The sequence below is a fragment of the Sphingomonas zeicaulis genome (genome assembly GCF_050433225.1).
GTDB classification, from domain to species: domain Bacteria; phylum Pseudomonadota; class Alphaproteobacteria; order Sphingomonadales; family Sphingomonadaceae; genus Sphingomonas_D; species Sphingomonas_D zeicaulis.
In genome coordinates this window covers 1371858-1427937 of record NZ_JBNPXQ010000001.1, presented here as the reverse complement: position 1 = coordinate 1427937, position 56080 = coordinate 1371858, and the positions used below count along the sequence as shown (strand labels likewise).

56 protein-coding genes and 1 tRNA gene (2 of these 57 only partly in view) are annotated in these 56080 nt (G+C 66.2%); 23 read left to right on the top strand and 34 right to left on the bottom strand.

Annotated features, from left to right (window positions below; all coding sequences use genetic code 11):
* Together wecB and FHS96_RS06710 are read right to left on the bottom strand one after the other, a co-directional pair.
* Positions 1-403, bottom strand: partial view of a non-hydrolyzing UDP-N-acetylglucosamine 2-epimerase gene (gene wecB / locus FHS96_RS06715; RefSeq protein ID WP_429588701.1) — the 5' end (the start) only. The gene continues 761 nt to the left of window position 1, outside the view; the window shows 403 of its 1164 coding nt (coding positions 1-403); the start codon lies at positions 401-403; the stop codon falls past the left edge of the window.
* A gap of 16 nt (positions 404-419) precedes the next feature.
* Positions 420-1388 (bottom strand): tetratricopeptide repeat protein, encoded by a 969-nt coding sequence (locus FHS96_RS06710; RefSeq protein WP_429588700.1) that lies wholly within the window; start codon positions 1386-1388, stop codon positions 420-422.
* Positions 1389-1537: 149 nt separating this feature from the next.
* Here FHS96_RS06710 and FHS96_RS06705 point away from each other — a divergent pair, with 149 nt between their 5' ends.
* The 4 genes from FHS96_RS06705 (at position 1538) to FHS96_RS06690 (ending at position 7817) form a co-directional block, all read left to right on the top strand.
* Positions 1538-4039, top strand: coding sequence for a cyclic nucleotide-binding domain-containing protein (locus FHS96_RS06705; RefSeq protein ID WP_429588699.1), 2502 nt, complete (start codon positions 1538-1540; stop codon positions 4037-4039).
* A 100-nt stretch (positions 4040-4139) separates the two neighbouring features.
* Positions 4140-5039: a hypothetical protein gene (locus FHS96_RS06700; protein WP_429588698.1), complete on the top strand. Its 900-nt coding sequence runs from the start codon at positions 4140-4142 to the stop codon at positions 5037-5039.
* A gap of 7 nt (positions 5040-5046) precedes the next feature.
* Positions 5047-6855: a cytochrome c3 family protein gene (locus FHS96_RS06695; RefSeq protein WP_429588697.1), complete on the top strand. Its 1809-nt coding sequence runs from the start codon at positions 5047-5049 to the stop codon at positions 6853-6855.
* Between the two features lie 113 nt (positions 6856-6968).
* The gene (locus tag FHS96_RS06690) at positions 6969-7817 is read left to right on the top strand and encodes a phosphodiesterase (protein ID WP_429589658.1); all 849 of its coding nucleotides are present in this window, start codon (positions 6969-6971) and stop codon (positions 7815-7817) included.
* Positions 7818-7832: 15 nt separating this feature from the next.
* Here FHS96_RS06690 and FHS96_RS06685 read toward each other — a convergent pair whose 3' ends face one another.
* The 8 genes from FHS96_RS06685 to FHS96_RS06650 form a co-directional block, all read right to left on the bottom strand.
* Complete coding sequence (locus FHS96_RS06685; RefSeq protein WP_429588696.1) at positions 7833-8447, bottom strand: DUF6198 family protein; 615 nt, start codon at positions 8445-8447, stop codon at positions 7833-7835.
* 122 nt (positions 8448-8569) lie between these two features.
* A complete protein-coding gene (locus FHS96_RS06680; protein WP_429588695.1) occupies positions 8570-8896 on the bottom strand; it encodes an META domain-containing protein in 327 nt (108 codons plus the stop codon).
* Positions 8897-9042: 146 nt separating this feature from the next.
* The gene (locus tag FHS96_RS06675) at positions 9043-9537 is read right to left on the bottom strand and encodes a pyridoxamine 5'-phosphate oxidase family protein (RefSeq protein ID WP_429588694.1); all 495 of its coding nucleotides are present in this window, start codon (positions 9535-9537) and stop codon (positions 9043-9045) included.
* A 56-nt stretch (positions 9538-9593) separates the two neighbouring features.
* Positions 9594-11879, bottom strand: coding sequence for an ATP-dependent helicase (locus FHS96_RS06670; RefSeq protein WP_429588693.1), 2286 nt, complete (start codon positions 11877-11879; stop codon positions 9594-9596).
* Between the two features lie 73 nt (positions 11880-11952).
* Positions 11953-12882 carry an N-acetyl-gamma-glutamyl-phosphate reductase gene (argC, locus tag FHS96_RS06665; RefSeq protein ID WP_429588692.1) on the bottom strand — a complete coding sequence of 310 codons (930 nt, stop codon included), beginning with the start codon at positions 12880-12882 and terminating at the stop codon, positions 11953-11955.
* Positions 12879-13460 carry a C40 family peptidase gene (locus FHS96_RS06660; protein ID WP_429588691.1) on the bottom strand — a complete coding sequence of 194 codons (582 nt, stop codon included), beginning with the start codon at positions 13458-13460 and terminating at the stop codon, positions 12879-12881. Before FHS96_RS06660 ends, argC begins: the two co-directional genes overlap by 4 nt.
* A 118-nt stretch (positions 13461-13578) precedes the next feature.
* Positions 13579-13902 carry a MarR family transcriptional regulator gene (locus FHS96_RS06655; RefSeq protein ID WP_025292147.1) on the bottom strand — a complete coding sequence of 108 codons (324 nt, stop codon included), beginning with the start codon at positions 13900-13902 and terminating at the stop codon, positions 13579-13581.
* A gap of 115 nt (positions 13903-14017) precedes the next feature.
* Positions 14018-15421, bottom strand: coding sequence for a leucyl aminopeptidase family protein (locus FHS96_RS06650; RefSeq protein WP_429588690.1), 1404 nt, complete (start codon positions 15419-15421; stop codon positions 14018-14020).
* Between the two features lie 65 nt (positions 15422-15486).
* Between FHS96_RS06650 and FHS96_RS06645 the strand changes: the two genes are divergently transcribed.
* A complete protein-coding gene (locus FHS96_RS06645; protein ID WP_429588689.1) occupies positions 15487-16074 on the top strand; it encodes a hypothetical protein in 588 nt (195 codons plus the stop codon).
* 26 nt (positions 16075-16100) lie between these two features.
* Here the strand turns inward: FHS96_RS06645 and rimO are convergent, their stop codons facing one another.
* Complete coding sequence (gene rimO / locus FHS96_RS06640) at positions 16101-17438, bottom strand: 30S ribosomal protein S12 methylthiotransferase RimO (RefSeq protein ID WP_429588688.1); 1338 nt, start codon at positions 17436-17438, stop codon at positions 16101-16103.
* Positions 17439-17652: 214 nt separating this feature from the next.
* Between rimO and FHS96_RS06635 the strand changes: the two genes are divergently transcribed.
* Positions 17653-19554, top strand: coding sequence for a PhoX family protein (locus tag FHS96_RS06635; RefSeq protein ID WP_429588687.1), 1902 nt, complete (start codon positions 17653-17655; stop codon positions 19552-19554).
* A 57-nt stretch (positions 19555-19611) separates the two neighbouring features.
* Here FHS96_RS06635 and mazG read toward each other — a convergent pair whose 3' ends face one another.
* Entirely contained in the window at positions 19612-20421 is an 810-nt protein-coding gene (gene mazG, locus FHS96_RS06630; RefSeq protein WP_429588686.1) for a nucleoside triphosphate pyrophosphohydrolase, read from the bottom strand.
* A gap of 115 nt (positions 20422-20536) precedes the next feature.
* On the opposite strand from mazG, the gene FHS96_RS06625 reads away from it, so the two are divergent.
* Positions 20537-22855, top strand: a complete 2319-nt coding sequence (locus FHS96_RS06625) for an FdhF/YdeP family oxidoreductase (RefSeq protein ID WP_429588685.1) — start codon at positions 20537-20539, stop codon at positions 22853-22855.
* Positions 22856-22870: 15 nt separating this feature from the next.
* Here the strand turns inward: FHS96_RS06625 and hemW are convergent, their stop codons facing one another.
* Positions 22871-24028 carry a radical SAM family heme chaperone HemW gene (hemW, locus tag FHS96_RS06620; protein WP_429588684.1) on the bottom strand — a complete coding sequence of 386 codons (1158 nt, stop codon included), beginning with the start codon at positions 24026-24028 and terminating at the stop codon, positions 22871-22873.
* Position 24029: 1 nt separating this feature from the next.
* On the opposite strand from hemW, the gene FHS96_RS06615 reads away from it, so the two are divergent.
* Complete coding sequence (locus tag FHS96_RS06615) at positions 24030-24644, top strand: CAP domain-containing protein (protein ID WP_429588683.1); 615 nt, start codon at positions 24030-24032, stop codon at positions 24642-24644.
* A gap of 32 nt (positions 24645-24676) precedes the next feature.
* On the opposite strand, the gene rdgB is transcribed toward FHS96_RS06615, so the two are convergent.
* Entirely contained in the window at positions 24677-25303 is a 627-nt protein-coding gene (rdgB, locus tag FHS96_RS06610) for an RdgB/HAM1 family non-canonical purine NTP pyrophosphatase (protein ID WP_429588682.1), read from the bottom strand.
* Positions 25300-26016: a ribonuclease PH gene (gene rph / locus FHS96_RS06605; protein WP_429588681.1), complete on the bottom strand. Its 717-nt coding sequence runs from the start codon at positions 26014-26016 to the stop codon at positions 25300-25302. Before rph ends, rdgB begins: the two co-directional genes overlap by 4 nt.
* A gap of 89 nt (positions 26017-26105) precedes the next feature.
* On the opposite strand from rph, the gene FHS96_RS06600 reads away from it, so the two are divergent.
* The 3 genes from FHS96_RS06600 to grpE are packed head-to-tail and all read left to right on the top strand — an operon-like array spanning position 26106 to position 28247.
* A complete protein-coding gene (locus tag FHS96_RS06600; RefSeq protein ID WP_429588680.1) occupies positions 26106-26618 on the top strand; it encodes a hypothetical protein in 513 nt (170 codons plus the stop codon).
* A gap of 7 nt (positions 26619-26625) precedes the next feature.
* Positions 26626-27669 carry a heat-inducible transcriptional repressor HrcA gene (gene hrcA, locus FHS96_RS06595; protein ID WP_429588679.1) on the top strand — a complete coding sequence of 348 codons (1044 nt, stop codon included), beginning with the start codon at positions 26626-26628 and terminating at the stop codon, positions 27667-27669.
* A gap of 26 nt (positions 27670-27695) precedes the next feature.
* Positions 27696-28247, top strand: a complete 552-nt coding sequence (gene grpE, locus FHS96_RS06590) for a nucleotide exchange factor GrpE (protein WP_429588678.1) — start codon at positions 27696-27698, stop codon at positions 28245-28247.
* Between the two features lie 215 nt (positions 28248-28462).
* Here the strand turns inward: grpE and FHS96_RS06585 are convergent, their stop codons facing one another.
* Both FHS96_RS06585 and FHS96_RS06580 read right to left on the bottom strand, forming a co-directional pair.
* Entirely contained in the window at positions 28463-29500 is a 1038-nt protein-coding gene (locus FHS96_RS06585) for a S66 peptidase family protein (protein WP_429588677.1), read from the bottom strand.
* 22 nt (positions 29501-29522) lie between these two features.
* The gene (locus FHS96_RS06580) at positions 29523-30407 is read right to left on the bottom strand and encodes a bestrophin family protein (protein WP_429588676.1); all 885 of its coding nucleotides are present in this window, start codon (positions 30405-30407) and stop codon (positions 29523-29525) included.
* Between the two features lie 173 nt (positions 30408-30580).
* On the opposite strand from FHS96_RS06580, the gene FHS96_RS06575 reads away from it, so the two are divergent.
* Both FHS96_RS06575 and FHS96_RS06570 read left to right on the top strand, forming a co-directional pair.
* The gene (locus FHS96_RS06575; protein WP_429588675.1) at positions 30581-30886 is read left to right on the top strand and encodes an ArsR/SmtB family transcription factor; all 306 of its coding nucleotides are present in this window, start codon (positions 30581-30583) and stop codon (positions 30884-30886) included.
* Complete coding sequence (locus FHS96_RS06570; protein WP_429588674.1) at positions 30883-31350, top strand: SRPBCC family protein; 468 nt, start codon at positions 30883-30885, stop codon at positions 31348-31350. The genes FHS96_RS06575 and FHS96_RS06570 overlap by 4 nt, the downstream gene beginning before the upstream one ends.
* A gap of 195 nt (positions 31351-31545) precedes the next feature.
* Here the strand turns inward: FHS96_RS06570 and moaB are convergent, their stop codons facing one another.
* The 3 genes from moaB to FHS96_RS06555 are packed head-to-tail and all read right to left on the bottom strand — an operon-like array spanning position 31546 to position 34611.
* Positions 31546-32073, bottom strand: a complete 528-nt coding sequence (moaB, locus tag FHS96_RS06565; protein ID WP_429588673.1) for a molybdenum cofactor biosynthesis protein B — start codon at positions 32071-32073, stop codon at positions 31546-31548.
* Positions 32063-33850, bottom strand: coding sequence for a lytic transglycosylase domain-containing protein (locus FHS96_RS06560; RefSeq protein WP_429588672.1), 1788 nt, complete (start codon positions 33848-33850; stop codon positions 32063-32065). Before FHS96_RS06560 ends, moaB begins: the two co-directional genes overlap by 11 nt.
* Positions 33847-34611 (bottom strand): uracil-DNA glycosylase, encoded by a 765-nt coding sequence (locus FHS96_RS06555; protein ID WP_429588671.1) that lies wholly within the window; start codon positions 34609-34611, stop codon positions 33847-33849. The genes FHS96_RS06560 and FHS96_RS06555 overlap by 4 nt, the downstream gene beginning before the upstream one ends.
* Before the next feature lie 139 nt (positions 34612-34750).
* On the opposite strand from FHS96_RS06555, the gene FHS96_RS06550 reads away from it, so the two are divergent.
* The 3 genes from FHS96_RS06550 (at position 34751) to FHS96_RS06540 (ending at position 38910) form a co-directional block, all read left to right on the top strand.
* Entirely contained in the window at positions 34751-36403 is a 1653-nt protein-coding gene (locus FHS96_RS06550; RefSeq protein ID WP_429588670.1) for an electron transfer flavoprotein-ubiquinone oxidoreductase, read from the top strand.
* A 67-nt stretch (positions 36404-36470) separates the two neighbouring features.
* Positions 36471-38057, top strand: a complete 1587-nt coding sequence (locus FHS96_RS06545) for a tetratricopeptide repeat protein (RefSeq protein WP_429588669.1) — start codon at positions 36471-36473, stop codon at positions 38055-38057.
* Between the two features lie 4 nt (positions 38058-38061).
* The gene (locus tag FHS96_RS06540) at positions 38062-38910 is read left to right on the top strand and encodes a 4-(cytidine 5'-diphospho)-2-C-methyl-D-erythritol kinase (RefSeq protein WP_429588668.1); all 849 of its coding nucleotides are present in this window, start codon (positions 38062-38064) and stop codon (positions 38908-38910) included.
* Between the two features lie 18 nt (positions 38911-38928).
* Here the strand turns inward: FHS96_RS06540 and FHS96_RS06535 are convergent, their stop codons facing one another.
* From FHS96_RS06535 to FHS96_RS06515, 5 genes are all read right to left on the bottom strand, one after another.
* Complete coding sequence (locus tag FHS96_RS06535) at positions 38929-39354, bottom strand: DUF4112 domain-containing protein (RefSeq protein ID WP_429588667.1); 426 nt, start codon at positions 39352-39354, stop codon at positions 38929-38931.
* A gap of 105 nt (positions 39355-39459) precedes the next feature.
* The gene (locus FHS96_RS06530; protein ID WP_429588666.1) at positions 39460-40938 is read right to left on the bottom strand and encodes an ABC transporter substrate-binding protein; all 1479 of its coding nucleotides are present in this window, start codon (positions 40936-40938) and stop codon (positions 39460-39462) included.
* Positions 40939-42384 carry a peptide ABC transporter substrate-binding protein gene (locus FHS96_RS06525; protein WP_429588665.1) on the bottom strand — a complete coding sequence of 482 codons (1446 nt, stop codon included), beginning with the start codon at positions 42382-42384 and terminating at the stop codon, positions 40939-40941. It lies immediately after the preceding gene.
* Between the two features lie 152 nt (positions 42385-42536).
* Entirely contained in the window at positions 42537-42743 is a 207-nt protein-coding gene (locus tag FHS96_RS06520) for a hypothetical protein (protein WP_429588664.1), read from the bottom strand.
* A gap of 62 nt (positions 42744-42805) precedes the next feature.
* Entirely contained in the window at positions 42806-44047 is a 1242-nt protein-coding gene (locus FHS96_RS06515) for an NAD(P)/FAD-dependent oxidoreductase (RefSeq protein ID WP_429588663.1), read from the bottom strand.
* Between the two features lie 139 nt (positions 44048-44186).
* On the opposite strand from FHS96_RS06515, the gene FHS96_RS06510 reads away from it, so the two are divergent.
* Positions 44187-44263: transfer RNA gene (locus tag FHS96_RS06510), tRNA-Met, on the top strand.
* A 194-nt stretch (positions 44264-44457) separates the two neighbouring features.
* On the opposite strand, the gene FHS96_RS06505 is transcribed toward FHS96_RS06510, so the two are convergent.
* From FHS96_RS06505 to FHS96_RS06490, 4 genes are all read right to left on the bottom strand, one after another.
* Complete coding sequence (locus FHS96_RS06505) at positions 44458-44655, bottom strand: hypothetical protein (protein WP_429588662.1); 198 nt, start codon at positions 44653-44655, stop codon at positions 44458-44460.
* A 650-nt stretch (positions 44656-45305) separates the two neighbouring features.
* Positions 45306-45632 carry a hypothetical protein gene (locus FHS96_RS06500; protein ID WP_429588661.1) on the bottom strand — a complete coding sequence of 109 codons (327 nt, stop codon included), beginning with the start codon at positions 45630-45632 and terminating at the stop codon, positions 45306-45308.
* A gap of 58 nt (positions 45633-45690) precedes the next feature.
* Positions 45691-46080: a hypothetical protein gene (locus FHS96_RS06495; RefSeq protein ID WP_429588660.1), complete on the bottom strand. Its 390-nt coding sequence runs from the start codon at positions 46078-46080 to the stop codon at positions 45691-45693.
* A gap of 335 nt (positions 46081-46415) precedes the next feature.
* Complete coding sequence (locus FHS96_RS06490) at positions 46416-46595, bottom strand: hypothetical protein (RefSeq protein WP_429588659.1); 180 nt, start codon at positions 46593-46595, stop codon at positions 46416-46418.
* Between the two features lie 145 nt (positions 46596-46740).
* On the opposite strand from FHS96_RS06490, the gene FHS96_RS06485 reads away from it, so the two are divergent.
* Complete coding sequence (locus tag FHS96_RS06485; protein ID WP_429588658.1) at positions 46741-47280, top strand: hypothetical protein; 540 nt, start codon at positions 46741-46743, stop codon at positions 47278-47280.
* Positions 47280-47798: a hypothetical protein gene (locus FHS96_RS06480; protein WP_429588657.1), complete on the top strand. Its 519-nt coding sequence runs from the start codon at positions 47280-47282 to the stop codon at positions 47796-47798. Before FHS96_RS06485 ends, FHS96_RS06480 begins: the two co-directional genes overlap by 1 nt.
* Here the strand turns inward: FHS96_RS06480 and FHS96_RS06475 are convergent.
* Positions 47795-48532 (bottom strand): Crp/Fnr family transcriptional regulator, encoded by a 738-nt coding sequence (locus tag FHS96_RS06475; RefSeq protein WP_429589655.1) that lies wholly within the window; start codon positions 48530-48532, stop codon positions 47795-47797. The genes FHS96_RS06480 and FHS96_RS06475 overlap by 4 nt on opposite strands.
* Before the next feature lie 403 nt (positions 48533-48935).
* Here FHS96_RS06475 and FHS96_RS06470 point away from each other — a divergent pair, with 403 nt between their 5' ends.
* Entirely contained in the window at positions 48936-49655 is a 720-nt protein-coding gene (locus FHS96_RS06470) for a Crp/Fnr family transcriptional regulator (protein WP_429588656.1), read from the top strand.
* A gap of 6 nt (positions 49656-49661) precedes the next feature.
* On the opposite strand, the gene FHS96_RS06465 is transcribed toward FHS96_RS06470, so the two are convergent.
* The 4 genes from FHS96_RS06465 to FHS96_RS06450 all read right to left on the bottom strand — a co-directional run bounded on the left by FHS96_RS06465 (position 49662) and on the right by FHS96_RS06450 (position 53158).
* Positions 49662-50639, bottom strand: a complete 978-nt coding sequence (locus FHS96_RS06465; RefSeq protein ID WP_429588655.1) for an alpha/beta fold hydrolase — start codon at positions 50637-50639, stop codon at positions 49662-49664.
* 75 nt (positions 50640-50714) lie between these two features.
* On the bottom strand, positions 50715-51668 hold the full coding sequence (locus FHS96_RS06460; protein WP_429588654.1) for a DUF481 domain-containing protein: 954 nt from the start codon (positions 51666-51668) through the stop codon (positions 50715-50717).
* Between the two features lie 18 nt (positions 51669-51686).
* Positions 51687-52163 (bottom strand): RNA pyrophosphohydrolase, encoded by a 477-nt coding sequence (locus FHS96_RS06455; RefSeq protein ID WP_429588653.1) that lies wholly within the window; start codon positions 52161-52163, stop codon positions 51687-51689.
* Positions 52160-53158 (bottom strand): alpha/beta hydrolase, encoded by a 999-nt coding sequence (locus FHS96_RS06450; protein WP_429588652.1) that lies wholly within the window; start codon positions 53156-53158, stop codon positions 52160-52162. Before FHS96_RS06450 ends, FHS96_RS06455 begins: the two co-directional genes overlap by 4 nt.
* Before the next feature lie 57 nt (positions 53159-53215).
* On the opposite strand from FHS96_RS06450, the gene FHS96_RS06445 reads away from it, so the two are divergent.
* The 3 genes from FHS96_RS06445 to FHS96_RS06435 all read left to right on the top strand — a co-directional run.
* A complete protein-coding gene (locus tag FHS96_RS06445) occupies positions 53216-54109 on the top strand; it encodes a histone deacetylase family protein (RefSeq protein ID WP_429588651.1) in 894 nt (297 codons plus the stop codon).
* Positions 54110-54172: 63 nt separating this feature from the next.
* Positions 54173-55585: a DNA recombination protein RmuC gene (locus FHS96_RS06440; RefSeq protein WP_429588650.1), complete on the top strand. Its 1413-nt coding sequence runs from the start codon at positions 54173-54175 to the stop codon at positions 55583-55585.
* A 61-nt stretch (positions 55586-55646) separates the two neighbouring features.
* Positions 55647-56080: the 5' portion of an HAD family hydrolase gene (locus FHS96_RS06435; protein ID WP_429588649.1), read on the top strand. 262 nt of this gene lie beyond the right edge of the window; only the first 434 of its 696 coding nucleotides appear in the window; the start codon lies at positions 55647-55649; the stop codon falls past the right edge of the window.

The window sequence follows — 56080 nt, the reverse complement described above, 5'->3', positions numbered from 1 at the left end:
CCTCGGGCCAGGGGCGGTTGGGATGGCCGCTGCGCAGCCCGGCCTCGACATGGCCGATCGGCAATCCCAGCGAAGCGGCTGCGCGTGCGGCGGCGCAGGCGCTGTCGGTATCTCCCTGGACGAGGACGAGGTCGGACCCGAGCTGGTCGAGATGCGTCGCGATGTCGGCCTCGAGCGCGGCGAGGCGCGCGGCGCGCGACGCATGCGCCGCGGTGAGGTGCAGACGATCGTCCGCGGCGATACCGAAACTCGCAAGGGCATCGTCGAACAGCGCGGCGTGCTGGCCCGTGGCGATGAGGCTGTGACTGAGCCCCGGTCGTCGGCGCGCCTCGATGGCGATCGGCGCGATCTTGATCGCTTCCGGCCGCGTGCCGACCACACTGACGATGCGGCGCGGGCGCATCACGGCGCCCAGAGGATCATGCCCCCGGCACGCCGAGTTGGCGCGCGGATTGGCGCAGCCGGTTCTGCACGGCGCTGTCGCTGCCGAATGCGGCAAGGCCGGATTGCAACGCGGCGCCGGCGCGATCGGGCTGGTTGAGCACCATGCGCGAGCGCATCAGCCGGATCCAGCCGGCCTCGTCACGCGGATTGGCCTTCAGCTTCGCTTCGAGGCCCTCGACCATGCCGTTCACCATCGCATCCTGCTGGCCTGGTGGCAGTTGCGTCGCCGCCGCCATCTGCTCACGCGACGGGCCGGGAATGCCATCGGTCGCGGTGGAGGGGAGGGGCGCCGCCGGGCCGACCGCCGCCAACTGCTTGGAAACGTCGATCTTGGCTTCGGCCGCGACCTCGGTAATGCGTTCGCGCAGCCCGGCTTCCCAATCCGCACCCGCCGGGGTGTCGCCGAGCACCGCGAGCCAGGCGTCGACCGCGCCCTTCTTGTCGCCCTGATAATATTTGTCGACGCCCTGATAGTAGCGCGCGCGCGCATCCTTGGGATCACGCTTCAGCGCCTCACCAAAAGCTGCCAGCGCCTCGGGCGGAACCTTGTCTCCAGCGGCGTAAACCAGTGCCTCGCCCTTCGCCGACCAGTTCTCGACATTGTCCGGCGCCAATTTGGTCGCGCGGTCATAGGCGGTCGCCGCCTCGGCGAAGCGGTTGGTGACCATGAAGGATCGACCGAGCAGGCTCCAGCCCGCGACATCCTCGGGATTCTGCTTCAGCCGCGCTTCGAGCTGCCCGATCATGGAATCGACATCGCCGACCGGGGAACCCGGGGCTGCGGCAGCACCCGGCGTCGCTGTCGCCATCGGCGAATCACCGCCGCGATTGCGCGCGATCACGATTCCCACCGCCACCAACGCGACCAGTGCCGCCAGGATGAGCGCGATTCTGCCGAACTTTGCGGTGCTGCCGCTTGCCCCGGCCGTCGCTTCCGATGCCATCCTCATACCCCGCCTGTGAATTTTCGACGTTCCAAGTCTAGCGGTCGCGGCCAAAGATGGTAGAGTGATCTCGGGTTCGCGCTCGATCCGGCCAGTCCGAAAACGGATGCCGCAAGAAAAACCGGCCAACGTACCAGGGGTGTAAGCGCGTGACCGACCTCTACCGGATCGCCATTGTTGGCTCCGGGCCTGCGGGGCTCAGCGCTGCTGCGCGTGCGGCGCAGCTCGGCATCAGCCACGTGCTGCTCGAAAAGACCGACCATCTTTCGGATACGATCTACAAATATCAGCTCGGCAAGCATGTGATGGCGACGCCGGCTCAGCTCGTGCTGCGCTCGGATATGGATTTCGAGGCCGGCAAGCGCGAGACGGTGCTGGGAACCTGGGAACGCCAGGCGGCCGAGAACCGCATCCATGTGAAATATGATGCCGAGGTGACCGCGATCACCGGCGCAAACGGCGATTTCGCGCTCAAGCTGAAGAATGGCGAGACCGTTCGCGCCGAACAGGTCATTCTGGGCATCGGCACGCAGGGCAATCCCAATCTGATGCGCGTGCCCGGCGGCGATCTGCCGCATGTGCAATATACGCTCGACAACCCCAAGGCCTATGTGGACGAACATATCAGCGTGATCGGCGCCGGCGATGCCGGGATCGAGAATGCGCTTGGCCTGGCCGACGACCCGGCGCAGCAGAATGTCGTGACGATCGTCAACCGGTCGATGGAATTCAGCACCGCCAAGGATGCGAACGTAAAGGCGCTGCTCGCCGCGGAGTCGGCGGGGCGCGTCACCGTGCTGCGTGGCACGACGCCGCAGAAGGTTGAGCAGGGCTGGATCACCTACGACACGCGCGACGGCGAACGCCGTATGCGCTGCGACCGGGTGATCGCGCGCATGGGATCGGCGCCGCCGCGGCGGTTCGTAGAACTGTGCGGTGCCGAGTTCGAGGATCGCGACGGCAAGAAGGAACGCGTTGCCGGCACCGGCATCCGCTTCACAAGCGAGGAGCGGGTTTCCTATCCCGAACTGTCGCGCACCTTCGAATCGACGGTGCCCGGCATCTATGTGATCGGCGCGCTGGCCGGCTATCCCCTGATCAAGCACTGCATGAACCAGGGCTATGACGTCGTCGAGTTCATCAACGGCAATACCGCGCTGAAGCCCGCGGACGAGCCGATTCTGGTCGAGAAGTTCAAGGAGATGCCCGGCGCCCGCTCGGTAAATGAGTGGCTGGAATATCTCCGCACGCGCATCAAAATCTTCAACGGCATGTCGCAGCTCCAGATGCGCGAATTCATGCTCGACAGCGAGGCACGGACCTATCGTGCCGGCGAACTGATTTTCGAGCGCAACGCGCCCGGCTCGTCGCTGTTCGGCATCGCCGATGGTGCGGTCGACATCGAGGTCAATCCGACCAACCCCGACATCAAGGTCACCGTCGGCAAGGGATCGATCTTCGGTGAGGTTGGGCTGATTTCGGGGCGTCGCCGCGGCGCCACCGTGCGCGCCAAGATGGGCACGATCGCGGTCGAGGTGTCGCGCTCGGCGGCGCTGAAGCTGCAATCGACCGTCCCCTCGGCCAAGCAAGCGATCGCGCGCATCTCCACCGAGCGCCAGTTGCTGCAACTGTTCGGATTGGGTGTGACCGCCGATGATCTCGACGATGTGATCGCGACGTCGGAGATCATCACGATCCCGGCGGGCAAGGCGGTGATCAACGAGGGGGAGGACGGCAAGGACGTCTTCGTCATTCGTTCCGGATCGATGATCGTCGAGAAGATGATCGGCGGCAAGCCGGTGTTTCTCTCCTACCTGCCGGCCGGTTCCTATGTCGGCGAGATGTCACTGATCGCAGGCGGCCGGCGCACCGCCACCGTGAAGGCGGCGGTGAAGGCGGAGGTCATCAAGCTCCAGGGCGACATGTTCGAGGCGCTGCTGCGCCGCAAGCCAGACCTGCTCGCCAAGGCCAAGCGCGATATGGCGGCGCGGCAGGACGTCAACGCTTATATCGAGGCCTCGAAGGACAGTTTTTCGGGCGCGGTCGATCTCTATTCGTCCGTTTCCAACTTTCTGATCGGCGAAGGCATCGGTGAGGCGACCGACGTGCTGCTGATCGACGAGAATCTGTGCGTCGGCTGCGACAATTGTGAAAAGGCCTGCGCGGACAGCCACGACGGGCTGAGCCGCCTCGATCGCGAAGCGGGCAAGACCTATGCGCACCTGCATGTACCGACGAGTTGCCGGCATTGCGAGCATCCGCACTGCATGGCCGATTGCCCGCCCAACGCATTGCATCGCGGCCAGGACGGCGAAGTTTACATCGATGACAGCTGCATCGGTTGCGGCAACTGCCAGCGCAATTGCCCTTACGGCGTGATCCGGATGGACAGCACGCCGCCGCCCAAACCCTCGCTCCTGAGCTGGCTGTTCCTCGGCAAGGGGCCGGGGCCGGGCGAGCCCAGCAAGGCCTGGTCGTACAAGCATTCCGACCCGGCGGTGGAAAAGCCCAAAAAGGCGATCAAGTGCGACATGTGCGCCGGCATCACCGGCGGGCCGGCCTGTGTGCGCGCCTGCCCAACGGGCGCCGCGATACGCGTTGCGCCGGATGATTTTCTCTCCATCGCACGGCTGCAACGGGAAAGCAGCTGATGCGAAACGGGGGGCGGGCAATGACGGAACGACGGAAGCATGAGCTGCTGCGGCCATCGCCGGCCCAGCACCGTTTCTTGCCGCCGCAGGGGGTGAACTGATGGCATCCAAGCCTGACCGCATGCCGCGTGCGATGCGCGCTGCGCCAAAGCGGGCGCGTTCCCAGTCGCTCCACGACGGCTTCATCCGGCATCAGAATTATCTCTGGGCGAAGATCGCGACCGCGCTGTGCGTGCTGGTCATCACGGTCTATTTCCTGATCGACGTCACGCCGCGCCCCAATGGCGGCAGCTGGTATGGCTATACGCTCGGCACCGTCGGCGTTCTGATCATCCTGTGGCTGACGATGCTCGGCGTCCGCAAACGCGCGATGACGGCGGGGCGCTGGTCGCTAAAGGCGTGGACGTCCGCGCATATCTATCTCGGGCTTAGCCTGATCGTCATCGGTACGCTCCACACCGGCTTCCAGCTCGGCTGGAACGTCCACACCTTGGCGTGGGTGATGATGATGGTCGTCATCCTTTCCGGCATGTTCGGCATCGGCGCCTATGCGGTGCTGCCGGAACGGCTCAGCACCAACCGCGACGAGATGACCGAGCCGCAGATGCTGGACGCGCTCAAGTCCATCGATCGCCAGCTCTACGAAGCCGCGCAGCCGCTCGACCAGCGCCACGCCGCGCTGGTGCAGATGTCGCTCGACGATGATCCGCTGAAGGGCGGCATCCTGACCCGCCTCGGCGGCCGCTATCCACGCTGCGCCACCCGGAGCGCGCATATCGAGCTACGCCGGGATTCGGCATATCGCGCGAGGGTCGCCGACGATCCTCTGGAGAAGATCGATGCGTTGTTCGAACGCAAGCAGGCGATGCTTGCGCGGATGCGCAGGCACGCCAAGCTCAAGGCGTTGCTGGAGGTCTGGCTCTACATCCACGTGCCGATGACCTTCGCACTGCTCGCCGCGCTTTCCGCGCACATCGTCAGCGTCTTCTTCTACTGGTGAGGCCCGCTTGACCTTCGTCGTCCGCCAGATTTCACGTACCGCCGACGGGCGGGAGATCGTCCGCGACGCGGTGGTCGAAGGCGATACGCTCGTCATCGGCCGCGGCGCAGAAAACGGCATTCCGCTGCCAGACCTCGCGGTCGACCGCCAGCACGCCCGCGTTACCGCGCTCGGTGGCAACCGGCTGCTGATCGAAACGATCGGCGGTCTGGGCTTCGAGATCGAGGGCCGGCCGACGATGCGCGAGGAGGTCGATGCCGGGCGCGGCGCCGAACTGCGCTTTGGCAGCCACCGGCTGACCCTGTCGATCGTCGAGGGAACGCCGCTGTTCGCCGTCGAGCGGATCGAGGCGGTATCCGATTCGGCAGAGGATCGTGATCGATCGAAGGTGTTCACGCTGCAGTCGCTGCTGCCCGGCAAGCGGCTCAGCGCCTATGGCTATATCCTGTTGGTGCTGGCGGTATTCCTGGCCTGGCCGATCTACAGCTACGTCACCTACAAGGGCGTGGCCGAGCGCCCGAAGACCTTCCACGGTGATAAATTGTGGGAGTCGGGCAAGCTCTCGCTCGCGCACAAGACGTTGGAGAAGGATTGCCAGGCCTGCCACGTCAACGCGTTCGAATCGGTGCGCGACGATGCCTGCGTCGCCTGTCACAAGGATACGCACGGCCATGCGCCCGCCGAGCGACTGGCGATGGCGAAGGCGCCCCCGGGACTTGGCGGGCAGATTCAGCATCAGTTCAAGGTGGCGTTCAACGTTCCCGAGGGAAGCTGTGTCGAATGTCACACCGAACATGAGGGCGCCGGGCCTATGCAGCCGACAGCGCAGAAATTCTGCGCCGACTGCCATGGCAGCCTCGACACGCGCCTGAAGGACACGAAGATCTTGAACGCAGCGGATTTCGGCACCGCGCATCCCGAATTCCACCCCGCGGTGGTGGTGCAGCCGGGCGACAAGCCGGTGCTGCGCCGGGTCTCGCTGGCCGATGCACCGCGCGAGAATAACGGGCTGAAGTTCCCGCACGCGCTGCACATGTCGAAGACCGGCGGCGTCGCCCGGATGGGGCAAACGATGTCCGGCGAGTTCGGCTTCGGCGAATCCCTGCAGTGCAAGGACTGTCACAAGCCGACGCCGGATGGCGTGCGCTTCCGCCCCGTCGAAATGGAGCAGAGCTGCGGCATGTGCCACAGTCTGGCGTTCGATTCGATCGGTGGCACCGTACGCACCTTGCGCCATGGCGAACCGCAGCAGGTCGCGGCCGATCTGCGTGCGCTCTATCGTTCGACCGGTCCGGTGCGTCCGATCAATCTGGGCGGACAGGCGCGACGCCTGCCCGGCGATTATCAGGCGAACCGCACGCAGAGCATCTTCGCTTCAGCCGTCCTTCAGCGCCCCGCGCGCGCCGAACAGGCGATCCGCGCCGTTTTCTCGCCCGGTGGCGCCTGCTACGATTGCCACGTGGTGACGCCGGCCCCAGGCCCCAGCGTCGTCGGGTTCAATGTGGGCGATGTCGTGCAGCCGATGCGCTACATGCAGAAGGGCTGGTTCGACCATGACGCGCACAAGGCCGAGACATGCGAGAGCTGCCACACCAAGGCGACGGGTTCGGCCAGCGCCAATGATCTGCTGCTACCCGACATCAAGTCGTGCCGCACCTGCCATGGGGGCGAGAAGGCGCGCGTCGAAGTGCCGTCAAGCTGCGCGATGTGCCACGATTATCACGCCGATGATGGTGCGCCATGGGTGAGCACATTGACCCGCGACAGCCGCAAGGGGCGAAGGCAGCCGCGCGCAACCCCGGTCGCGCGCCGCTGACTGGATCGATGAAGGAATCGGTGTTCAACCCCGATCCCTTGACGGCGAGCCAGATCCACGAATCGCATTGGGCGGTGGATCCGGGGACGCGTGCACGCAAGAAGGCGGGGGCCGTGCTGATCGCGCAGATCACCGACATCCATCTGGGCTTCGACCCCGACAATCCCGGGGAGTTCAACCGGCAAAGGCTGGATCGCACCTTCGCCGCGCTTCTGGCACTGTCGCCCTTGCCCGACCTCGTTCTGGCGACCGGCGACCTCGTCGATCGCGGCGATCTCGACAGCTATCTGCGACTGCGCGAGGCATTCGACGCCTTTCCGATCCCGATCCTGTCCTGCCTCGGCAATCATGACGTCCGCGAGAATTTCGGGGCCGTGTTCGGCGAGATCGCGCCGGTCGACGGCTTCTACCAGTACGAGCATGACGCCGGATCGCTGCGGCTGATCGTGATCGACACGCTGGAGGAGGGGCGCCACGGTGGAGCTTTCTGCGAGACGCGCGCGGCATGGCTCGCGTCGCGGCTCGCGGAGCGGCCGGCAGATCCGGTGGCGATCATCATGCACCATCCGCCGGTCGATGTCGGCATCGCGTGGATGGCGACACATGAGGAAGAGCCGTGGGTGCAACGTTTCGCTGCGGCCATCGCGGGGCGGCGGCAGGTGCGCGCGGTGATCTGTGGACATCTGCACCGGCCCGTGACCGTCGGCTGGCGGGGCACGACGATTTCGGTCTGCCCCTCGACCGCGCCGCAGGTCGCGCTCGACCTCGCGCCGATCGATCCGGATCGGCCCGACGAGCGCCCGATGATCATCGCTGATCCGCCCGCCTATGCGTTGCATCTTTGGAACGGCGAGACGCTGGTCACTCACTATGACACGGTGGAATCGCACCCCGTTCTCGCCGAGTTCGACACGCGAATGCAGCCGCTCGTCCGCAGCCTGCTGGCCGAACGCCCCGCCTGAGCGGGAGTGCCGGCTTCAATAGCCGGTGTAGCGACCCGGTCGGTGCCAGGCCATCAGGATGCCGCTGATCGCGGCGGCGCTGAGCATCGACCAGACGAAGGCCTCGGGCGACAGCACGGTCAGCGACGCGCCGAGGCTGAAGGCGTCGAACATGATCTGCGTGCGGCCGGCGTTCCAGCCACGGCGTTGCTGCAACCACAGCCCGATCACGCCGATACCACCGACGCCGGCGCCATGGCGCGCGACCGACAATGTTCCCATGCCGATTACGGTGCCGCCCGCAAAAGCCGCGACCGGTTGCGCGATCGTGGAAAGCTGAAAGACCTCGGGCGCCAACCCCGCGGCGATGACGATGCCCAGGTTGAGAAGCACCGTCTTGATCATGAAGCGCCGCCCCATCACCCGGCCGGCAAGGAGGAAGAAGGGCAGGTTGATCAGCGCAAACAGCAGGCCGACCGGCAGCGGCAGGACGTAGGAGAAGAGAAGCGACAGGCCTGCTATCCCGCCGGTCGTCAATCCCGCCGCGCGCAGCAGCACCAGCCCCAACACGATCAGCACACAGCCGACAACCAACGCGTAAACATCTTCGAACAGGCTGTGTGGCCTGGCACCCTCGAGCGGCTTCTGCATGCGACCCCGACTGTTTAGACACCGATCAGCCATGCTCTCCGGGTCGCGCCGTCGCCGCGCGTGGTGCCATCCTTATACCATCCGAAACGCGCATCAACCGAGGCGGACGCTGGACGATCGGGTTATTGCCGCGCGAGCACCACCGTCTCGCCGCCGCTGCCAGTCAGTGTCACGGTTCCCCTGGCAGTGCTCGACACGGTGAGCGGCGCGGAGAGGCGAGCGAGCAACATCGTCTCGCGTTGCATCAGCGGTGGCGGACAGGCCATGCGCGTCGTTCCCAGTGCGCCGAGCGTCAGCATGTTCCCCGCCAACTGGAAGCTGCCGCTGAAGCGGTTGCAGCCGGTGGTGCCCGAAACGCGGTCGTCGGCGAAGGCGATGGTGGCCGGCGCGCCTTCGAGCGGCTGGTTGTCGACTGCTTTGATCGCCCATGTGCCAGTGAGCGTGCTCACATCGGCGCCGGCCGGTGGGGATGAAGAGGGCGGGGGGGACATCGAGTCAGACGCCGGGGTGCCGGCACATCCAGCCAAGCCGATCAGCACCACCATCGCAATCGCCCGCATCGAACGTCCCTCCCATTCCGTGCCGCGTAAGCGGCTTAACCCAGCGTCACGTCGGCGACCTTGTCGCGATAATCCCCTTTGGGATCGCCCAGCCCAAGCAGCATCTTGGCGCCAGCGAACAGGCTCTTTTCGTCGAGCCAGATCTGCGCGCGCTCGGCATCCAGACGAATGAGCTGCAGTTGCGGGTCATCCTTGCCGCCCTCATACCATGCGGCGACATAGGGGTTCCACAGCCGATCCACCATCGCGCGATCCGGTTCGATCCGCAAATCGCCGTGCAGGGTTGCGAAGAGATCATGCCCCTTGGCAGTGAAATGGGCGATCGCACGATGGCTTTGCTGCATGGCACGAACCAGGCCGTTGTCGCGTGTGGTGAAGAACCAGATCGGTCCGTGCGTGCCATCGCCCTCGGTCAGTCCGGTCATCGGCTGGGCATGGCCGTCGTCGACGCCATCCAGCCCGAGCATCATCGTCCGATCCGATTTGAGCGCCTTCCAGAATTTGGCTTCTAGTTCCTGCGGCGTCGGCATCCCGTGTCTCCTTCATCAACGCAGAAGGAACGGGCGGGAGTGCGGCACAGTTCCGCTCAGCCCGGAATGGTGACGAAGCTGTCCATCACGCGCTTGCGGCCCGCGGTCTCAAACTCGATCTCCAGCTTGTTGCCCTCGATCTCGATGATCGCGCCATAGCCGAACTTCTGGTGAAACACGCGCATGCCGCAGGAGAGGTCGTTGCGGCCCTTGTTGCCCAGGCTGACCGCGCTCGCCCGCGCCTCGACGACGCGCGCAGGCTCCCGGCTGAACGAGCCCGTCGTTGCCGCGCGCTGCCAGCCGGGGCCGCGGCCTGTGCTGCGTCCTACATTGCTGAACGGGTCGGCATGTTCAGACCAGTTGGCGCGCCACAGGCTTTCGCCGCCCGACATGCTGCTTTCGGTCTCGACATGCGCCTCGGGCAGTTCGCCGACGAAGCGCGACGGGATCGAACTCGTCCACTGGCCATAAATGCGCCGGTTGGCGGCATGCAGGATCACCGCGCGGCGCCGCGCGCGCGTGATCGCGACATAGGCGAGGCGCCGTTCCTCCTCGAGGCTGGCGAGCCCTCCCTCGTCGAGCGCACGCTGCGAGGGGAACACGCCTTCTTCCCACCCGGCGAGAAAGACAGTGTCGAACTCCAGCCCCTTGGCGGCATGGATCGTCATCACCGTGACCTTGGCGTCCTCGACCGCCGCATCATTGTCCATGACGAGACTGACATGCTCGAGGAAGGCGCCAAGCGTCTCATACTCCTCCATCGCGCGGATGAGCTCGTTGAGATTTTCGAGTCGGCCCGATGCCTCGACGCTCTTTTCTGCCTGGAGCACGCCGGTATAGCCCGACTCATCGAGGATCAGCCGGGCGAGTTCGGCATGCGGCAGATCGTTGGCGCGATCCCGCCAGCGCGCCACGTCGCCCACGAAATTGCCCAGCGCGCGCCGCGCCGCCGGGGTCAGTTCATCGGTGTCGAGCAGCCGCGCGGCTGCGTGGAGCAGGGGCGCGTCCGATGCGCGGGCGAACATGTGGATCTTCGCCACCGCCTTGTCGCCCAGGCCACGCTTGGGCACGTTGACGATGCGCTCGAACGCGAGATCGTCCGAGGGCTGGTGGACGAGACGGAGATAGGCGAGCGCATCGCGGATCTCCGCCCGCTCATAGAAGCGGAAGCCGCCGATGATGCGATAGGGCAAGCCGATCTGGATGAAGCGGTCTTCCAGTTCGCGCGTCTGGAACTGCGCGCGCACGAGGATGGCGACATCGTCATAGGATCCGCCCCGCAACCGGTGCGTCTCGATCTCGTCGCCGATGCGACGGGCTTCTTCCGGCCCGTCCCACACGCCAACCACCTGCAGCTTCTCGCCGGCATCGCGCTCCGTCCACAGCGACTTGCCGAGGCGGCCGCCATTATTCGCGATCACGGCCGAGGCGGCGGCGAGGATGTGCGGCGTCGACCGGTAATTCTGTTCGAGCCGGATGATAGCCGCGCCCGGGAAGTCTTTCTCGAACTTCAGAATATTTTCTACCTGGGCGCCGCGCCACGAATAGATCGACTGGTCGTCGTCACCCACGCAGCAGATGTTCTTGCGCGCCTGCGCGATCAACCGCAGCCACAGATACTGGCTTGAATTGGTATCCTGATATTCGTCGACCAGCACATATTTGAAGCGCTGCTGATACAATTCCAGCACATCGCGATGGCGCTTGAGGATGGTCAGCATGTGCAGCAGCAGATCGCCGAAATCGCAGGCGTTCAGCGCGCGCAGCCGATCCTGGTAGGCACGATACAGTTCCTGGCCGCGACCATTCGCGAACAGCTCGCTTTCGCCGGCATCGAGGTCGGCCGGAACCAGCCCCTTATTCTTCCAGCGATCGATCAGCCCAGCAAGCTGGCGCGCCGGCCAGCGCTTCTCGTCAAGCTCGGCGGCGGCGATCAACTGCTTGAGCAAGCGCAACTGGTCGTCGGTGTCGAGGATCGTGAAATTGGCCTGGAGCCCGACCAACTCGGCATGACGGCGCAGTATCTTCGCGGCGATCGCGTGAAAGGTGCCCAGCCATGGCATGCCTTCGACAGCATCGCCCACCAGCCGGCCGACACGCTCGCGCATCTCGCGTGCCGCCTTGTTGGTGAAGGTGACCGCAAGGATCTCCGACGGCCACGCACGCCGGGTCGCGATCAGATGCGCAAGGCGCGCAGTCAGCGCCGCCGTCTTGCCCGTGCCGGCGCCGGCGAGCACCAGCACCGGGCCTTCGGTGGTGAGCACCGCCTGGCGTTGCGGTTCATTCAGCCCGCGCAGATAGGGCGGGTCGTTCGGCGAAGGGGTGGGGACAGCGAGACTCACGCGCGAACAGGTAGGGAACGAGGCGTCCCGAGGCAAGCCGGGCGCCTGCCTCCGCCGTGCCTGCGGCGATACCCTACAGTGTCAGGCCCAGCGTCTCGTCCTGCCCGGTCAGGATATTGAGCGTCTGCACCGCAGCACCGGCAGCTCCCTTGCCGAGATTGTCGAGCGCGGCAATCAGCCGCACTTGGCCGCCATCGGGGCTGGCAAACAGAAACAGGTCGAGCCGGTCTGTGCCGGCGGCATGTTCGATGGTCAGCCCGGCCAGCGCCTCGGCCGGCATAACCCGCACGATCGGCGAAGCGGCATAATGCGCCTCCAGCACCTCACGCAGCGCGGCTGGCGTCGGCCGCCCGGGCATCGACGCAAGCTGCAGCGGCACCTCGACGATCATGCCGCGAAGCGTGTGCACCACCGCGGGCGCGAACAGCGGCGGCACCGTGAGGCCGGCGTGGCTCATCATCTCGGGCACATGCTTGTGCGCGAGGTTCAGCCCATAGCCGCGCCATGCGGTATCGGTGTCGCCATTCTCGAACTCGGCGATCATCGCCTTGCCGCCACCCGAATAGCCAGAGACGGCGTTGACGCTGATCGGCCAGTCCGCGGGGATCAGGCCGGCGGCGACCAGCGGCCGCACCAGCCCGAGGAAGCCGGTGGGGTAGCAGCCGGGGTTGGAGACGCGCATCGCCGCCGCCAGCCGCTCACGGCCGCCCGGTTCGATCTCGTGGAAGCCATAGGCCCAGCCGGCCGCCACGCGATGCGCGGTCGATGCGTCGATCACCCGCGTGTGCGGATTGTCGATCAACGCCACCGCTTCACGCGCCGCATCGTCGGGCAGGCACAGGATCGCGACATCGGCGGCGTTCAGCGCCTCGCGGCGGGCGCCGGCATCCTTGCGCCTGTCGTCGGGCAGTTCAATCCGGCTGATATCTGCGCGACCGGCAAGCCGTGCCTCGATCTCGAGCCCGGTGGTGCCGGCACCGCCATCGATGAACAAGTTGGTCATGCGCCCAGCCTCCGAACGAGCAGATCTTCGCTCCCCAGGCGGGCGAGCACGTCGGCCAGCGGCTCGGCGACCACAGCCCCCGCGCTGCCGCTCGCGTGGATCAGCGTGTCCGAATCGGCCATGATGCCGGCATGGCCGGCAACGAAGACAAGGTCGTTACGCACGGCAGTGCCGTCGTCGATCACCGTGCCCAGTGCGCTACGCTGAAGATCGACATCACGGGGCGCGGCAGCGCCGAAAGGCGCGAGCGCGATCTGGATGAGCCCGCCAGCATCGACGCCAGCACCGCTCCGCCCGCCAGTGAGGAAGGGTGTGCCAATCAGCGACTGCGCGAGCGCGGCGGGATCAGCATGATTGCCGGCAGTCGACATGCGTACCGCCTTGTCGTCGCCAGCCCCGAGCCCGTCGAGCGCGACATAGCCGACGTAATGGTCGTGCGCGCAATAGCCCCAGGCCCAGCCGCCGCCTATGTCGATCGCGGCGAAATGCTCGCCCAGCAGCAATTCGGATGTCTGGCGGCCGGCAGGACCCGGCCGATCATAGAGCGGCAGATGAGCAACTGTTGCAACCATCATCATCGGACGCGCGTAATGCGGCGCAAACAGGCGACCGGCGAGGGCGATGTCGGCGATGTCGCGCCGCGCGGCGTGAACGCGCGGATCGTAGCTCCAGGACGTTCCTGTGAGCGCGAAACGTTCAGGCCGTGACGCGTTCGCGCTGGGGGACCTTGCCGTGATCGTCGATGAGATTGCCGAAGCCTTCAAGAAAATCCGTTCCTTCCCGCGTGCGCGCGACGAAGATATTGCGGCGGTCCGCTTCGTCACGCTGGCGGCGCAGATAGCCGAGCGCGCCCAGCCTGTTCAAGGCGCGCGTGACAACCGGCTTCGAAACATTCAACCCGCGCGCGAGGCCGCGCACGGTGTGCGGTCCCGGCGTGAGATAAACGAGCAGCATCAGCGCCATCTGGCGGTTGGTAAGGTCTGGTTCACCCGAGCGGACATAGTCGACGAGAGTCTCCATCCATCCCCTCAGTCCTCGCTCCGGCACGTCCCGTTACTCCGACTGTTATGCGGCGTTGCAGAGAACGCGCAAACCTCGGGCTGGTTTCGTGTCCGATCCGTTTACTGTGAGGCGGTTAGCTGGAAGCCTGCGCGGGGAAGCGCTGGGAGAGCGACCGCCACGCCGCGCGCAGCCCCAACGCTTCGCCGCCGCGCGGGCGGCCAGGCTTGGCCGCGGGTCGCCATGCGAAGGTGTCGAGATGCGCCCATTGCACGGTTTCGGGCACGAACCTGCGCAGGAACAGCGCCGCCGTCACCGCTCCGGCGAAGCCGCCTTCAGGCGCATTGTTGAGATCGGCGATGTCGGACTTGAGCATCTCGTCATAGCCTGACCACAGCGGCAGCTGCCACAGCGGGTCGTCGACCGCGCTGCCGGCTGCCAGCAACCCGGCCGCGAGCGCATCGTCGTTGCTGAACAGGGCGGGCAGGTCGGGACCAAGTGCGACGCGGGCGGCGCCGGTAAGCGTGGCGAAGTCGATGACGAGTGCGGGGCTTTCCTCGACCGCGCGGGTCAGCGCGTCGGCCAGGATCAGTCGGCCTTCTGCATCGGTGTTGCCGATCTCGACGCTCAGCCCCTTGCGGCTGCGCAGGATGTCGCCGGGCCGGAACGCGTCGCCGGCGATCGCGTTCTCGACGGCGGGCACCAGCAGATGCAGCCGCACCGGCAGTCGCGCGGCCATCACCAGCCGCGCCAGCGCGATAGCATGCGCCGCGCCGCCCATATCCTTCTTCATCAGCCGCATGCCGGAGGATGGCTTGATATCGAGCCCGCCGCTGTCGAAGCACACGCCCTTGCCGACGATCGCCACGCGAGGATGTTCGGGCCGGCCCCAGACCAGCTCAAGCATTCGCGGCGCGCGCGCGGGATCGGCCGCGCGGCCTACCGCATGCACCATCGGGAACTGCTCCGCGAGCGCCTTGCCGCCGGTGACGACCGCCTTGGTGCCGAAGTCGCGTGCCAGCGCCTCCACTTCCGCCTGAAGCTGCGCGGGGCCCATGTCGGCGGCCGGCACGTTCACCATGTCGCGGACCTGGCCGACCGCGCCAGCGATCCGCACCGTCTCGTCGATACGCGCGGCGTCGCGTGACAGCAATGTGCGCGGTGCCGCGGCGGCCTCGGCGCTGCGATAGCGATCGAAGCTGTAATGCGCGAGCAGCCAGCCCAGCGTCGCGGCGCCGGGATCTCCGCTCTCCAGCCGGTAGACACCTTCTGGCAACTGCCCCGCGGCCTTGGCGAGGCACCATGTGCCCAGCGACTGGACATCGGTAACGCCGGCGACGACACTCCATTCCTCGGGCTTTTCACCCGGCAGGATCGCCATCGCCTGGGCTTCGCCCTTGAACTTCTGCGCGGCGACCGCGGCGCGGGTGCGCGGCGGTTGCAGCCTCAGCCAGCCTTCGAAGCCGGCTTTGTCGACGAGGGCGATCGAAACCGCGGATTGCCCGCGATCGGGCTGGAGCGAAGCGGAAAAGTCGGTCATGCTCCCTGTTACGGCCTGTTCGCGCCGGGTGGAAGCATTGCTATGCGACGCTGCGGGAAGGGAAAATGATGGGGCAATGGGGCAGATGGCTGCTGATCGCATCGATCGCGCTGGCGCTTGGTGGATGTTCCCTGCGCAAGATGGTCGATCGCCTCGTTTCGGATGAGGATCGCGCGCTGGCGATGGGGGTGATCGAGGATATCCGCACCCGCGACGCGACTGGATTCGATGCGATACTGGCACCCGGGATCAAGGCGGACAGCCTGCCGCAGCTTGCCACCGCCGCAGGCCACTTCCCCGCCAGCCCCGGCAAGACCGAGTTCATCGCCTATTCGACCAACAGCAATTACGAAAATGGGAAGAGCAGCAGCAGCAAGTCCTTCACGCTCGTCACCACCGACGAGAAGACGTGGACGACGACGAAGCTGCAGTTCGCATCCGAAGGCGGCCCATTGCTGCTGACGGGCTGGAACGTCGAACGATCCCAGACCAAGCCAGCCGATCTCGAGGCGCTGGAGACGGTGGACAAGGTGTTGCCGATCGTCGGCATGATCATGCTGATCTTTGCGATCGGGTTGATCGCGCTGATCGTCATCCTCGTGCGCCGCTCGCAGCGGCGTGACCGCGAACTCGGCATCCGTCCGCCGCGCTGACTGCGACGAGCGGCTACCCAGCCGCTTCAGGCCGCCTGCAGCGGAACGCCGAACAGGTCGTGGTCGTCGGCGTCCTCGATCAGCACTGGCACGATGTCGCCGGGCTTCAGGCCCGTCGTGTCGCGGAGTTGGACCTCGCCGTCGATCTCGGGCGCATCCGCCTTGGATCGACCGGTGGCACCGCCATCCTCGTCGACCAAGTCGATGATCACGTCGAGCGTGCGGCCGATCTTCGCCTGGAGCTTTTCCGCCGAAATCGCCGCGGTCTTCTCCATGATCCGGGCGTAGCGCTCTTCCTTGACTTCTTCGGGCACGGCGCCGGGCAGCGCGTTGGCCGCAGCGCCCTCGACGGGTTCGAAGCGGAATGCGCCGACGCGGTCGAGTTGCGCCTCGTCGAGCCAGTCGAGCAGATACTGGAAGTCCGCCTCGGTCTCGCCGGGGAAGCCGACGACGAAGCTCGAACGAACGGCGATGTCGGGGCAGATCTCACGCCAGCCGCGCAGCCGCTCAAGCACCTTGGCCTCGTTCGCCGGGCGCTTCATCGCCTTCAGCACATTGGGCGCCGCATGCTGAAACGGGATGTCGAGATAGGGGAGCAGCAGCCCCTCCGCCATCAGGGGGATGACCTGGTCGACATGGGGATAGGGATAGACATAGTGCAGGCGCACCCAGGCGCCGAGCTTGCCGAGTTCGCGCGCCAGATCGGTCATGTGCGCGCGCACCTCGCCGCCCTTCCAGGGCCACGCCTTGTGACGCAGGTCCACGCCATAGGCCGAAGTATCCTGGCTGATCACCAGCAGTTCGCGCGTGCCTGCGCCGACGAGCTTTTCGGCTTCGCGCAGCACCGCATCCGGCCGGCGCGACGCCAGGTCGCCGCGGATCGAAGGGATGATGCAGAACGAACAGCGGTGGTTGCAGCCTTCCGAGATCTTCAGATAGCTGTAGTGCCGCGGCGTCAGCTTCAGACCGCCTTCGGGAACGAGGTCGACGAAGGGGGAGGGGACGGGCGGCGCCGCCTCATGTACGGCACCCACCACCGCCTCATATTGATGAGGGCCCGTCACAGCGAGCACGTTGGGGAAGCGGGCGCGGATCACGTCCGCCTCGTTGCCCATGCAGCCGGTGACGATCACGCGACCATTCTCAGCGATGGCTTCGCCGATCGCTTCGAGGCTTTCTTCCTTCGCGCTGTCGAGGAAGCCGCAGGTGTTGACGAGGACGACGTCCGCGCCGGCATAGTCGGGCGACAGCCCGTAGCCGTCCGAACGCAGCTTGGTGAGAATCCGTTCGCTATCGACCAATGCCTTGGGACAGCCAAGCGAGACCATGCCGACTTTCGGCGGGGTGGGAAGTTTCGTTGCCATGGGAGGCCGCCCACATAGGCGTTCCTCACCCAATTGTCATCCCGTCGCGAAGCGCAGCCATCTCACCCTGTCGCACAACCGTCTCGAAACCGTCACGACTGTCGCAAACCTGTCTCGCACAATTCATTTCCGGGTCATGGAGCGCATCTAGCGCGCCATGGTTGGCGGTGGGGATTGTCCTGATTGCCGCTCAACGACAACAGGGAGTCCAGCCATGTCCCATCTGACCGACGAGGCGCGTGCCGCCTCGCGTGCCGACCAGGTCGTCACCATGCCCGAGGGGTCGACCCTCGAGGAAATCGTCGCCGCCAATCCTGCGCGTCGCTCCGTTCTGAAGCAGAGCGCCGGCCTGGCGCTCGTCTTCGGCCTCGGCGGCTTCACCGCCGCCTGCGACGACGACGATGATTCGCCCGCGCCGACCCCAACGCCGACGCCGACCCCCACTCCGACACCGACTCCCACTCCCACGCCGACCCCCACCCCGACGCCGACGGTGAGCTATGCGGTGACGTTCCAGCCGGTGGCCGAAAACCAGAACGACCAGGTTACCGTTCCGGCCGGCTATGTCGCCGAGGTGCTGTTCAAGGCGGGCGATCCGGTGCTGCCGGGTTCGACCGGCTATTCGGGCGCGTTCCAGCCTTCCAGCGAGACGCTTGCGCTCGCAGGCGGCAACCATGACGGCATGGAATTCTTCGAGATCCAGGGCGTCGACCCGAACAAGGGCGGCCTGCTCGCGATCAACCACGAATATCCCGATCTCAACATCCTGTTCGCGGATTCCGCCTACGACCCCGCGACCGCGACCGAAGAGCAGAAGCGTCTGGTCGCCTCGCATGTCGGCGTCTCGGTCATCGAGGTCGTTCGTGCGGACAACGGCAAGTGGTCGGTGAAGAGCGATTCGCCGCGCAATCGCCGTTGGCATGGTCGCGTCAGCTACAACATGAGCGGCCCGGGCACCGCGATCACCGGCACCAAGGCGGTGGGCACGCTGAACAACTGCGCCAGCGGCCGGACGCCGTGGGGCACCTACCTGACCTGCGAAGAGAGCACGGACAATTATCTCGAGCCCGCGCGTCCCGCCCATCATTATGGCTGGGTGCTCGAAATCGATCCGTACAACGAGTTCGGCGTGCCGACCAAGCGCACCGCGCTCGGCCGTTTCGACCATGAGAACACCGCCTATCTGACCGACAGCGCCAACCGCGTCGCGATCTACATGGGCCATGACGGTACGCCGGGTTGCATCTACAAGTTCGTGCCCGCGAGCCCCTATTCGACGACCACCCGGTCGATGAACAAGGATCTGCTCGACAACGGCACGCTCTATGTCGCGCGTTTCAATGGCGACGGCACCGGCGAGTGGCGCGAACTGACCCAGGGCAAGAACGGGCTGGTCGTCGGCGCGACCGATCCGGGCAACACGTCGCAGGGTCCGCAGACGCCGCAGACCGTCGACTTCGCCACGCAGGCGGATGTGGTCGTCAACACGATCGCGGCGGCGCGAGTCGCCGGCGGCACCGTGATGGACCGTCCGGAATGGATCACGGTCGCCCCGGACAAGTCGATCCTGTGCACGCTGACCAACAACAGCAGCCGTCGCGTGACCGATCCGGCCAACCCGCGCGTCACCAATCGCCATGGCCACATCATCAAGTGGCGCGAAGCGGGTGACTCGCCGCTGGCGACCACCTTCACCTGGGAGATCTTCCTGCTCGCCGGCGATCCGGTGCTGCGTTCGGGTGGCACCAACCTGGTCGGCGACATCAACGGCGACACCTTCTCCAGCCCGGACGGCTTGCGCGTCGACCCGCAGGGCCGCCTGTGGGTGCAGACCGATCACTCGCTCCCCGGGACTTCCGGCGTGAGCGGCGTGACGATCGTCGACGCGTTCGGCAACAACTCGATGTACCACATCGATACGGAAACGAAGCGGTCGACGCGCTTCCTCGTCGGCCCGGTGGGCTGCGAGATCACCGGTATCGCCTACACGCCGGATCTGGCGACCTTCTTCATCAACATCCAGCATCCGACCGAGAATTGGCCGGTGAACGGTGAAGAGCCGCGCTCCTCGACGATCGTGGTGCGTCGTACCGACGGCAAGCCCGTCGGCGCCTGATCGTCCGTCGACTGGACGAGAAGGAGGGCGGCAGCTTCGGCTGCCGCCCTTTTTCGTTCAGGCCTTCGTCGGCTCTCCGCCCTGCTTGGCGCGAGCCCACAGCGCCTCCTTCGCATCGAGATCGAGCAAGGCGAAACCGTCACCCGCCATCGCCTCCATTGCGCGGAAGCGGCGCTCGAACTTCGCGTTGGCGGTGCGCAGCGCGACCTCGGGGTCGACATCTTTGTGGCGTGCCCAGTTGACGACCGCGAACAGCAGGTCGCCGATCTCCTCTTCGATATGCGCGGCGTCGGTCGCCTCGACAACCTCGAGCATTTCCTCCTCGACCTTCTGCCGCGGTCCTTCCTCGTCCGGCCAGTCGAAGCCGACGCGGGCGGCGCGGTTCTGGATCTTTACGGCGCGGAGCAAGGCGGGCAGCGACAGCGCGACCCCGGCGAGCGCGCTCGGATCGGGTTCCTTTGCCTTGCGCTCCTCCGCCTTGATCCGCTCCCACGATCCAGGCCCGCCGCCGCCATCGCCGAACACATGCGGGTGGCGCCGGATCATCTTCGCGCAGATCGCGGCGACGACGTCGCCCAGCGCGAAGGCGCCGGCTTCCTCGGCCATCCGGCTGTGGAACACCACCTGCAGCAACAGATCGCCAAGCTCGTCCTTCAGCGCCGCCATATCGTCGCGCTCGCAGGCGTCGGCGACCTCATAGGCTTCCTCGATCGTGTAGGGCGCGACCGTCTTGAAGGTCTGCGCGACGTCCCACGGGCAGCCGTTCACGGGGTCACGCAGCTGCGCCATGATCGCAACCAGCGGCTCCACAGACGCGTTATCGGCCGTGGTGCGCGAAAGGGCAGGGGGCCGGACGGTCTCGGTCATTACATACTCCCGTACAACTGACATGTGCCTATGGCCTGCTGTAGGCCGGTGAAGGTCCCCTTGCCCGATCTTTTCTGGCAGAGGGATGGAAAGGTCAAAACAGGAAGGAACGGCCATGGCCGATCGCGATCCCACCCTCCCGCATGCCGATGACCATCATATCGACGGCGTTGCGCCCTATGACGGGCCGGCGGGCGGATGGGGGGCGTTGCGCGCGGTGGCGGTGGCGATCAAGGAGCAGATGGGTGCTTCCACAGACACCCGCGCGCTGCTGCAGATGAACCAGCCGACCGGATTCGACTGCCCCGGTTGTGCCTGGCCGGACCCCAAGAAAACCTCCTCCTTCGAGTTCTGCGAGAATGGCGCCAAGGCCGTCACCTGGGAGGCGACGGCCAAGCGCGTCGACGCCGATTTCTTCGCGCGCCACAGCGCCACCGAATTGTTCGGCTGGAGCGATCATGCGCTGGAGGATGCCGGCCGCCTGACCCATCCGCTACGCTACGACGCCGCCACCGACCATTTCACGATCATTCCGTGGGACGAGGCGTTCGCGCGGATCGGCGCCGGGCTACAGGCGCTGGAAGATCCCAACCAGGCCGAATTCTATTGCTCGGGGCGTGCCTCGAACGAGGCGGCCTTCCTCTACCAGCTTTTCGCGCGCGCCTTCGGCACCAACAATTTCCCCGACTGTTCCAACATGTGCCACGAGGCGACCAGCGTCGGGCTGCCCAAGTCGATCGGCGTGGGCAAGGGCACAGTGACCTTGGAGGATTTCGACGAGGCTGACGCGATCTTCTGCATCGGGCACAATCCCGGCACCAATCACCCGCGCATGCTCTCCACCTTGTCTGCGGCGGCGCGGCGCGGCGTGCCGATCGTCGTCGCCAACCCGATGCGCGAGCGTGGGCTGGAGCGGTTCAAGTCGCCGCAGCATCCCAGCGAAATGCTGACGCCGAGCTCGACGCAACTCGCCTCCGCCTATCATCTGCTGCGCGTCGGCGGTGACAGCGCGATGCTCAAGGGCATGATGAAGGCGCTGCTGGAGATGGATGCGGCTGATCTGGCGGCGGGCGGGCCAGGGTTGCTCGACCGACCGTTCATCGCCGAACACACCACCGGCTTCGAAGCGCTCGCTGCGGATCTTGCCGCCACCGAATGGGGCGATGTCGTTCGCCGTTCCGGCCTGACCCGGGACGCGATCGAGAGCATGACGAAGACCTATGCCGCGGCCGAGCGGGTGATCCTCTGCTACGGCATGGGCATCACCCAGCACGGTCATGGTACCGCCAATGTCCAGTTGCTTGCCGACCTGCTGCTGCTGCGCGGCAATATGGGAAAGCCGGGAGCGGGCATCTGCCCATTGCGCGGCCACAGCAATGTGCAGGGTGACCGCACCGTCGGCATCACCGAGATCCCCGGCGAGGCGATGCTGGCGCGGCTCGACGCGCGTTTCGGCATCACCAGCCCGCGCGCGCACGGCCACGCCGCGGTGGAATCACTGCAGGCGATGCGCGAGGGGCGCTCGAAGGCGCTGATCGCGCTGGGCGGCAACCTCGCGGTCGCGATGCCCGATCCGGAAGCCAGCTTCGCCGCGTTCCGCAAGCTCGACCTGTCGGTGAACATCCTCACCAAGTTCAACCGCACCTGCCTGCTTCTGGCGCGCGAGACGATCGTGCTGCCCTGCCTCGGCCGCACCGAGCATGACGAGCAGGAGAGCGGATCGCAGTACATCACGGTCGAGGATTCGATGTCGATGGTCCACGCGTCGCGCGGCCGGCTGAAGCCCGCGACGCCCGATCTCAAATCCGAGCCGGCGATCGTCGCCGGCATGGCGAAGGCGACGCTGCCAAACGTCGCGATCGACTGGGACTGGCTGGTCGCGGACTATGACCGGATCCGCGACGCGATCGAGGCAGTGTTTCCCGACTTCCGCGAATTCAATGCGCGCGTGCGGCAGAAGGGTGGCTTCCGCCTGACGGTCGGCGCTTCCGACCGGGTGTGGAACACGCCGGACGGCAAGGCGCATTTCATCGTTCACCCCATCACCGGCGCCAAAGGCGATGATGGCGAACTGATGCTGACGACGGTGCGCAGCCACGACCAGTACAACACCACGATCTACGGACTGAACGATCGCTATCGCGGCGTCACCGGCCGGCGCGACATCGTGTTCGCCAATGCCGAGGATCTGGCGGCAATGGGGCTGAAGCATGGCGATGTGGTCGACATCGCGGCGGGGCCAGGCAGGGCGCTGCGGGGATATACGGTGGTCGCGCACGCGATCGCGCGGGGATCGCTCGCGGCCTATTATCCGGAGGCGAACTGCCTGGTGCCGCTGGAGGACCATGATCGCGAGAGCGGGACGCCGTCGTACAAGTCGGTGCGGGTGACGATGACGGCCGCACGGGCGGAGGCTCCGGCCGAAACCGCCTGACCGCCTATCCGGCGCTCAGACGGCGACGATCTCGCCAAGGATATGGTCGAGCAGCAGCATGCCGGCGGGGAGCACGCGCAACCGATCGCCGTCGCGCTCGATCACATCCTGCGCCGCCAGCCGTTCCAGCCGCGCCGCATCGATCAGCCGCTCGACGGGGACGCCGGATCGCGCCGCGACGCGGCTCAGTGACAGGCCCTCGTCCAGTCGCAGCCCCATCAGCAGTGCCTCGGCGGCGCGTTCTTCCGGGGTCAGCATATCCTCACGCTCGATGCCGTGTGCATTGCGGTCGATCGCGGCCAGCCAGTTCTCCGGTTTGCGCCGGCGCTGCGTGGCGACGCCGCCGCGCCGGCCATGCGCGCCGGGGCCGACGCCGAGATAATCGTCGTACCGCCAGTAGGCCAAGTTGTGCCGGCTCTCCTCGCCTGGCCGGGCGTGGTTGGAGACTTCGTAAGCGGGGATGCCCGCCGCCGCGCTCGTCTCGCGCGTCGCCTCGAACAGGTCGGCGGCGGCATCGGGGTCGAGCGGGTGCATGCGCCCGGCGGCGACCTCGGTCGCGAAGCGCGTGCCGGGCTCGATGGTAAGCTGGTAGAGTGAGAGATGGCCGGTACCGAAACCGATCGCGCGGTTCAGCTCGCGCGCCCATTGGTCGGGTGACTGGTTGGGCCGCGCATAGATCAGGTCGAAGCTGACCCGGCAAAAATGGCGCTGGGCGACATCTAGCGCGCCTAGCCCTTCGTTCACATCATGCGCGCGGCCGAGGAAGGCGAGCGTCGCGTCGTCGAGCGCCTGCAGCCCCAGCGAAACCCGATTGATGCCGGTCGCCGCGAGATCGGCGAAGCGCGCTGCCTCCACTGAGGAGGGATTGGCCTCCAGCGTGACCTCGATGTCGGGAGCGAAGCCCCAGAGCTGCCGCGCCTCGTCGATGATCGCGGCGACGGTCGCGGGGGGCATCAATGAAGGTGTGCCGCCGCCGAAGAAGATCGAGGTCAGCGGCCGGCGCTCGAAGTTTTCCGCCTCATGCCGCAGGTCGGTCAGCAGCGCGCGGCGCCAATGATCCTGATCGACCGCTGCGCGGACATGGCTGTTGAAATCACAATAGGGGCATTTGGAAACGCAGAACGGCCAGTGCACATAGAGCGCCAACGGATCGGTTGTATCGAGGGATGTCATGATGATCGCCGCGCGCCATAGCCTTCGGCGGGTGCTTTGGCCAATGCTGATCGCGGCCGGCGCCGCGTCGTCCACACCGGCGGGGGCAGAGGAAGAGGAATTTCCCGTCCAGCGCAGGGCATGGGTCGACCAGCGCCCGCAACCGCGCGGCACGGCGCTGCTGCGATCGGAGATGGTGCGCATCCACAATCGCACGCGCGCCGATGCCGGCATGGCCGCACTGGCGTGGAGCGATGTGTTGGCGCGCGACGCCGCCGGCTATGCGGCAATCATGGCGCGCAGCGGCCGCTTCGCTCACAGCGCGCTGCCGCGCGGCAATCCGGTGCAGGGCGAGAATATCTGGATGGGCACGCGTACCGCCTACGCCTATCGCGAGATGGCGGACAGCTGGGTGCGCGAAAAGCCGCTGTTCAAGCGCGGTCGCTTTCCAGACGTCAGCCGGAACGGCAATGTCCGTGACGTTGGACATTATACCCAGATCATCTGGCGCACGACGACGGCGTTCGGCTGCGGTTTCGCAGCAAGCCGGACGCATGAGTATCTGGTGTGCCGCTACACGCCGTCGGGCAATGTGATCGGGTTCGATCCGATGGTGGGAACGCCGACGCGGAAATAACCCCTCCCGCGCAACGGGAGGGGAGGAAGAAGTCAGAAAACCGCGGCGACCAGCTTCGCGAACGCGTCCGCGCGATGGCTCATCGCATGTTTGCGCTCGGGATCCATCTCGCCGAAGGTCTCGGTGTCGCCATTGGCGAGGAATATCGGGTCATAGCCGAAGCCATGTTCGCCCTTGGGCGGCCACACCAATGTCCCGTCCACCCGGCCTTCGAAACATTCGATATGACCGTCCGGCCAGGCCAGTGCCAGCGCGCAGACGAAATGCGCGTCGCGCCCCGCTTCCGGACCGGCCTCGACCAGCTTGTTGTGGACAAGCTGCATCGCCAGCCCGAAATCGCGCGCCGGCCCCGCCCAACGCGCCGAGAAGATCCCCGGATCGCCGTTCAGCGCCTCGACGCACAGGCCGCTGTCATCCGCCAACGCGGGCAGGCCGGAAAGATCGGCGGCCTGCATCGCCTTCAGCTCGGCATTGGCGACAAAGGTGGTGCCGGTCTCCTCGGGCTCTGGCAGGTCCAACGCCTTGGCTGAGACCGGCTCGACGCCGAACGGCGCGAGCAGCGCGCGGATCTCGCGCACCTTGCCCTCGTTGTGGCTGGCGATCACCAGCCGGCCGGGCTGGAGCTTGCGGATCGCCTGGGGGACCGGCTCCTCGCTCACCGGCCGGCGGCCCGGCGCTGCGCGGCGAAGATTTCGTTGCAGCCGATCCGCGCAAGGCGGAGCAGGCGCAGCAGCGCTTCCTCGTCATAGGTCGCGCCTTCGGCGGTGGCCTGCGCCTCGGCGATGTTGCCATTGTCGAGCAGCACGAAGTTCGCATCGGCATGCGCGTTCGAATCCTCGATATAATCGAGGTCGAGCACCGGCGTGCCTTCGTAGATGCCGCAGGAGACGGCCGCGACCTGCGCGGTGATCGGATCGGTTTCGAGCAGCTTCTTTTCGAGCAGCCCGTCGATCGCCAGCCGCAGCGCGACCCATGCGCCCGAGATGGAGGCGGTGCGGGTGCCGCCATCGGCCTGGATGACGTCGCAGTCGATCGTGATCTGGCGCTCGCCGAGGGCCTTGAGGTCGACCACGGCGCGCAGCGAGCGGCCGATCAGCCGCTGGATTTCCTGCGTGCGGCCCGATTGCTTGCCTTTGGCGGCCTCACGGTTGCTGCGGGTGTGCGTGGCGCGGGGCAGCATGCCATATTCGGCCGTGACCCAGCCTTCGCCCTTGCCGCGAAGAAAGGGCGGTACGCGCTCCTCGACGGAGGCGGTGACGAGGACGCGCGTTTCGCCGAAGCTGACGAGGACGCTGCCCTCGGCATGTTTAGTGAAACCGGGTTCGATGCTGATGGCCCGCATCTGGTCGGGCGTGCGGCCTGAAGGGCGCATGTTGCTCCAATCGCTTGAGGTCGGCCGCCCTTATCCGTTAAGCGGTGAGGATTGCAACGGCTGGCCGGACGAGGCGGAATCCGAACCCGATGAAGATGCTGCTTCCCCTATTCGCCGGCCTCGCGGCGCTGGCGGCCTGCGCCCCATCCGGCGGCACGGAACCGGCACCGGCTCCTGCGGGCGCTGCGCCGACGATCGCCTTTGACATTTCGAGCTGGGGCAAGCCGCTGGTGCAATGGGAGCTCGCGTCCGATGGCACCGGCTTCCATGTCGAATCCAAGCAGGGCAAGGGCGGGTTCAGCCATTATGTGCTGACGAGACGGCGGCTCGACGTGGGCGCGGCGGGCTATGCCGAAATCCGCGCGCTGCTGGCGGGGGCGGAGCGCTATGCCGGCCGCGAGCTGCCCTGCAAGCTGCAGATCACCGACCAGGCCTATGGCAAGCTCTCCTGGAACGACGCTTCCACCAGCTTCAACTATGGCTGCCGCTCGCCGCAGGCCGATGATGTGCTCGCCGCCATTGAAAAGGCCAATGAGCGCCTCAAGATAGGGGCGGGGAAGGGCGAGATCCTGGGCACGGACGAAGTCGGGGCGCCCCGATAAGGTGCAGATGGCGAGCACGACGATCACCGAACTGAACGACCGGGCACGCGATATCTTTCGCGTGGTCGTGGAGAATTATCTCGAATCGGGCTCGCCGGTCGGGTCGCGGACAATCTCCAAGCTGGCCGGCTTCAGCCTGTCACCCGCCTCGATCCGCAACGTCATGCAGGATCTGGAAGAACTCGGCCTGCTCGCATCGCCGCACACCTCTGCGGGCCGCATGCCCACCGAACTCGGCCTGCGCCTGTTCGTCGACGGGATGATGCAGACGGCGGAGCCATCCGCGGCCGAGCGCGCGGCGATCGCGGCGCGGGTCGATACCGGCGGGCCGATCGAGGACGCGCTCGCCGCGGCTACCTCCGTCCTGTCTGGCCTTTCATCCTGTGCGGGCATGGTGCTGGTGCCGCAGCGCGAGGTGGTCCTGCGCCAGTTCGGCTTCGTGCCGCTCTCTCGCCATCAGGCGATGGCGGTGCTGGTGGGGCAGGATGGCAGCGTCGAGAACCGCGTCGTCGCCATTCCCGATGCCGTCACGCCGTCGATGCTGATCGAGGCCGGCAATTATATCAGCGCGCGGCTTTCCGGGCTTACCCTGGGCGATGCGCGCGGGCGGCTGGCGAAGGAGATCGGGGCGGGGCGGGCGATGCTCGACCGGATGTCGGCCGAACTGGTCAGCCAGGGCCTCGCCGTCTGGTCCGAAGATGGCGAGCGGCGGCCGGTGCTGATCGTGCGAGGACAGGCGAACCTGATCGACCAGGGTGCGGCGGCCGATCTCGAACGCGTCCGCCAATTGCTGGAAGAGCTTGAGGACAAGGAAGAGATTGTGCGCCTGCTGGACAGCGCGCGCGAGGGCGCGGCGACCAAGATCTTCATCGGATCGGAGAACAAGCTCTTCTCGCTGTCCGGCTCCTCGGTTATCGCCGCGCCCTATCGCGGGGCCGACGGGCGCGTGGTCGGCGTGGTGGGCGTGATCGGTCCCACCCGGTTGAACTATGCCCGGGTCGTTCCCATGGTGGATTTCACGGCGCAAACATTGTCGCGCCTGATGGGTTGAAGACGAGACGCTGGAAGAGAGCATAGATGCAGGACAACGAGACGACCGAGCAGGGTGAAGCCGAGGCGCTGCGCGAGGAAACCGCGGAAGTCGCCCCCGAAGTGGCCGAGCATGATCGGCTGCGCGAGCTTGAAGACCAGCTCGCCGCCGCGCGCCAGGATGTGCTCTACGCGCAGGCGGAAACGCAGAATGTGCGTCGCCGGCTGGAGAAGGACGCACAGGATGCGCGCGCCTATGCCGCGACTGGCTTCGCGCGTGACATTCTGTCGGTAGCCGACAATCTCGGCCGCGCGCTCGACGCGATCCCCGCGGATCTGCGCGAGGACGATAAGTTCAAGGGGCTTGTGACCGGCCTCGAGGCCACCGGCCGCGAACTGGCCAGCGTGTTCGAGCGCAACGGCATCAAGAAGGTCTCGGCGCTGGGCGAACAGCTCGATCCCAACCGCCATCAGGCGATGATCGAACTGCCTTCCGCCGATGCCGAACCTGGCACGATCGTGCAGGAGATGCAGGCCGGCTACATGATCAAGGATCGTCTGCTGCGTCCGGCGCTGGTCGCGGTGGCCAAGGCGGGCTAAGTTTTTTCCTCCCTGAGCCTTGCTCGGGGAGGAGGACCGCGCGTGCCCGCGCGTGGGGGAAGGGGGCGGCTCGGAGCCTGTCGTTCAAGCATGGTTTGATCGGCTGCCTCGGCGCCGGCTCCTCCACCACCAATCCCCTGTCGGACGCCGCGCGCCGGAGAGGAAAGGTGAGTGCCGCAGCGCTCAGTTCCCCTCCGACGCGCTGGCCTTTTTCGTCACTCAACAGCTGCTTCGAGCATCCGGATCGTCCCGGCCTCGGCATCGATCTCCGCCATCGCGCCTACCGGCAGGCTGAACTGGTTAGCGATATGGCCGAACATGCCGCCCTGGAACACCGGCACGCCGAGTGGCTTGAGATGATGCTCCAGCACCTCGTTGAGCGTGAAGCCCCCATAGGAGGGGCCCGTGGCGCGGCAACTCGTGCATTGCCCGAACACAACGCCGGCCACACGGCGCAGGATGCCCGCGAGCGCGAGTTGGGTCAGCATGCGATCGATGCGATATTCGGCTTCGTCGACATCCTCGAGAAACAGGATCGCACCGTCGAAATCGGGCAGATAGGGCGTGCCGACCAGCGCCGAGAGCACGGTGAGGTTGCCGCCCAGAAGCCGCCCGGCCGCCTTGCCCGCGCGGATGGCCTTGGTGCGCCACAGCCGCTGCACGAGCCTGTCCTCGCTCCCCGCCGGGTTGCGATAGGTCGGCGTCGCGCCTTCGAACACGAGACTGCGGAAGGCCTGCCATGACAGGTCACCCCACGAGCTTGCTGCATTGGGCCCGTGGATCGTGGTGAAGCCGGCGCGCGCCGCAAAGGCGAGGTGAAGCGCGGTGATGTCGCTGAAGCCGATCAGCAGCTTCGGATTGCGGCGGATCAGGCCGAAATCGAGGTGCGGCAGGATCCGCGCACAGCCCCAGCCGCCGCGCACCGCGAACACCGCGTGCACGGCGTCGTCTGCGTACATGGCGTTGATGTCGGCGGCGCGATCTTCATCGGTGCCCGCCAGATAGCCCGATCGCGTGGCGACATGCGGCGCAATCCGGGGCACGAGCCCCATCGCGACGATCGTTTCCTGCGCAAGGCCCAGTTCGACATCGTCAGCGGAGAAGCCTGCCGGCTCGACCAGCGCCACCGTATCGCCGGCTCGCAGCCGCGGTGGTTTGCGCAGCACCCGCGGCGTCGCCGACAGCAAGGGGGCGGCGGCACCGGCCGACAGCGCGGCGAGAGCGCCCTGGAGCGCGGATCTTCTGCTCAGCATGGCGTTGGCATAGCCTGTGCCATCACCATTGCACACCTTTCACCGGCTTCAGCGGCTCGGGCGCGGGTTCGTCGATTGCCTGCAGCAAGTCGATCTCGATCGTGCGGCACATCGTGCTCAGCGGCACGTCATGCACCGTGTTGGCGAACGGATCGACCAGATCGTCGCCGACGCGCAGCACGGCAAGGAACATCAGCCCCGCCAACGTCGATCCCAGGGGTGTGGCGAAACCCAGCGTCTCGACCAGCCCGATCGGCATCAGCACACAGAAGATGTGGGTGAAGAACATCGGGAAGAAGCGGAACTGGCTGGGAAGGGGGGTGTTGCGCAACCGCTCCATGCCACCTTGCGCGTTGGAGATATCAACCAGCAGCCGTTCGATCTGCGTCTGCTGGATCGTGTCGATCCACCCCGCGCCCAATGCGTCGGCTACGCGACGGCCGGCACCGTCCGCCAGCCCGTTCGCCGCATTGACACGGGCGATCGCCGGATCGTCCTGCCCCTTGGCGAGAAATCGGAACACATCCTCGTCCAGCGTCTGCCGTCGCAACTGGCAGCGCAGCGCGTTCACATAGGCGATCTGGCGGAAGACGATCGATCGCTTGAGTTGGGTCGCGGCCGGATCGGTCATGAAGTTGCGCACCGCGCGCGCGAGGCTGCGCGAGGCGTTGATCATCTGCCCCCACAATATGCGGCCTTCCCACCAACGCTGGTAAGCGGAGTTGCTGCGGAAGCCGAGGAACAGCGCCAGCGCGGTGCCGAAGATCGTCAGCGGCAGTGCCGGCGCGCGAAATGGCAGGATGTAATAAGCGATGGTGACAACGCAGTCCCACACGAACAGTACGGTCAGCGGCTTCCAGACTTCGGTGGCGATCTGGCGCGTGTTGGGTATCGCGTCGAGGATCATCGGCTTGGGGCTCCCTGGAGGGGCGGATCTGGCGTCCGCAGGATTTGCGTCCCGTCATAACGCATAGCAGCCGCAGGGTTCCGCGACGACGGCCGACAGAGCGGCGAAACTTAGCCATTGCGCTAAGCTTTAGCCTCGATATACTTAGCCATATGGAACAGTATTCGCTACGTTTGGACGGTATTTTTCAAGGCCTCGCCGATCCTACGCGCCGCGCGGTGCTGCGGCGGCTGAGCCGCGGGCCGGCCAGCGTCAGCGAACTGGCGGCGCCCTTCGCGATCAGCCTGCCATCTTTCATGAAGCATATCCGTTCGCTGGAGAGCAGCGGCTGGATCGTCACGCGCAAGCAGGGCCGCGTCCGCACGTGCGAGATGCAGCGCAGTGCGCTGGCGGATGCGGATAGCTGGCTTTCCGAACAACGCGCGCTCTGGGAGGCGCGCTTCGACCGTCTCGACGCATGGCTGGAGAGTGAGGAATGACCGACGGTAAGCTTGATCTGGAAATCGTTCGGCAGGTGGCGGCGCCGCCCGCGAAAGTGTGGCGCGCGTGGAGCGATCCCGACATTCTGAAGCTCTGGTGGTGCCCGAGACCGTGGACCACCGAGGTTCGCGCGCATGATTTCCGCACCGGCGGCGCCTTCCACACCTTCATGAGCGGCCCCGATGGCGGCACCAGCGACAATCCGGGCCTGTTCCTGGATGTCGTGCCGATGCAGCGGATCGTTTGGACCTCGATGCTGGTCGAGGGCTGGCGGCCGGCGGAGCCATGGCTGCCGATGACGGGCATCTTCCTGATCGAGCCCGAGGACGGCGGCACCCGCTACACGGCGCGCTGCCTCCACCGCAACGATGCCGAACGGGCCAAGCATGAGGAAATGGGCTTCTTCGATGGCTGGGGAACGATGATCCAGCAGATGGAGGATGTCGCGAAAGGGTTGGACTGAGGAGCAGATTCGAACATCAGTTCGAAATCCAAACTTCAGTCTCTCCCAAACTTTCGTTCGACCTGAGCGCAGTCGAGCGAGCCGAGAGCCGAAACCCGCCTGGAGCGCGGCCCAACGCTGGCTCGGCCGCGCTCGACGGTCCCCTCGAGGTTGCTCGGGACGACCGGCGGTAGGAGGCGTCTTCGGTAATCCGGTCTACCGCTCCAGCAACCGGGGCATCAGTTCCACGAAGTTGCACGGGCGGTGCCGGATATCGAGCTGGCTGGCGAGGATGCCGTCCCACCCATCCTTCACCGCGCCGGTCGAGCCGGGAAGGGCGAAGATATAGGTGCCTGTAGCGACGCAGGCGGTGGCACGCGACTGGATTGTCGAGGTGCCGATTTTCTGGAAGCTGAGCCAGCGGAAAAGTTCGCCGAAGCCGGGGATCTCCTTGTCGGCAACGCGCATCAGCGCCTCGGGCGTTACGTCGCGGCCCGTGACGCCGGTCCCGCCGGTGGTAATCACGCAGTCGACCTGGGGGTCGGCGATCCAGCCGCGCAATTGCTCGACAATCAGGTCGGCATCATCCCTTAGGATCGCCCGCGCGGCGAGGATGTGGCCGGCATCGGTCAGTCGCTGGACGAGCGTATCGCCCGAACGATCCTCGGCAAGGCCGCGCGTGTCGGAAACGGTGAGAACGGCGATGCGGACGGGAACGAACGCCCGCTCCGCGTCATTCGGCACTGGCGACGCCGGACACGGAATCGAGCCGCACCGCAGTCGCGCCGGGAAGCCCCGGGAAGCGCGGCCACATGCCCTGCGACATCGCCTTCAGGCTCGCCGACTGCTGGCCGGCCTGCGACTGGTACATCCAGTAGTTGCGCAGGATGATCGCGACATAGCCGCGGGTTTCCCAATAGGGGATGCTCTCGATGTAAAGCAGCGGATCGCCCATGTCGCGGGCGCGCGCGTTCCAGTCACGCACCGGTGCCGGCCCGGCATTATAGGCGGCGATCACCTTGGGCAGCAGGCCCTGCGTGCCCGAGAAATCGCGCAGCGCCTCGATATGCGACTGGCCATATTCGATGTTGGTCGACGGATCGGTCAGCTTCTCTCGCGACCAGCTTTCGCCGCGGCGCTTAGAGATGTCGATCGCGGCGGCGGGCATGATCTGCATGAGGCCATAGGCACCGGCGGGACTGACCACATCGGTGCGGAAGCGCGATTCCTGCAGCGCGTGCGCGAACACCAGCGACTTGTCGACGCGCCAGCCACCCACCGGCGTCCAGTCCGGCGCAGGATAGCGCGCGCTGGCGCCGGGATGCGCGCCGGCAGGGCCGTTCTGGGCCAGCCAAAGCTGCGTGGTCGGCAGGTTGAGGCGCTTGGCGAGGTGCAGCAGCGCGGCATGATCGGTGCTGTCGCAGATGCGGGCATGGTAGCGCAGCGTCTCGTCGGCAGCGCTCAGTTCGCCGATCTCGGCGAGCGCGGCCGCGACGCGAATGTTCGAATTGCCGCTCAGTCGATCCCAGTCGGTCGCGGTCAGGTCACCGCTGCGATCGACGGTCGGCTTCAGCCCCATCGCCTGAAGTGCGAGCAGGCCGTAGAAGGTTTCTTCCGCGCGGGCGGCGGCGCGCAGCTTGGGCTGCACCTTCTCCGGCGTCTTGCACACCATGTCGGCGCGCGCCGACCAGTAATAGCCCGCCGCACGCAACTCGGCATCGCTCGCCCTGCGGCCCACGGAATCAAACGCGATGCCGGCGGCGCGGCAATCCTGCTGGCGCCAGGCCGCGAGACCGGCGACCCAATCCGCTTGCACCGCCCAATCACCGGTGCCGGTCTGCGCCAGCGCGGCGAGGCGACGCGCGGAAGCATCCTCACCGGTGAGGAAATAGGACCAGGAGACGCGCTGCCGCCACTCGGTGAGTGCGTCGGGCGTCAACTGGCCGGCCTTGTCCTCCACCAGCGCTTCAGCCTCGGAGGGGCGGTCTTCCTTGATCAACGGCAGGATGCGCGCTTCGAGCTGCGCGGCGACGATATCGCTGCGGCTCATCGATGCGGCGCGACGGCGGATCGGCGCGGAGCCGAGCCAGGACAATTTCTGCGGTTCGGGCACCGCCGCGACCTCGACGCCGCCACGGCTGCGCGCCATCCGCACGAGCTGCGGCGCCTGCGGCAGTCCCGGCGACGACGCGAGCAGCGCCTCGATCTGCGTCAGTTCCGCCTTTGGCGAGCCCTTGGCGGTCAAGATTTCGGCACGCGCATAGTCGCTGAGCGGGCCGCGCGGCATGACATCGAGCTGCGCAGCGGCGTCGGACCAACGGCCGCCACGGATTGCCGAGAAGATCGCACGATATTGATCACGCTGCTGCGGCGTGAGCTGGGCAGGCAGGCGTGCGGGGCGCGCAGCCGCTGCGTTGGCCGAAGCGACCGCCAGCGTCGTTGCAGGCACGGTGTCGGCTTCGGCCGTCGTTGCCAGCGAAATGGTCGCGGCGAGCGCCAGAAACGAGACAGTGAGCTTCACTGGCCGGGTCCCCCGTTGAGCAGCAGCAGATCGCGCCACGCTTCGCCCTTCAGCGCCGGCTGCTTCAGCAACTGGCGCGGGTGAAAACTGGCAACGGCCTCAACCTTGATGCCGCCATGGTTAATGGTACGTAAACTGCCGCGCGCTGCAAGGAAGCCCATGCCGAGAAGTGCACGGTTCGGCGCATCGCCCAGCAACAGCAGGCGTTTCGGGCGCGCCATCTGGACGTGGTGGCCCAGTATATGCCCCAGCTTCTCCAGATTGGCGCCGTCGATCCGACCGCCCACAGGGCGCGCGCTGGCCAGCGAGGCAAGATAGATCGATGCGCGATCATGCCCGATCGCGGCCAGCATGCGATCGAAGAGGCGGCCGGCGGCGCCGCCAAGCAGGCGGCCCTCGGCAGCATCATCGTCATCAGGCAAGTCGGTTACGATCATCAGGCCGCTCGCGGGATCGCCGGCGGGGGCGATGCGGGGCGTACCCCATCGCGCCTCGGGTGCAGCGGGATCATTGGCGACCCACGTCTGAAGCGCATCGAGCGTGTCGGGGAGTTTGAGACGCGGCGCTTCCGCCGGCACGGCATCCGGGCGTGGAGCCTCGCGCGCGACCGGCGATGCCGCGCCTTCCGTAACGGAAGGCGACCGCGCCGCTGCGGCGCGAGGCGGTTGCAGCCAGTTGCGCGGCGCGTCATCGACCAAAAAATCGACGCCGGCCTCGTGCCACCAGCCCATCATGCTCGCAAAAGCGTCTATGTCGTTCAACCCGGTCCCACCCCGCATGGACGATACTAGGCTAGGCAGTTGACGGATTGGTCAATCATCATGCACCGCCGATGGTGACCAAACGTTTTGTGGACAGGACAAGCCGCGTTGACGGAGCGGCGAGGCGGGATTGGAGAGTATGAGCGAACGCGAATCGATGCCTTATGACGTGGTGATCGTCGGCGGTGGCCCCGCCGGCCTCGCCGCTGCGATCCGCCTGAAGCAGCTTGCGGCCGACAGCTCGACCGAAATTTCGGTGTGCGTCCTGGAAAAGGGCTCCGAGATCGGTGCCCACATCCTCTCGGGTGCGGTGATCGATCCGCGCGCGCTGGACGAACTGCTGCCCGAATGGCGCACGATGGGCTGTCCGATGGCGGATGTGCCGGTGACCGAGAATCATCATTGGGTGCTCACCACCAGCGGCAAGCATGAAATGCCGCACGCGATGATGCCGCCCTTCATGAACAACAAGGGCACCTACACCGGATCGCTGGGCAATCTCTGCCGCTGGCTGGCGGAGCAGGCCGAGGGGCTCGGCGTCGAGATCTTCCCCGGCTTCGCCGCCGCCGAGGTGCTGTTCAACGAGGATGGCTCGGTAAAGGGCGTCGCCACCGGTGATATGGGCATCGCGCGCGACGGCACCCGCAAGCCCGACTATCAGCCCGGGCTCGAACTTCACGCCAAATACACCTTCTTCGCAGAAGGCGTGCGCGGCCACCTGACCAAGGAATTGAAGCGCCTCTTCGACCTCGAGGCGAATTGCCAGCCGCAAGTCTATGGCATCGGCCTGAAGGAATTGTGGGACATCGACCCGGCCAAGCATGTGCCGGGCCGCGTCATCCACACCCAGGGCTGGCCGCTGGACGATGCTTGGGGCGGCGGATTCCTCTACCATCAGGCCAATGGGCAGGTGGCGCTCGGCTTCGTCGTGGCGCTCAGCTACAAGAACCCGCATCTCTCGCCCTTCCACGAATTCCAACGCTGGAAGACGCATCCGGCGATCCGCGCAATCCTGGAGGGCGGCAAGCGCATCTCCTACGGCGCGCGGGCAATCAACGAGGGCGGCTGGCAGTCGGTGCCCAAGCTGGTCTTCCCCGGCGGCGCGCTGATCGGCTGCTCCGCCGGCTTCGTCAATGTGCCGCGCATCAAGGGCAGCCACACCGCGATGAAGTCCGGCATGCTCGCCGCCGAAGCCGCGTTCGAAGCGATCGCGGCGGAGCGCGCGGCGGATGAACTGACCGCTTATCCGGACACGCTCAATGCGAGCTGGATCGCGGCCGAGCTCAAGATGGTCCGCAATGTCGAGCCGTCGGTTTCGAAATTCGGCGGCACAGTCGGCACCCTGGTCGCCGGCGCGGACATGTGGATGCGCTATCTGAAGATCGGGCTGCCCTTCACGTTCAAGCACAAGCCGGACCATGAGAAGCTCTGGCAGGCCAACCAGTGCCCGAAGATCGATTATCCCAAGCCGGACGGCGTTTTCAGCTTCGATCGCCTTTCCTCCGTGTTCCTATCGAACACCAATCATGAGGAGGATCAGCCGGTCCATCTGACGCTGAAGGACCCCGACGTGCCGATCCAGCACAATCTGCCGCTTTATGATGAGCCGGCACAGCGCTACTGTCCCGCCGGCGTCTATGAGGTGGTCGGTCTGGATGAAGGGAACCCGCGCTTCCAGATCAACGCGCAGAACTGCGTCCATTGCAAGACGTGCGACATCAAGGATCCGACCCAGAACATCAACTGGGTCGTGCCCGAGGGCGGCGGAGGACCGAACTATCCAAACATGTAAGCCTGGCTTCGCGACTGCGCTGGCGCTGCTTCTCACCCTGGGGAGCGCACCGGCGTTCGCCAGCCAGGTGAGCCTGTCGCCGCTCGGCAGCTATGTGCGCGCTCGAGCCGCTGACGTCGGCGGCAATGCGGCGGAAGCGGCATCGGGCTACGCCGCCGCGCTCGATGCGGCACCCGACGATGCGGTACTGGCGCTGCGCGCGCTGCGCCAGGCGATGGCCGCTGGAGACGAAGCGCTGGCGCTGCGCGCAGCCGGGGTGCTCGATCGGGCCGGCGTGCTGCCCAGCGACGCCCGGATGGTGCTGCTGACTCGCGCGGTACGCGCGAAAGACTGGGCGGATGCGAGCCGGCAGATCGATCGCATCGAGAAGGAAGGTGCGTTCGACTTCCTGGTGCCGGTGATCCGTGCCTGGATCGCCTTCGGCGCGGGTTCCGGCGACCCGATCGCGATCCTTGAAAAGGGCAAGGGCGGGGCACTTGCGGGCGCCTATGCCGCCGAGCACCGCGCGCTGCTTCTCGCGGCGCGCGGCGATGTCGATGACAGCGTCGCCGCGGTGCGTGCCACCGCGTTGCTCGGTGGCGGTGGCAACCGGAACATTTCGCTCCGCATCGCGGTCGCGGCGCGGCTGGTAGCGCTCGGCAAAGCGGACAAGGCGTTGTCGTTGCTCGACGGCGAAGACGCGATCTTCGTCGCGGCCCGGGCGCGGGTCGCCGCAGGCCGGTCGCTGGACGGCATGATCGACGATCCCGCTGAAGGGATCTCCGCGCTACTGACTAAGCTGTCGTCGGACATCTCGCGCGAACGCCTGCCGATGCTGGCGATCTCGCTCGCGCGCAACGCGCTCGCTCTCGCGCCCGACAGCAGCGCGGCCAAGCTTGCGATGAGCGATGCGCTCGCCAGCGGCGACCATGTCGATGAAGCGCTCGCCGTGCTCGACCGCGTGCCAGACGACGATATCCTTGCCTCGTTGGCTTTGAACCAGCGCGTAGCTTTGTTGCTGCGTAGTGGGGATCGCGCCGCCGCGTTGACGGCGGCAGAGGCTGCCGCGAAGGCGCCGGCCGCCACGGTCAACGACTGGAGCCGGCTGGGGGATGTTCGCGGGCAAGCCGGAGCGTTTGACGGTGCGGCAGAGGCCTATGCCCGCGCCATCGCCATGGTCGAGGCGGGTGGCGGCGCGGCACCGTGGACATTGCTGCTGCTGCGCGGATCGGCACTGGAACGGGCGGGGCGTTGGAACGAAGCCCGTCCCGAACTGGAGAAGGCCGCCGCGCTGGCGCCAGAAAATGCCATGGTTCTCAACCATCTCGGCTATGCCCAGCTCGAACGCGGCGAGAATGTCGACGCCGCGATGAAGCTCGTGGCGCGGGCGAGCGCGCTGCGCCCGGAGGACGCTGCGATCACCGATTCGCTCGGCTGGGCCTATTATCTGCGCGGCGACATGCCCCTCGCGATCGAGACGCTCGAACGTGCCGTAAAAGGCGAACCGTCCGAATCCGCCATCAACGAGCATCTCGGCGATGCCTATTGGGCAGTCGGCCGGCGCTATGAGGCGCGTTACGCATGGCGTTCGGCGCTGGTGTTCGCCGAGGGCGATGCGGTCGATCGGCTGCGTGGCAAGATTGACCGTGGCGTGCCGGCGAAGCGCGCGCGCTGATCCGATGACGACGCAAGTGCTGCACGAAGTCGCGCGTGCGAAGATCAATCTCGCGCTTCACGTGCGGGCGAGGATGCCCGACGGCTATCACGCGCTGGAAACGCTCTTCGCTTTTGCCCAGGATGGCGACAGGCTAACCTTGGACCCGCAAGCGCCGCTGTCATTGATGATCGGCGGACGCTTCGGCGCAGGGCTGTCGGGCGAAAACGACAATCTCATCATCCGCGCGGCGCGCGGTTTCCTAGCCAGTTTCGGTTTGGCTGAACGGGGCGCCTTCACCCTCGACAAACGATTGCCGATCGCGGCCGGGATCGGCGGTGGATCGGCGGATGCAGCGGCGGCGCTGCGGCTGATGGTGCGCGCGCACAATGTTGCACCCAACGATCCACGACTGATGATGCTCGCCGCCACATTGGGCGCGGACGTGCCGGCCTGCCTCGACGGCCGCATGACCCGCGGCGAGGGCAGGGGGGATGCGCTTGTGCCGGTGGCGCCCGGTGCGCTGCAGGCGATGCCCTTGCTGCTCGTCAATCCTGGCGTCCCGTGTCCTACCGGACCGGTATTCAAGGCGTGGGATGGTGTCGACCATGGCCCGTTGGGCGACGGCGATCCGCTCGCTGCGGCGGTGGCGGGGCGCAACGATCTCGAGCCCCCGGCGCGACGGCTCGTGCCGGCCGTCGCCAGCGCTATCGATGCGCTCGCGGCGCAGCCGGGGGTGCTGCTGGCGCGAATGTCCGGATCGGGCGCGACCGCCTTCGCGCTTTTTGACGGATTGGCGGCGCGCGATGCCGCAGCGGCGGCAATCGGCACTGCCCAGCCGGGCTGGTGGCAAATGGCCTCGCGAATCGCCTGATCCCCGAGGCCGATCGGCTCAACGCGGCATGTTGATCGTCGCGGTCGCCGGATGATGCTTGTCGAGATGCTTCCTGATGATGCGCAGGTTCTTGCTGTTCGATCGATAGACAAAGTCGAACAGGTCGCCCACCAGCGGCACCGCGCCGACAACGGCATCGATGCCGACATTGGCAGCCATGCGGGTCAACTGGAACTTGGACATGCCGAGGTTGCGCGCTTCCCAGACGATCCAGGCCCCCATCGCGGTGGTCAGGATATCGCCCAACACCGGGATGAGGCCGGCAATCGCATCCAGCCCGACCGGACGGTTGATGCCGGGGATTACCACAAGCCGTTCGAGCAACGCTTCCATCGCCTCGATCCGCCGGCGCACGGCGGCCGGATCGCGGCCAAGGGGCAGCGAGTCGGCGAAACGATCGAACTGACGCGGCGAAACTGCCATTCCATCCTCCTGGCGGCACACCCGGGTGTAACGAAGGAGCGGCGGCCTCGATCCTGATCTTGGATGCGGCAGGCGATTTTCAAGATCGCGTGGTCGCAAGCCGTATCAGCGGTGCGCCGGGCGCAAGGCCGTCAGGGGATGTGCGGCGCGTGCATTCTCGCGATATTCCGAGAGGCGCGGGCTGACCAGCGACCAGCGCAGCGGGCGCGCGAGGGGGATGAACCACGCGGCCTCGCTTGCCGCGACCTCCGCTTCCGCGAGCAGCCGTGCGCGATCGTCCAGCGAGTGTGCGCCGCGGCCGAGCAGCCGCTTGGCCTCCGCGTCGGGATCGCAGGCATAGCCGCGCGCGCAGGATATCCGGTCCAGATACCAGCTTACGCTGTCCATCGGCGCCACCGAATCGATCACCGCCAGGTCCGCCGCCTCGCCCTCGGCAACCGCGACGAGGTCAACGCCGACGCCATGCCAGGACGCGCGCAGCCAGGCGAACAGCAACCGCGCGCCGGGGCCGGCGGGAAGCGCAAGGCGAAGCTGGGGCCGCGGCTTGTCTGCACGCCATGCCGCGATGCGCGTCGCGGCGATGCGCCGGCGTTCGCCAAGGTCGAGCGCGCTCCAGGTCGGTTGCATCGGCGGCGTGGCGGAATCGAGTTGTTCGGGGGTGATGCTGAGCATGGGGCCCCAACCCCGAACGGCGTATCGCCCCAACAGGTCGCCGCGGTCGAGCGCCATCGTCAATCCCATGCGCGCATCATGCTCTCCGAGCAGCCCGTCCCGGTTGAGCGCGATGATCCCGAACAGGCCCGGCACCGGATCGACGCGAAGCTGGCGCGCGGGCACATCGGCAACCTGCGCGTACATCAGCGTCGCGAAGGTGCCGCCAAGCACGAGATCGGCATCGCCGCGTCGAAAGCGCGCGATGGCGCGCGCCGCCGGCTCACCGCGCAGCCGCACCTTTTCCCAGGCGGTCGGGGGCGGCGTATCGGGATCGGCATCGGCGATCGGTGCAAGCAGCAGGGTGCCGGCGGTGTCGCGTTCGATCCGCATCGGCCCGGTGCCGTCGCGCCCGGAAAGCAGAGCCATTTCCGGCTGGGCGAGCAACTGCAGCAGGTTCGGGCGTGGCGTCTTCAGCCGAATCTCTATGACACGGTCGGTCATAACCGCGATCTCGTCGACGACTTCGAACAGGCCGCGATCGGGATTGCTGCTGGTGTGTGCAATCGCCGTACGCAGCCGACGGGCAACGGCCTCGCTCGTTACCGCGGTGCCGTCAGTCCAATGCAGGTCCGCCAGCCGGAAGATATAGCTCGTGCCATCCTCGGACACGATCCAGCGCTCGGCGAGCGCGGGCTCGATCTGGCCATTGGCGTCGAAACGCACCAGCCCCTGCGCGATCGTGCCGAGCAACACCGCCGCCGGTGCCGACGGAGGCGTCCGCGCCGGATCCGCAAGCAGGGCGGCCGGGCCGATCACGCTGACATCAGCCGGGCCGCCGTCGTCACGATCGCATCCCCCGGCTGCGAGCATTGCCAGCAACGCCAGCGCAACACGCATCGCCGGGCGTGAACGGGGGCTGCGGGGGCTCATTCAGCGGCTCATGATCGTCAAGGTGCGGGACGGGTGTATGTTGGCGGGATTGTCGCGCCAACCCCCAACGCGCGGCGCGACCAGCGAGCGGCTGACATAGAAATAGATCGGCAGGATCGGCGCATCATCAGCGAGCAGCACCTCGGCACGGCGCATCGCCTTAGCCCGGGCGCGGGGTTCGGCGATGCCCCTCGCGGCATCGAGCGCGGCGTCGAAAGCCGGATTTGCATAGCCCGAATAGTTGATCGGGCCGGCATCCGAGCGGTGGACGGCGAGAAAGTTCTCAGGTGCGGAGACGTCGCCGATCCAGCCCGAACGCGCGAGCGCGAAGTCGCCGCGTCTGAGGCTGGCGAAGTGCAGCGTTCCCTCGCTGTTGAACAGCCGTGCCTCGACGCCCAACGGTCGCCACATCGCGGCCAGCGCGATGGCGATGCGGCGATGATCGGCATCGGTGTTGAAGCGGATGTCGAACACCAGCCGATGGTCCGGCCCATAGCCCGCTGCGGACAGCAACGCTCGCGCTGCGGCCCGGCGACGGTCGAGCGGCCAGTCGGCCCAGCCCGGCCGCCAGCGCGACAGGCCGAGTCCGGGCGGGACCACCCCGAATGCGGGTTCGGTGCCGGACGCGAGCAGCGGGCCGGATATCCAGGCCCGATCGACAGTCATCGACAGTGCTCGGCGGACGCGAGCGTCGTCGAACGGCGGCCGGCGGGTGTTGAAGGCAAGGTAGTAGGTGCCGCGATAGGGGGCGACATGCACCGCATGCGGATCCCGCTCGCGCAGCCAGGCCAGGCGTGCGGTCGGGATCTCGCCCACCGTATCGGCGCCCCCCGTCTCGAACAGACGCAGGGACGCCAGGCGATCCTCAACGGGGCGCCACACGACGCGCGTCACCGGCGGCCGGCCACCATGCCACTTTGGGTTTGCCTCCAGCGTCAGTCGCTCGTTCAGCGTCCAGTTGCGCAAGCGGTAGGCGCCGGAAGCGACGAGCGGGCGCTCCGACGTCCAGCGTTCGCCGCTGGCTGCGATCCGGTGCAAGGGCAGGGCGGCCAGGGCGGGGTGCGCCAGCAGTTCGGGGAGCGCCGGCTGCGGGTGATAGAGGTGGATGATGATCGTGTCCCCCTGCACGTCGATCGACCGGATCGCGGCGAACAGCGAAGCGGTCGGTGCAGCAGTCGCAGCCTCGCGCAGGCGGGCCAGAATTGCGGGAAAAAGCGCCGGCGCGATGGGCGTGCCATCCGAGAAGGTCAGACCCGCGCGGAGGATGAAGCGCCAGTCGAGCCCGTCTGTCGATACCTGCCATGCGGAAGCGAGCCCCGGTTCGGCGGTTCCCGCCGCCGTCATCCGCGTCAGCCCCTCGAACTGGTCGGCGGCGACGCGCAATGAGGCGAGGTCGGAGACTTTCTGGGGATCGAGCCCCTTCACCTCATCCTCGGTTACACGCACCAGCGTGTCCCGCGGCAGCGCCTGCCGTTGCGGTGATCCGCAGCCCGCGAGGGCAGCGCAAAGTGCTACGAGGGGAAGAAGGCGCGTCACCTCATCTTGTTAGCGCCGGCAAAGCGCCTCATCCATCGTCCTGACCATGACGCCGCCACGCCTCAGGATTTGCGTCGCTCCGTGCGGGCCTGGTCATGCGCCTCCTTGCCGAGATCGTGCGGCCCGCCGAGCGGCATGCCTGACACCGGGCGGCCGACCGACGGGTCGGCGGTCTGCGCCGCAGCGCCGACCGCGTTGACCGCTTCGTCACCCTCGTCGCCCTCTTTATCCGCACCCGCGGCGTTATCCGGCTTTGTCTCGCCCATCATCCTAGCTCCTTGCTGTTTCCAGCCAAGCGCGCGGGGCAGGGCGGCAGTTCCCTCGACGTCAATCAGGCCGTAGGCACCAGCGACTTCAGCGGCACGGCCGTGTCCGCCAACGCAGCGCGATCGGGCTCATGGCCACCCAGCACCAGCGCGCGCCCCTGAACATAATCCTTGGTGGCATTGACGCAGTCGAGCGCGATGACCTTGCCGGCCTTCAGATAGACGACTGAGAAGGAGCGGGTGGCGGGATCTCCGCGTAGCACCGCGTCGTCATGCCCCACCGACAGCCCCACCGTCTGCAGGCGCAGATCATATTGGTTCGACCAGAACCAGGGCACGGCGTTGTAGGGCTGCGCTTCGCCCACAATGTCGCGCGCCGCGGTCGTCGCTTGGTCATTGGCGTTTTGCACCGATTCAACCCGCATCTGAGCTCCGCCGGCGAAGCCATTGAAATGGGCTGCACAATCGCCGATCGCATAGATGTCCGGCAGGCTCGTGCGGCAATATTCGTCGACGTCGACACCATTGCCGCCGGCCGCTCCGGCCTCCAGCAACGGGCTGACCGCGGGCACGATCCCGATACCGACGATCACGAGTTGCGCCGGCACCACGCTGCCATCGGCAAGCACCGCGCCCGAAACGCGTCCGTCACTGCAGGCGAGCGACTCCACGGTGACGCCGGTGCGCAGGTCAACGCCATGCGCCCGATGTTCTTCTTCATAGAAGCGCGAAAGCTGCTCGCCGGCGACGCGCGCCAGCACGCGATCGAGCGCCTCGAGCAACGTCACCTTCTTGCCGAACTTGCTCAGCACCGCGGCGGCTTCGAGCCCTATATAGCCGCCGCCGATGACCACGGCCTCGGTCACTGCCGGAAGCTCGTCCATGATCTTGTCGACATCTTCACGGTTGCGCACCGAATGGACACCGACGGCGTCGCCGCCTGAGCAGGTCAGCCGGCGTGGCGTGCCGCCTGTCGCCCAGACGAGCTTGCCATAGCCGATCACCGTCCCGTCGGTCAGCGTCACGCAGTGGGCCTTGGCATCGACCGCGGCGACGCGGCGCCCGAGCAACAGGTCAACGCCGCGCTCGCCCCAGAAGGCGGCGGGACGAATCAGGATGCGTTCGAACGTCTTTTCGCCGGAGAGATAATCCTTGGAGAGCGGCGGGCGCTCATAGGGAGGCTCGTTCTCGTCACCCAGCAGCGCGACCGTGCCTTCGAACTTGAGCTGGCGAAGCACAACGGCCGCCTGTGCGCCGCCATGCCCGGCGCCTACGATCAGCACGTCATATTTGTCTTGAACGCTCAAATCGCTCTCCCACCCTTCAGCCCCATGGCCTGTCCTCTGCGCGCATAATCGCACTTCGCGTGCAACGCCAGTTGACCGCCACATCGGCTGTGCCTATAGGCGCGCTTCTTCCGGCGCTGGCCGCCGGATGGCCTCATGGGGCGGAGTAGCTCAGCTGGTTAGAGCAGCGGAATCATAATCCGCGTGTCGGGGGTTCAAGTCCCTCCTCCGCTACCATCATTGCAGTCGCACCTAGTTTCTGAGGCAAGGCCTTGCCCGTTGCGATTGCGGTGGCAGTCGTAAGGTTTCCTAGGATCTCCACCCGGCGCTGTCAGGTCGGCGAGCATCGTCGTCGATCGCGACGACGTCGACCATGCCGCGAATCGTCGCCAGACACTCACGCGCCTGCTTCTTGCCGAGAAAAGGTGGCATCAGCGCGACATTGTTGCCGTTGATGTGCGTCGTCCAGCCGGAGGCACAGTATGCGCCGCCGCCCGCGCTGCATTGTCCAGCGCTTCATCGTCGGAGGCGGGATGCTTCACCAGCACATAGAGACCGCAGACATAGTCCTCGGCCAGCACCCGCACGTCGAGGCGGCGGCGGCGGCGGCGGTGGCGCGTTCCCTGCACAGCCTTGCCTGGGCCTCGGCTGACTTGGCGTTGGACTTCTCGTTGCTGTAGCGGGCGTAGATCACAGGCCGCGTCCGATCGGTCATGTTCTTGCCCCTTGGTCGAATGGAGACGCGCAGCTTCGTCTGTCAGCACGTCTTGCGCAATGGCGCGCCAATTCCGACAGATCGAGCACTAAGCTGCCTTCAGCGACCGAGCGGCGCGGGGGCCTTCGGCCGCGGCGCGATCCAGCAGGTGGGCGCGAACCGAGCGCCGGCGCGAGCGCGCAGCGGCTCATGCTGGCGATCCCAGGGACGGCGATCGGCGCCGGAGGGGCCGCGGGACAGTATGGCGGTCATGTCACGACGAGCGGGGCGACCGTGGCACGATGGGCATGTCCTTAGCGCAGGCGTAGGCAAGGGCCATTTCTGTGGCCAGGTTGCGGCGCTGAGCGCTGCTCGGCGCCGCAACGGTGACTGTCGCAGCCTTCATCGCGACCCCGTCGCTGCCGCGGAAGGCTACCTCATGCAGCGCGATGTGTGTGCCTGGCCGACCAGTGAGTAAGCGCAATTGAGATCTGCCATTACCAGAACCTCGCAGTGACCTGGATGGCCGTGCGCCCAGGCAGCGCCCCACCAGCTCTTCACACGTCCAATGCCGGTACGGCGAAATCATTGAGCCTCTCCCGGCCTCTTGCTGATCCCCTGCAGGTTGGTGATCAGGGTGCGGAGACCTTCGCGGGTGAGCGCGCAGAGGCCGCCATCCGGCTCGAAGCTGGGTTCGTCATCGAGGCCGGCGCGAAAATGGAAGACAGCGCCGCCAAGCTCCGGGGTCGACCAGCTTGCAAGGCGAAGGCCGGTGTAGAGGTACCAGTCCTCAACCTCCTTGCCGTTTGGCCCAACCAGCCAGCCGAATTTCTCCTGGTCTACGAGTAGCGCGGCCGCACCGGGGATGAAGGTGCGATAGCCGCTGAGATGCGGGGGCGGGACGCTAGCCATTAGCCGAGGCCCAGCGCGCTGCGGTAGGCGCCCAGCGCTTCGACGATCGGGTAGACGTTCATGGAAGCGGCGGCCGCCTCGAATACGATCGAGCAGGCGGCATTGCGCTGGGCGCCGTCGCCGAGGGCGAAGTCGGTGGTGACGTCGACCGAGCCGGATAGCCGCGCGCGCGGCCGTTGGTAATCGCCAGCGCGACGTTGTCGCCGGCGCCGACAGCCGGCGTATGGTTGAACAGGTGGATGCGGAACTGCGCGTTGAGGACGACGGCCGTCGAGTTCAGCAGCGCGACGCGGGCGATGCGGCCGCGGCCGTCCTGAACGCTGGCGGCGGCGATCGCGGCCGCGGCGACGCTGCCCGCGACGAAGTTGTTGGCAACCAGGTCACCGACGGCATAGGCGGTGGCGTTCGCCGGGCGCGTGAAGCTGCCAATCGCGAGCTTCAGTTTCATCGTCGCTCCTCGTCGTGAGCCCGCTGCGGGCATGGAAGCCGGCATCGTGGCGAGGACCGGCGCGGAAGGCGCGAGGGTGATGTTGTTTCGTGAGCCGACACAACAGCGAGCGCGCGCGTCGGAGCGTCAATGGCCGCCGTCGAATCACTCCATTTTGGTAGCTAAATGATTATTTGATGCCTTCCCAACCAGTTGACCGGCCTTGCATGCGCGCTATTCTACGGGAGTGGGGATGCAAGATGACTGTTTCTAAGTTGGGGGCCAGCAACTTGCTGGCGCGCGCTGCGGCTTGGGTTGAGAGCTGCGCAATTGATGCGCTAGACGCCGCAAGCTTTTCATTCCTGCGCGAGCACGCCGGCGGTGGAACGTGCTGGGTGTGCGATCAGCCGTGCGCGGCACATGCGGAAGCGCATGATCCTCCTTGCGCCGAACTCGAACGGCTGCAGCAGGAAGCCTGGTAATTCGTCCCCTCCGAAGCAGGGGCAGTCGAACGGTAACGGGTGCTTCGTCAACATCGGCCATGCCAAGGTTCGCAAGCACCACGGTCAGTGCATCAGCCCGCCGATATCGGGGTTGCTTTGTATCGATCGCATCAGCTTATATCGCGCGGATCGTATGACACGCACGACCACTGCTTCCGCTGGTTCGTAGGCGGCGACCATGTGCCGCTTCATTACCTTGATCGTTCCCAGTGCTGAAGCCGACGCAGTGCGTGGCATGATGGAGCAACACGGGCGCACGGCTGCCCCTCTCGACAACCCCTCTGTGCGGAGGGTGCTGCGGGAGGGCGAGCGCCAGTACCTTACCACGCGCCGCCATTGCGATTGCGGGACGGTCCTCGCGCAGCGCTATGATTCGGCACAAGCGGCCGAAGAGAAGATCGCTAGGGACATCCACCGATGGAAACGCAAAGGCTGGTCAGACGCGAAAATCGCGCGAGCAATTGAGGATCAGCGGCGGGCTGACGCTCGCCCCAGTGGCGGTGATGTCGATAGCATCGAGCTTTGGAACGCGATCCTGGCAGACCTCGGCAAGGCGCTTCATCTACCCTATGCTGGCTTGTTCCTCCGGTTCTACTCGAGCGCGATCAGCACAGAGGTCTTCGACGCTACTCGGCGTGAAATCCGCAAGGATATGTCCCGGCTGGAAGCGCTCGGCTCGATGCGGCACGACGAGGTGACAATCTTTCCGCTTGCTTGATGTCTCAGGCAGAAATCGAAACCGCCGGTTGGTGGAAGGCTTCGCGCCGTGTCAGGGGCATCAATCGAGTTCCTGCTCTGCTGCCATCTCGCAGTCGAAAAGCGGCACTCGCCGCAACGCAATCGGGACTTTGCGTCGACGATGATGTTGCGGCGCTGATCGGCGCCCGAAAACATCAACCAATGTTGATCCTGCCAAACTTGCTTCGTTTAGGAGGAACCAGCGCGAAGCCGATTCGTCGATGCCCCAACAAATCGGAGGCCCCGATGAACATTGACGATTCCGCGCTCGCGGCCAGTCCCGATCCTAACACGGTCGCGCATGACGCTGACGAGGTGCAATCCTATCGCCACTACGTCTGCCGCGCACAGGAGAGTATCGACGCGGCGAAGGCCGAAACCCTGCCGCACCGCATGCGCATCCATCTTGAAGCAGCGCGGCGATGGACCGCGCTGGCTGAAAAGGCCGCCTTTGTCGAACGCCGGCGATCGGCACGCGAGAAGGGCGATAGCCGCTAGGCCGCGGTCATGCGGCGGCTCGTACCGAATATGGCATAAATGTCGCGCAGCAGATCGTCCGGTAAGCTCAGATAAAGCGGGTCGAAACCTGCCAATGTCCGCAGGGCATGCCAGTCACCCACTTCGATGGTCCGTGAGGTCCAGGTCAGCATGCGCTGCTCGCGAAGCTGGGCGATCATTCGGTTGACGTGCACCGAGGTCATTCCCGTGGTTTCGCCCAATTGGCTCTGCGTCATCAGAAACGGAATGCGCCTGCCCTCGGCGAGACCGATCGCCGCATAGCGCACTGCCATCTCGCAGATCAGATGCGCGACGCGCGCTGAGGCAGGTCGGTGGCCGACATTGATCACCCAGGTCGCCACGATTGCGGCGTCCACGATGCAATCACGCCAGAACGCGCGGTGCAGCGAGGGAAATTCAGTCGCGGCGCGCGTCAGCGCCGCATGCGGCACACGGATGACAGTTGCCCGCCCGATCGCCTGCAATGCAGATGTCGCGGCAGGCGCAACAACCGAATGAAGATCGACCATATCGCCTGGGATATGAAGCGCAGTGATCTGGCGTGCGCCGTCTGCCGTCTGCGCGAAACGGCCGACAAGGCCATCGGCGACAAGGCAAGCGTGCGTGGTACGATCGCCGAGCCGAACGAAATCGCGGTTCGCGCTCACCTCGACCAAATCGCAAGGCAATGCCAGCACGGCATCTCGTTCTCGGCCATCGAGGTTGGATCGCATCGCAAGGCGATCCAACCAGCGCTGCAGAGCTTTTTGGGACTTCATTTCGAACGGCCTCTCCCGTCTGTGTCTCCTTCGAACACGACCCGTGCGGGCGCATGAGGCGCGGGGTCGGTCACGCTTGTGTAACGAAATCGTCCACCAGCGGGTTCCCGGTACAAGACTGAGAAGGGGAGGGAGGAGTTGATCCAGCGGATGCAAAAGGAAAATGTCTTACCGGCAGCTTTGTAAACACAATCGCCACAGATCGGAGCGCCGATAACATTTGTTGAAGCCAGAATCGGCGGCTGGGTGCTTTCGAACTTCCGGACGCGGGGCGCGTGTTGGCCTCGACGTTCCTGGAGACGGCATGCAGGTTCCGAAGCATTTACCCGCGTTACGATTATGGCTGGAACGCCTGCAGATGCGGTCGAAGTTGAGCGAGGAGGAGCAGGAAGCGATCCTGCAGCTTCCGTGTGAGTCCCTGGACGTCGCGGCGAACCATGATTTCATTCGGTTCGGCGAGGAGCGGCGTCAGGTCTGCCTTGTCGCCGAAGGGTTGGTGGGCAGGTTCGCCCAGACCGCGGCAGGCGCGCGGCAGATTTTCGCGCTGCACATTCCCGGCGACATGGCGGATCTCCATTCGCTGGTCGCACCGGAAGCGAGCACGGGCCTCCAGGCGTTGTCACGATCGACCCTGCTCACGATTCCGCATGCGGCGCTGTTGCCACTGCTCGAACTTCACCCCCGGATCAGCCGTGCATTCTGGCGCGATTGCGTTGTCGATGCATCGATCCTATCGACTTGGGTCCTCAATCTCGGGTGCCGGTCCGGCGGCGCGCGGCTTGCCCATCTGCTGTGCGAGATGGCGGTGCGCTACGCGCTGATCGGCCGTGGCCGCGAATTGCGCTTCGACCTGCCGGCGACCCAACTCCATCTCGCCGAATGCACCGGGATGACCTCCGTCCACCTCAATCGGATGATGATGGAGTTGCGCAGCCGCGGCCTGTTTCGCACGAGACCGCCGACAATCGAAGTCTTGGACTGGAAGGGCCTGACCGATCTTGCCGGCTTCGACGCCAATTATCTCTACCTGTCGGAGACTGCGGCCGAGCAGGTCCGGCTGGCGTTGCGCGTTCGCTGAGCCCGATCAGCGCGCCAATGCCAGCAGCAGATCGCGGTGGAAGCGATCGGGCGCCTGGATCTGCGGCGCATGGCCGAGATCGGGATAGGTGATCAGCGCCGCGCCGGGGATCCGCTTTGCTGCGTCTCGGGCAAGCACCGGATAATCGCCCAATGTGGCGGCCAGCGCCTTGTCCGCGCGGTCTTTGCCGATCGCGGTATTATCCTTTTCGCCGATGATCAGCGCGGTGGGCGCCTCGATCCGCTCCAGTTCGTGGACGACCGGCTGGTTGAACACCATGTCCGACGTCAGCGCCTGATGCCAGGCGATGGTGGTGCCGTCCGCACCGGCATACATCGAGGCGAGCATCTCAACCCAGCGATCATAGTCCGGCCGCCAGCTGCCGGCATAATATGTGCGTTGCTGATAGGCGCGGATCGTCGCGGCATTGGTCTTGCGCTCGCCAGCGAAAAGTTGGTCCACGGTGGCGTTGGGCACGCCCTTGGCGCGCCAGTCCTCAAGGCCGATCGGGTTGACCAGCACCAGCTTTGAAACGCCGGCCGGATATTGCAGCGCATATCGGATCGCCAGCATGCCGCCCATCGAATGGCCGATGACGATCGGCTTCTCCACGCCCAACGCGTCGAGCAACGCCTTGCTGTTCGCCGCTAGCGTGTGAAAGCCATATTGATAGCGTTCAGGCTTGGTCGACTTGCAGAAGCCGATCTGGTCGGGGGCAATCACGCGATAGCCGGCCGCGGTCAGCGCCCGGATCGTGCCCTGCCAGGCGCCTGCGCAGAAATTCTTGCCGTGAAGCAGCACCGCGGTTCGGCCGTTGGGATGCGCGGCAGGAACATCGAGATAGGCCATCTCCATCGCGGCGCCCTGACTAATGAAGCTGTGGCGTTTGACCGGCCAACCATAGTCGAACCCGCCGAGCATCGCGTCGGCCCGCACCGCATCCGGCGTGGCGCCAGCGGCGAGGCCGAAGATGGCTATCGACATGAGAAGGCGGCGCAGCGGCGGCATTATCACACTCCGATGATATCAAGATCGGGTCTTAGATTACTGCCCTAAGCCTCAGAAATCATAAACCAATGATGCCCGGCTGGTGGTGTCGAGCTGCTTGCGCTCATTGATCGGCTGGCTTTCGAATTGCACATTGTAGCTGAACCGCGCGGAAAGCGGGCCGAACAGTTTCGCCTTCAGCGCGGTCTGGCCGATCACCGAACTGTTGATATGGTCGGCATAGAGCGACAGCTCATGATCGAGGCTGACGGTGCGGCTGAGCTTCCATGCAAAATCGACCGACCCGCGCGCGGCGATTGCCGTTTCGGTCGGCGCCTCGACATAATTGGTGTAGCGGAGCGCCGGGCCGGCTTCGAGGTCTAGCGTGATGTTGCCGTCGAGGGCGCGATAGCCAAGGCCGAGCGATGCGGAATAACGGCCGGCATAGCCGAGGAAGCGATCATTTTCATATTGGACGATGCCCACGGCATAGCCCTTGCGTGAAAATTTATAATTCGCTTCCAGCGAGCCCGTATAGCGTTCGCGCGAGGTGACGCCAGCGCTTTCCTGGTAATCTGCAGTGGCGGCGGCGTTGTTGCGCCAGCGCAGTCCGTCACGGTGCAGTCGCACCGCGCCGCTGACGCCGGCATTGTCGGTGTTACCTGTCGTGCGAAAGCCGCCAAGCTCGACCTGCCCATCCCACAGCTCATAGATCGGCGCATCGCGCACCTTGGCAAGCTGCGCCGCCACCCGCGCTTTCTTGCGATTGTCCGCCATCGCCTGGAACTGTTTGGCGCGATCAGGCGCCTGGGCAGAGGCGAACTTCACGATTGCGTCCATCTCCGCGTCATTGCCCTTGTCGACCGCGTTTGCCACCATCTGTTGCAGCGGGTCTACCGGCGGCGCCTCGGCTGGCGCTTCCGGCTTGGCTTCGGCATCGACGGCGCCCTTCAACGCCAATTGCGCGAAGGCGGGGGGCGCCGCGGCGATCGCCAGAAACGCAACGGTCCAGCGGGTAAGCCGCATGTGCTACTCGGTCTCCGTTTACAGATAGGGGCGGAATTCGTTGAGGATAGCCGAATAGAGTTCGCGTTTGAAGGGCACGATCAGGTCGGGCAGTTCCTCGGCCTCGGCCCAGCGCCAGGCGTGGAACTCGGGGTGCTCGGTTTCCAGCTTCACATCGGCATCGGTGCCCAGAAAGCGCATCAGGAACCAGGTCTGGCGCTGGCCGCGATACCTGCCCTTCCACAGCCGCCCAACCATGTCGGCGGGCAGATCATAGAGAAGCTCCTTGCGCGAACAGGCGATCACCTCGACCAGATCGGGGCGGATGCCGGTTTCCTCCTCAAGCTCGCGCAACGCGGCCGCCTGCGGTTCCTCACCCTCGTCTAGCCCGCCCTGCGGCATCTGCCAGGCGGCGAGCCGCGTATCGATGCGCTGGCCGACGAACACCTTGTTCGCGTCGTTAATCAGCATGATGCCCGCAGCAGGGCGATAGGGAAGGGGGGCGGGGTCGGTCATATCGTGCGTGAAGCCTCTGCCACTACGCGGTTGGCCTCCGCCTCGGCGATCATCGGCCTGAGCGCGATGAGCGCGCCGGCAATGTCGCCGACCGATGAGGGGATGCCTTTGGCGAAGTTGATGAAGCCGTGAATATTGCCCACGGCCTCGCGGAAGATCACGGGCACGCCAGCATCGATCAGCGCGGCGCCAAAGGCACGGCCCTGATCGCGCAGCGGATCAAGGCTGGCAGTCACCAGCAGAGTCGGTGGCATCAGCCGCTGGTCGCCGAGCAACGGCGATCCGCGGACGTCGAGCGGATCCGGCCGATACTGCTCGGTGAACCAGTTCATCGATTCGATCGTCAGCATGTGGCCGGCGCCGAACTGCGTCACCGATCCCCATTCGCGCTCACGCAGGTCAACGGCTGGGTACATCGGCATCTGCGCGATGACCGGTGCCGCGGCGGGCCGATCACGCAGCGCCATCGCGGTGACGATCGCCAAGGTCGCGCCGGCACTGTCGCCGGCGAGCACGAGACTGGTCACGCCGCGCTCCAGCACCGCCGGGCCGGATGCAGCCCAGCGTGCAGCACCCTCGCAATCGTCTGGGGCGGCGGGCCAGGGATGTTCAGGGGCAAGGCGATAGTCGATCGCGAGCACGGGCAGATCGAGCAAGGCTGCCGCACGCGTGCAGAAGGGTTCGTGGCTGTAGAGCCCGCCGACAACGAAGCCGCCGCCATGGAAGAACAGCAGCAATGGGCCCGGCTCGCGCCGTTCGCGCGCATCATAAAGCCGTGCCGGCAACCCGCCCGCCGGCCCCGGCACGGTCAGATCGCGCACCGTCTCCAGCGGTTCGGGCTCGGCATCCGCCACCGGGCGCATCGCGTTGATGAGCTGCCGCGCCGCCGCCGGTTCGAGTTCATGCAGCTTCGGACCGGGGGCGCTGTTCAGATAGGCGAGGAACGCCGCCACGTCCGGCCGGACATAGGGGGCGCTGTCGACCGGCGGGCTCATGGCGTCTCCAATGGGTTGCGGCTGGCGGTGGCGCATCGCGGCCCCTACCTAAGGGCGATGACGCACGTCGTCCACCACCCCGGCTATCGATCGCTGCCGAGACCCGGCCAGTTCCCTTGGGACAAATATATGCTGCTGATCGACGCGCTGCGAGACGATGGCGGCCCGCTGACCTTGCACCAGCCCCAGCCGATGCCGCGGCACTGGATCGAGGCGGTGCATGATCCCGCCTATGTTGCCGAGGTGATCGAACTCCGCGTGCCCGCGGAGAAGGAACGCCGGATCGGCTTTCCAGTGACCGAGCCGGTCGCGGCGCGTGCGCAACTCACCCCGGGCGGCACCTGGCTCGCCGCGAAGCTCGCGCTGGCGCATGGCCATGCCGCCAATGGCGCTGGCGGCAGCCATCATGCGCTGGCTTCGACGGGCGCCGGCTATTGCGTGTTCAACGATCTCGCCATCGCCGCCAACCGGCTGATCGAGGAGGGGGATGCGGCGCGCATCCTGATCGTCGATGTTGACGTACATCAGGGTGACGGCACCGCTTCGCTGCTCGCAGGACATCCCGAGATCGCCACCTACTCGATACACGCAGAGAAGAACTTCCCCGCCCGCAAGGCGCGCTCGACATTGGACGTTGGCCTGCCCGACAACACGGGCGACGATGCCTATCTCGATGCGCTGGCCGCAACGCTCGGGCCCTTCGCGAAGAGCTTCGCGCCCGACCTGATCCTGTATCAGGCCGGCGTCGATCCTCATGTGGAAGACAAACTCGGCCGGCTGGCGCTCACCGATGCGGGCCTCGATCGGCGCGACGTGCTCGTCGCCCGGCTCGCGCGTGATCTGAGCGCGCCAATCGCCAGCGCCCTGGGCGGCGGCTATGGCGATGATCGCATGGCGCTTGCCCGTCGCCACGCTGCCAGCATCCGCGCGATCGCTGCCGCACTGGCCTGAGGCGCTTGCCAAGGGGTGGGCGGGGGCGTTAAGTTCGCGCTTCGTTCCGTTTGTGGAGGTTGCGTGGATCCGGGTATCGCCATCGTCGCCATTTTTCTCGCGCTTGGAATCGGCTTGGCGCTCGGTTGGCTGATCTGGCGTGGCGGCGCGGCCGAGGTGCCGGGACTGCGCCAGGCGATCGAAGCCATGCGCAGCGAGCGCGACACGGCGCGGCTCGACCTCAGCACGGCGCGTGCCGCCGCTGACCGACTGCCGGCGATCGAGGCTGCGCTTGACAATGCCCGTCACCGCATCGCCGAACTGGCCGAGGCCAATGCCGGTTTCGTTCGCGGCGAGGAGGAGCGTGCGGCGTCGCACGCCGCGCAACTCGCCCAGCTCAAGGAAATGGAGGCCAAAGTCGAGGACCGCTTCCGTCATCTTGCCGGCCAGGCGCTGACCGAGGCGCAGAGTCTGCTGCTCAAGCGCGCCGATGAGCGTTTCGCTGAACAGGGGGCCAAGAGCGAAGGCCAGTTGCGCGCGCTGCTGTCACCGGTCGAGGCGACGCTCAAGCGCTATGAGGAGGGGCTGCAGAAGGTCGAGGCAGCGCGCGTGGGCAGCTATGGCGAGCTCAAGACCGCGGTCGCGCAGCTCGTCGCTGGCAATGAGGTCGTCCGGCAGGAAACGCAGCGACTGGCGAATGTGCTTCGTTCCAGCCCCAAGGCGCGCGGGCGCTGGGGCGAGGAGCAGTTGCGCAACATCCTCGAATCTGCCGGGCTTGCCGAGAATGTCGATTTCTCGCTGCAATCGACGGTCAGCGACGGCGAGAAGCAACTCCGCCCCGATTGCGTGATCAACCTGCCAGGTGACCGCTGCATCGTTGTCGATGTCAAATGCCCGCTCGTTCACTTCGAGCAGGCCTATGACGAGGAGGATGAGGGGCGTCGCGCGGCATTGCTGCTGCAGCATGCCAATGCGCTGAAGGCCTATGCCAGCGATCTCGGCCGCAAGGGCTATTGGCGGCAGTTCGATCTTTCCCCCGATTTCGTCATCATGTTCGTGCCGGGCGAGCATTTCCTCTCCGCCGCCGCCGAGCGTGCGCCCGACCTGATCGATGGTGCCTTCCGCCAGGGCGTGATCATCGCCTCGACCATCAACATGCTGGCGCTTGCCAAGGTGATGGCGGGGATGTGGCGGCAGGAAGCGCTGGCGGCGCAGGCGCAGGAAGTCGCGGAGGTCGGAAAGGAACTCTATCGCCGCCTGACGACGATGGGCAATCACGTCCACAAGCTTGGCCGCAACCTGAATCTCGCGGCGAGCGCCTATAATGATTTTGTCGGGAGCCTCGACAGCCAGGTGATGACGCAGGCGCGCCGTTTCGAGGCGCTAAAGGTGGATACCGGTGGGAAGTCGATCGAGGCACTGCCGGTGGTCGATACGGCTGTGCGCGTCTCGACGAAGCTGCTGCCCACCGAAGCGAGCGCCGACGCGGCAGAGTGATGCGGCGGCGCGCATATTCGATCCGTGGCGGCGCCGTGTGAGCGCTGCTATTCCGACACGCATGACGATCGAACTCATCTGCCTCGATGCGGACGACACGCTCTGGCACAACATGCGCCATTTCGAGGCCGCAGAGCAGGCCCTGCTCGAAATCCTGAAGCCGTTCGCTGATGCGGGCGTAACGCGCGAGAGGCTCGAGGCGGTCGAGATCCGCAACCTCACGCTGTACGGCTACGGCGCAAAGAGCTTCACCTTGTCGATGATCGAAGCCGCGATCGAGCTGTGCGGCAGCGCGCTGAGCGTGCGGCAGATCTCCGAGATCCTTGCCGCCGGCCGGGATCTGCTCGCACACCCGGTGGAACTCTTGCCCGGCATCGAGGAAACGCTGGATGCGCTTGCCAATCGCGGCCGGCTGGTGCTCGTCACCAAGGGCGATCTGCTCCATCAGGAGGCCAAGCTTGCGGCCTCGGGACTGGGCGATCGCTTTCACGGCAT

Excerpts from the sequence above, each read along its gene's own strand:
- FHS96_RS06710 (WP_429588700.1), bottom strand. The coding sequence starts at position 1,388 with ATGGCATCGGAAGCGACGGCCGGGGCAAGCGGCAGCACCGCAAAGTTC.
- FHS96_RS06700 (WP_429588698.1), top strand. The coding sequence starts at position 4,140 with ATGGCATCCAAGCCTGACCGCATGCCGCGTGCGATGCGCGCTGCGCCA.
- FHS96_RS06685 (WP_429588696.1), bottom strand. The coding sequence starts at position 8,447 with ATGCAGAAGCCGCTCGAGGGTGCCAGGCCACACAGCCTGTTCGAAGAT.
- FHS96_RS06675 (WP_429588694.1), bottom strand. The coding sequence starts at position 9,537 with ATGCCGACGCCGCAGGAACTAGAAGCCAAATTCTGGAAGGCGCTCAAA.
- argC (WP_429588692.1), bottom strand. The coding sequence starts at position 12,882 with ATGACCAACTTGTTCATCGATGGCGGTGCCGGCACCACCGGGCTCGAG.
- FHS96_RS06660 (WP_429588691.1), bottom strand. The coding sequence starts at position 13,460 with ATGATGATGGTTGCAACAGTTGCTCATCTGCCGCTCTATGATCGGCCG.
- FHS96_RS06655 (WP_025292147.1), bottom strand. The coding sequence starts at position 13,902 with ATGGAGACTCTCGTCGACTATGTCCGCTCGGGTGAACCAGACCTTACC.
- FHS96_RS06650 (WP_429588690.1), bottom strand. The coding sequence starts at position 15,421 with ATGACCGACTTTTCCGCTTCGCTCCAGCCCGATCGCGGGCAATCCGCG.
- FHS96_RS06645 (WP_429588689.1), top strand. The coding sequence starts at position 15,487 with ATGATGGGGCAATGGGGCAGATGGCTGCTGATCGCATCGATCGCGCTG.
- rimO (WP_429588688.1), bottom strand. The coding sequence starts at position 17,438 with ATGGCAACGAAACTTCCCACCCCGCCGAAAGTCGGCATGGTCTCGCTT.
- FHS96_RS06635 (WP_429588687.1), top strand. The coding sequence starts at position 17,653 with ATGTCCCATCTGACCGACGAGGCGCGTGCCGCCTCGCGTGCCGACCAG.
- mazG (WP_429588686.1), bottom strand. The coding sequence starts at position 20,421 with ATGACCGAGACCGTCCGGCCCCCTGCCCTTTCGCGCACCACGGCCGAT.
- FHS96_RS06625 (WP_429588685.1), top strand. The coding sequence starts at position 20,537 with ATGGCCGATCGCGATCCCACCCTCCCGCATGCCGATGACCATCATATC.
- hemW (WP_429588684.1), bottom strand. The coding sequence starts at position 24,028 with ATGACATCCCTCGATACAACCGATCCGTTGGCGCTCTATGTGCACTGG.
- FHS96_RS06615 (WP_429588683.1), top strand. The coding sequence starts at position 24,030 with ATGATCGCCGCGCGCCATAGCCTTCGGCGGGTGCTTTGGCCAATGCTG.
- rph (WP_429588681.1), bottom strand. The coding sequence starts at position 26,016 with ATGCGCCCTTCAGGCCGCACGCCCGACCAGATGCGGGCCATCAGCATC.
- FHS96_RS06600 (WP_429588680.1), top strand. The coding sequence starts at position 26,106 with ATGAAGATGCTGCTTCCCCTATTCGCCGGCCTCGCGGCGCTGGCGGCC.
- hrcA (WP_429588679.1), top strand. The coding sequence starts at position 26,626 with ATGGCGAGCACGACGATCACCGAACTGAACGACCGGGCACGCGATATC.
- grpE (WP_429588678.1), top strand. The coding sequence starts at position 27,696 with ATGCAGGACAACGAGACGACCGAGCAGGGTGAAGCCGAGGCGCTGCGC.
- FHS96_RS06585 (WP_429588677.1), bottom strand. The coding sequence starts at position 29,500 with ATGCTGAGCAGAAGATCCGCGCTCCAGGGCGCTCTCGCCGCGCTGTCG.
- FHS96_RS06580 (WP_429588676.1), bottom strand. The coding sequence starts at position 30,407 with ATGATCCTCGACGCGATACCCAACACGCGCCAGATCGCCACCGAAGTC.
- FHS96_RS06570 (WP_429588674.1), top strand. The coding sequence starts at position 30,883 with ATGACCGACGGTAAGCTTGATCTGGAAATCGTTCGGCAGGTGGCGGCG.
- FHS96_RS06550 (WP_429588670.1), top strand. The coding sequence starts at position 34,751 with ATGAGCGAACGCGAATCGATGCCTTATGACGTGGTGATCGTCGGCGGT.
- FHS96_RS06540 (WP_429588668.1), top strand. The coding sequence starts at position 38,062 with ATGACGACGCAAGTGCTGCACGAAGTCGCGCGTGCGAAGATCAATCTC.
- FHS96_RS06535 (WP_429588667.1), bottom strand. The coding sequence starts at position 39,354 with ATGGCAGTTTCGCCGCGTCAGTTCGATCGTTTCGCCGACTCGCTGCCC.
- FHS96_RS06530 (WP_429588666.1), bottom strand. The coding sequence starts at position 40,938 with ATGAGCCCCCGCAGCCCCCGTTCACGCCCGGCGATGCGTGTTGCGCTG.
- FHS96_RS06520 (WP_429588664.1), bottom strand. The coding sequence starts at position 42,743 with ATGATGGGCGAGACAAAGCCGGATAACGCCGCGGGTGCGGATAAAGAG.
- FHS96_RS06500 (WP_429588661.1), bottom strand. The coding sequence starts at position 45,632 with ATGGCTAGCGTCCCGCCCCCGCATCTCAGCGGCTATCGCACCTTCATC.
- FHS96_RS06495 (WP_429588660.1), bottom strand. The coding sequence starts at position 46,080 with ATGAAACTGAAGCTCGCGATTGGCAGCTTCACGCGCCCGGCGAACGCC.
- FHS96_RS06490 (WP_429588659.1), bottom strand. The coding sequence starts at position 46,595 with ATGTTGACGAAGCACCCGTTACCGTTCGACTGCCCCTGCTTCGGAGGG.
- FHS96_RS06485 (WP_429588658.1), top strand. The coding sequence starts at position 46,741 with ATGTGCCGCTTCATTACCTTGATCGTTCCCAGTGCTGAAGCCGACGCA.
- FHS96_RS06480 (WP_429588657.1), top strand. The coding sequence starts at position 47,280 with ATGTCTCAGGCAGAAATCGAAACCGCCGGTTGGTGGAAGGCTTCGCGC.
- FHS96_RS06475 (WP_429589655.1), bottom strand. The coding sequence starts at position 48,532 with ATGCGATCCAACCTCGATGGCCGAGAACGAGATGCCGTGCTGGCATTG.
- FHS96_RS06470 (WP_429588656.1), top strand. The coding sequence starts at position 48,936 with ATGCGGTCGAAGTTGAGCGAGGAGGAGCAGGAAGCGATCCTGCAGCTT.
- FHS96_RS06465 (WP_429588655.1), bottom strand. The coding sequence starts at position 50,639 with ATGTCGATAGCCATCTTCGGCCTCGCCGCTGGCGCCACGCCGGATGCG.
- FHS96_RS06460 (WP_429588654.1), bottom strand. The coding sequence starts at position 51,668 with ATGCGGCTTACCCGCTGGACCGTTGCGTTTCTGGCGATCGCCGCGGCG.
- FHS96_RS06455 (WP_429588653.1), bottom strand. The coding sequence starts at position 52,163 with ATGACCGACCCCGCCCCCCTTCCCTATCGCCCTGCTGCGGGCATCATG.
- FHS96_RS06450 (WP_429588652.1), bottom strand. The coding sequence starts at position 53,158 with ATGAGCCCGCCGGTCGACAGCGCCCCCTATGTCCGGCCGGACGTGGCG.
- FHS96_RS06445 (WP_429588651.1), top strand. The coding sequence starts at position 53,216 with ATGACGCACGTCGTCCACCACCCCGGCTATCGATCGCTGCCGAGACCC.